This is a genomic window from Parafrankia elaeagni (assembly GCF_000374165.1).
GTDB lineage: Bacteria > Actinomycetota > Actinomycetes > Frankiales > Frankiaceae > Parafrankia > Parafrankia elaeagni.
Genome location: NZ_KB893683.1, coordinates 1 through 57671 on the forward strand (window position 1 = coordinate 1; position 57671 = coordinate 57671).

Here is a 57671-nt window from a genome sequence, read left to right on the forward strand (position 1 = left end):
CTGGACCGTACCCGCTTCGGTGGACGCCCGACGTAGCTGCCCGATCCGTCGGGAGAGCTGGACATGGGTGCGACACGCCGTAGATTTACCGAGGAGTACAAAGAACAAGCGGTAGCTTTCGTCATCGACGGCGGCCGTCCGGTCGTCGAGGTCGCCCGGAACATCGGCGTCCACGAGATGACGTTGGGAAAATGGGTGAAGAAAGCGAAGGAAGAGGCCGAGCCGTCGTCGCCGGACGCCCCCCTGGACGAGTCCGAACGCGCTGAACTCGTCCGCCTACGCGGCGAAGTCAAAGACGCGAACTCCACCATCAACGAGCTGCAGATGCAGGTCGAGTTCGCAAAAAAAGTAGCGACCTGGTTCGCGAAGGGAAAGCAGTGAAGTTCGCTGCCATCGCGGACTGGGCTGCCTCCGGTGAGTTCCCCGTCGCGTTCATGTGCGCCGAACTCGACGTGTCCCGCTCCGGCTACTACGCCTGGTCCCGGGCCGTGCCCAGCCAGCGTTCCCTCGACGACACCACCTACACCACCCTGATCAGGAAGATCCACGCCGACGGACGCGGCAATCCCGGCGTCCGCCGGATCCGCGCCGGCCTGGCCGCCGCCGGCCACCAGCTCTCCCACAAGCGGGTCTGGCGCCTCATGCAGGCCGCTGGCCTGCAAGGACGCCACCCCAAGGCCTGGAAACGCACCACCGTCGCCGGCGACCAGCCCGTCCCCGCACCCGACCTGATCTCCCGCGACTTCACCGCCACCGCACCCGACACCCGCTGGTGCGGCGACATCACCTACGTCAGGACCTGGGACGGCTGGGCCTACGTCGCCACCGTGATCGACCTCTACTCCCGCGCCGTCGTCGGCTGGGCCACCGCCGACCACATGAGAACCAGCCTCATCACCGACGCGCTCGACAACGCACTCACCCGACGCCAACCACCAGCAGGAGTGATCTTCCACAGCGACCGCGGAACCCAGTACACCTCGCAGGAATTCAACGCCTACTGCAAGAAGAACGAGATCCGCCGATCGCTCGGACGCACGGGAATCTGCTACGACAACGCCGTCTCGGAATCCTTCTTCGCAACCTACAAGAAGGAACTCGTCCACACCCGCCCCTGGCCGTCACTCGCCGACCTGAAGAAAGAGACCGCGGACTGGATCGAAAACTACTTCAACACAACGCGACGCCATTCGACGCTGGAATACTTGACGCCCAAGGAATACGAGATAGGCTACAGGAACATCAGTCAACTGGCAGCCTAAACGGGCGTCCAAAAAAGCGGAAACACTCCACCCCTGGATGCCCGCAACCAGCTAACCCAAGATCAAAGCGTTACCTGACCAGTTACCCCACGAGTTCCTGTGGAGAATGGACGACACTCTGTCGTTCGCGATTTCCTGCGGAGACAACGTCGGCCTGCTACTCGACTCCTGGCACTGGCATCACGCCGTCGCCGGGACGGCGGAAATACTGGCGGCCGGACGTCACATCCTGCTCGTCGACGTCGCGGACTCGGCACACCTTCACCCAGCAGACGTCCGCGACGACCAACGGCTTCTACCCGGCCACGGCGTGATTGATCTTCACGCCTTCTTCGGGGCGCTGAGGTCGGTCGACTACAGTGGCCCGGTCACTCCGGAGGTTTTCGGTTACCGGCATCCCGGCCCGCCCGTGGACGCGGCTCGAATCGCACTGAAGGCCACCCTGTCAGCAACACGACCCCCATCACACGACAAGATCGACGAAGACGGTGCACACAAGTCCCAGTCCGGGTCGCAGCCAGAGCCCTGAGGGCGGTGCTGCCACTTGGTACGACCCTCTCGGCCGCCTCGGCTGCCGCAGCCCAGGATGAGCACATTTCTTTCAGAGAAGTACCCGACCAGTTGCATTTCACCGACCCAGGGGAGGCGATAAACTACACCTTAGATCTGGTGACAGGCGCGTTTCTGGTCGACGACCGAATCGGACCGGTCACCTGCCCGGCGACCACGTTGCCGGGCAGGCGGGACGATGAACTGCCCGGCCCAGTACACGACCACGCTGGCCGATGTGGCGACCGGCAGGATCAGCAACACCGCGATCGTCTTCGCGAACCAAACCACCGGCCCGCCGGTGACCGCGACAGCCCCAGCCGAAGTGTTCTTCAGCGGCGGCGGCGGTCTGATTACCGTCCGCCAAATGCCTGCGACCACGGCTAGGAAGAGGAATCCGTGCGACCGCTCCGATACTCGATCAGCGTCACCCTCGACGGCTGCTGCGACCACCGGGTAGGGATGACCCCGGACGACGAGTCGCATCGCTACTGGGCCGCCAGCCTGGAACGAGCCGATTCCCTTCTCTTCGGCCGGGTGACCTACGAGATGATGGAGGCGGCATGGCGGCATGGCGGCAACCGGCGACGGGAACGAGGTCCCTCATGACCAAGATGACGGCGCCCGTCCGGACGGCCGCATGAGCGTCGTCGACCAGTGCCCATGCGGCTCCCGCCGGGAGTATGCGCAGTGCTGCGAGCCTTTCCATCTCGGGAACCCGGCACCGACCGCCGAGCTGCTCATGCGATCCCGCTACAGCGCCTTCGCCCGCGGCCTGGCGCCGTACCTGCTGCGCACCTGGCATCCCTCAACACGCCCCCGTCGCCTGGACCTGGACGCCGGGATGACCTGGCGCGCCCTGCAGATCGTCGACACCGTGAACGGCGGCCCCGGCGACGACACCGGTGTCGTGGAGTTCCGCGCGATCGCGCGCTCGGCGGACGGCGAGCGTCACGTGCAGCACGAACGCAGCACGTTCACGCGGATCGACGGCTGCTGGCTCTATGTGGATGCCGGGACGGGACCGCTGGTCCGCGACCGGTGATAAGGCCACCCAGGTCAGGCACATCCTCGGATCGGCCGCCCATGCGGCACGAGCAGTCGAGCTCGATGCCGGCGACGACCGCAACGTCGGCGCTCAGTACATCGAGACGGCACGAGCTCTGGCGAGCCCCATCGTGGTGAGCGTCCTGACCCGCTACCCGAACGCCCCGAGTGGTGGCGGCCGTACGGGAGAGCTGTTGCGGAGCCTGGACGTATCGATGCGTCGGTGAGTCCAGACCACCGCCTCGTCCACCAACGGTGGCCACGGACGCCCGTCGGCCCGACCTTCAACTCGACCGTCAGCACAGCCCTCCGCGGAACCTTCCGCGTCGTCTTCCGAGCCACAGACCACGCGGACGGTCACCACTGGCGCGGCGGCGTCAACAGTCGAAGACCGACCAGCAGATCTCGTTGCGCAGCCGCTGGTCGTCCAGGACGAGTTCGCGAATCGCGTCCGGGAGCTGTTCTCGCTGCCAACAGCACTCGAGCCGTCCGGCGCTCCGCTCCCCGCCTGCGGGGGCCGCCGCACGCGCCGCCTTGATCGCGTAGGCCGCGGCACCCAGCTCGTGTGCGGCGACGTGTGCCACGACCGCGGCCTGGCCGGCGGCAAACGCCGCGTGACGAGCCGCTCCGCTGCGCACTCTCGCCGCAGCCATGGCATGGCCGCCCGCCGCGCGGGACTGCGACATTCTGATCTCGCCGCGAGCCCAGGCCCGAATCTGCTCGATCGCTTGACGAGGCCGGGAGTCCGAGGGCTGCGCGGACTCGAAGAGGTGCAGAACGTGCTCCGCGCACACGGCCGCCCACAGCGCGAGAAGCCGATGGTCGGAGTCCGTGAGCGTCCCACCACGTCGGATGGTGATGAAGCGGGGGTCACGCTCCTTGGGCAGGATCACGGTTCGACCATAAGGCGATGTTGGACCAGTCCTCACCGCCAGGTCGGATCTCATGACGTTGCGCTCCGCAGCCGGCCAACCCGCACGGACCCCGGAAGGCAGGTCCGCCACAGCCACGCCCACCTCTGGGCCGTGGACGACGTCGAGGTGTGGATCAGAGAGCATCGCCCGCCCGCTTCCGATGGGCCAACGCCATCCAGATACAGACTGGAATCCTGGTCTATGCAGACGCTGCCGCTGTCCGACGTGAAAGCCCGGCTGTCCGAGATCGCCGACGAGGTCGACCGGACGCACGAGCGCGTGCACATCACCCGCAACGGCCGCGACTTCGTCGTGCTCATGGCCGCCGAGCTTGCCCGCGGCGAGGTCGTGACGGCAGAGGAGATCGCCGAGGACGATCACGATCCGTACACCACGTCCCTGGACTCCACTGCCGCGCCAGCAACTCCGGGACACGCACCGGTGGAGGTACCAGGGCCCCGGACGAGCCGCTGAGACCGCAGTAGGGCGCCGTTCGGATACCGGCTGGGGATGTTCCCGGGATGGGGGTTTGACCGGCCCGCCCCGGGGCAGTAATCGAAGTCGGGGTGCCGCCGGGCCCTCCCGGAGTCGGCAACTGTGTGGCTGACGGCGCCCCGCCTCGACCGCCGGCCTCGCTGCCCCACCCCGGGACCGGCGGCCCAGAGACGTTGCCCCCGGTGCCGCTGGCGTCACCTCGGCGCCGGGGGTGGCCCTCCGTCCGGGGCGGAAGCCGGCGATATCCGCACACCCGGGCGGGACCATCGGCCCGCCGGCCACCACCGGCGGGCCGTGGCCGTTCCGGGGGCCGTAGGCGAGACGCTCAGATCGACGGAGGCGACCGATCCTGAGCAGGCCGGGGCGAGGGGACGCTCACTTGCTGCCCTCGACCGGCACACACGGGACGGAGCGCCGGTCCATCGGTAGCACGGGTGCGCGATTCTCGCGCCCTCCCAGCAGGTCCGCACGGGAACCGATGAGAAATGGCGGCGGCGGCGGTCTGACTACCGTCCGCCAGGTACCTGCGACCGCAGCGAGGAAGAGCAACCTATGCGACCGCTCCGATATTCGATCAACGTCACCCTCGACGGCTGCTGCGACCACCGGGTAGGGATGACCCCGGACGACGAGTCGCATCGCTACTGGGCTGCCAGCCTGGAACGAGCCGATTCCCTTCTCTTCGGCCGGGTGACCTACGAGATGATGGAGGCGGCATGGCGGCAGCCGGCGACGGGAACATGGCCCGACTGGATGGCCGACTGGATGATCCCCTTCGCCCGGACGATCGACAAGGCAAAGAAGTACGTCGTGTCGGGCACCCTGGACCGGGTCGACTGGAACGCGGAGCTCGTGCAGGGTGACCTGGGGAAAGCCGTTGCGCAGCTCAAGCGGGAGCCTGGCAGAGGTCTGTTCGTGGGAGGCGTGACCCTCCCGCTGGCCCTGGCGGAGCTGGGACTGATCGACGAGTACGAGTTCGTCGTACAACCCATCGTGGCGGGCCACGGACCGACGTTGTTCGCCGGCCTGAGCGAACGGCTCGAGCTGAAGCTCGTGGAGCGCCAGGAGTTCCGGTCGGGAGCGGTCGCCCTGCGGTACCAGCCCGGTCGAGTCTCGGCCTGAAGGTCGGCTGCCCCTGGGCACGCGGGCCTGGCGACTCCGCCGCAAAGCCGAGGTCGTTGACCGAAGCGGCACCGGATGCCCCGGCGTGGACCCGACCGACGTACGCCAGTCTCTTCAGGCGGCCGAACGATCGGCGCGGTAGGCGTCGATGACCACGGCGAACTGGCCGTTCATTTCACGTTATCGCTGTGCTCAGCTGCGAAGATGCTGATCCGGCGCGAACGAAAGTGCGCCAGTTTACCGTGGTGCAGTCGATCTTCCCTCGGTGCTGTCTCTGAGCCGGATGGCAGGGGTCGACTATCAGGGCGGTCGCGTCGAGTTCGCCATCGTCGCCCCGTCGGCGCAAGGCCCGCCGCCGCGGGGCCGGCCGGGCCCTCCGCCCGTCGTCACCGATCCGCAGGTCAAGCACGCGGGCACCAGCACCGACACGGCTACAGAGCGCGAAACGCCGATATCGATTCCACGAGTCCGCTACGTTCGAGTTGCCGCAGGACGTCGTCGACGGACTCCGGCGGCTTCGTGCGGGAGCCCGCGATCTGTTGGATCGCTGCCACCACCGCCTGTCCTCTGATGCTCAGCTGGTCCAGCACGAAGGCATCGGGCGACTGCGCCTCCACGGGCCCACGGTTCCAGATCGGCAGCCGGAAAATCCTTCAGGTTCCGGGTGACGATAACCTGCGCGCCAGCCTTGACCGCGGCAGCCAGCACGTGCCGGTCATCAGGGTCGGGAAGCTTCAGTCCGTCGATCAGCGGCTCATAGCCGGACACCAGGACATCCCGAACGGATGCGTTCATGAGGCCGCGGAGGCGGTCACGCTTCTCAACCGAGATCTCCGGCCTGTTTCGCCTGATCGCGGTGAGCATCTCGTCGAGGATCTCATTGGTCCACTTCGCCTGGATCAGGCCTGACTGCGCGATCCGGATCAGCAGATCGCGCAACGTGTTCGGGTAGAGCACGTTGGCGTCATAGACCACCGTGAAGGCCATCGGTCAGTACAGCCCCAGTTCCTGGGTCAGCCGCAACAAACGCAATATCCGCAAGACCTGTGCCCGGACAGACACGCGCCGCACCTGCGGCCTGGACGGCCGACGCCAGCGCCGGCGAGGCTCTCACCAGACCCCACCTCCGCGAGGTCGCACCTATGCCGGTGACCCCGCCGGTTCGAGCGCTATGCCACGGTACCGCAGGCCATCAAAGCGGCACCGCCACTGGTCAGACACCTGACCGGTCGGCGCGGTAAGCATCGACGACCACGGTGAACTGGCCGTTCATTTGACGTTCTCCGCTGTGCTGAGCTGCGAAGAGACTGGTCGGGCGTGAGCGGAAGTGCGCCAGTTTACCGTGGCGCAGTCGATCTTCCCATCGCCACGTAATCGATCTTCTACCCGCAGGCTGTCCCGCGACAGGACGAAGACGAGAAAAGCGGCACCGCCCGGCCCTCGACCCGAGCTCGCGACCGTACGCCCGGCACCCCGTCGCGACCGACGATCACTACCCGTGATCGTCGCGACAGCCGCCGGGGACCGCCCTCGGGGCAGCGCGCATGTCGACGGGGCGAGCGATCCTGGACGCTCCGCTCCACCTCCGAGCGGAGCCAGTCCCCAGGTGGAGGGGGGAGAGCTGGGGCTAGTGATCTACCTCGCCGTCCTGGGATCAGTGAGCTCCTACTTAACTTCTGGGTTAAGCTGTTGCAGTGTCGCGCTGGGAAGTGCTCTTGGTCGACGATGTCGCCGCATGGTTCGTTGACCTGACCAAGAACGACCCCCGCTCGGCCGACCTCGTTGAAGACGCGATCGATCGGCTTGCGGCTACAGGCCCGACGCTCGGTCGGCCGCTGGTGGACCGGATCAAGGGTTCGCGCCACCACAACATGAAGGAGCTGCGGCCGGCTTCGACGGGCCGGAGCGAGATCCGGATCCTGTTCGCGTTCGACCCGGTCCGCCGGGCGGTGCTGGTGGTAGCCGGGGACAAATCCGGCGACTGGCAGCGTTGGTACGAGACAGCCATACCCCAGGCCGACGAACGCTATGACCTCCATCTGGCCGAACTCGACGGGAGGGAATACCGGTGACAGCACTGAGATGGGAAGACGTCAAGCGCCAAGCCGAGCAGGCACGGACCGCCGCGGGCCACCCGCTCCGCAGCGACGCCGACCGCGAGGCAGGGCAGCGCCGCCTCGACGACGAGATCCACGCCTACCGGCTGGCCGAGGTGCGGCGCAGCCGTACCCTGACCCAACGTGAAGTCGCCGCGACGATGGGCGTCTCCGGCCCCCGCGTCTCGGATGTGGAACGGGGCAAGCTCGACGTGGTCTCCGTGTCAGTTCTGCGCGCCTACGTCGAGGCCCTCGGCGGGAAACTGAAGGTCACCGCCGAGTTCGACGACTCGAGCTACACCGTCGCCTGACTGCCACCCGCCCGACGGGGCCCTGCCGCCAGCCGGCCACGGCAGGGCCCGTTTGTTGGCAGCACCAATCATGATCATAATCCACAAGAAGCCCGCTGGACGGCGCAAAACCGCTTGATCCCGCTTAACACCGTGAACGCCAGGAATCACTGGCACTACTGGGTCTCTCGTCTGTCGGCACGATAGGCATCGAGGACCATGGTGAACTGGCCGTTCAATCGACGTTCTTCGCTGTGCTGACCTGCGAAGACGCACGTCTGGCGTGAACGAAACCACGCCAGTTTACCGTGGCGTAAAAAATCTCCCTAAGACGTGGCACGGCCGCGTCGGGATCTGGGAATCCCGGGTAGTCCAGCCGGTTATCCGCGCGGCCGGGTCCGCCCGGATTGTGTTCATCGGTGTCGACGCCGACGTGTCCGACCTTTACCTGGAACAGGTGCACGCCGGGCAGATGCCGGCGCCGTACCTGGCGATCGTCTCCAACAACACCCAGTCCGTGCCTTTCGGCGCTCTCGGCGCGGACGTCAACCTTCTCCCCGGGCTCGACCGGCCCCGCAACCGCGCCACCGGCATTCAGGCCCTGCACACCCTGTTGATCGACTATCTGGAACCGCTCGACGGCGTCGGCGAGGTCGCGCTGTGCGGGAACGGGTTCACCGCACCCCGCAGCCCTCACGGCCCGTTCCTCTACGCCGACCATCGGACGCTCGCCGAGCATGCGAACGCGCTGCAACACCTCTTCCGCGTCCACGGACCCCGCCCCGGCAACCAGCTCATCCTCCCCGCGCAGGGACCCGTCACCACCGGCACCGCCGACTGGGTCACCCTCGACACCGCCGCCGAACAGACCGGGCGAGACGCACTCGACGCCTTCGTCACCGACCCGTGGCCGGTCGATCCGACCCCTGTCGCACCGATGCTCGGCCCCGACTCGTGGGCGGTAGCCGAACGGCTCGTCGACAGCGAACTACCGCGGCTGGCCCGGCAGCTGATCGCGACTCGCACCGGCGCTCTCGCCTGCGCCCTGCACGACTATCTGGCTGGCCCGCTCGACGGGCAGCGGCTCGTGCTGCGGCTGCTGGCCCCGCCCGGCGAGCCGGGACAGACCCTGTCGTTCGCGTGGGACATCACCGGCCCCGTGTTCGTGCCGGTTGCCACGACCAGCCGCGACGAAGCCATGGCCCGCTACCCGTTCGGCATCGAGGTCTTCTACCAGGATCTCGTCGCGCTCCTCACCGGACACGTGCAGATCTGGGACATCGTCGGCGGCTCCTACCAGGGCTGGCACGTCGGCGAGCGCCTCGACTCCCCGGTGTACGCCCTGTTCGCCGTGTACGGGGAGCACCAGCGCCCGGACCTGGCCGCACGCTGCTATGCCGAAAGCCTCGCCCGCCTCGACCCGGCGCCCGCGAGCATCCGATGAGCGCCGTCGCGGTCGGACCACTCGCCGGTGCGGCCCGGACCCGGCCGGACGGGTGGCTGGCCGACCCGCTCACCACAGACCAGGCCCTTGCGGCGGCGGAGGCCGCCGCGATCCTCCAGCACCGCTACCCCCGGGCAGACGGGCCGGTGCGGTGCCTGACCGCGCGGTACCGGTCCGCGGTGTTCACCGTGGGCAGCCCACCGCTGGCGGTCCTGAAACGGCACGCCGACACGGCTGCATACCTCGGCGAACGGCTCGCCTACGACCTTCTCACGGCCGACCAGGTACTCCCCGCCCTGCGCGCAAGCTGCGACACGTCCCGCACCCTGCTCGTGGACTACCTGCCCCACACCGCGGATCTGACCGACCGGGACACCTTCGACGACCTGATCACCCTGGTGGCACGGGTGCACACCGCCTCCGCGCGATGGCCGTCCCCACTGCGGGAACCCATGGCGACCTGGCGGATCGACGGGACCGCAGTCGCGAACCCCGCGTGGGTGGACGACACGGGGGCATGGCGGGAGATGCTGCGCCTCGTCGAGGCCGCGCACGGCCCGGCGCATGTGCCCCTGGGCAACCTGGACCTGAACGGCGATCACGTCCGTCCGCGGGGAGACGGCGGACTCGCACTCGTCGACGTCGAGACCCTGCGTCCGGACGTGACCGGGCTGCCGGACGTGGTGACTCTCGCCTACCTGGCCGGCGAGATCGGCCATCCACGGTCAGGGCCATGGGTACGGGCCCGCTACGTCCACCACCTGCGCCAGCTCGGGGCACGTTGGACGGATCGGGATCTGCTCGCCGCGCTGAGGTGGTTCGCCGCGGCCACCGGCCTGGAATCGCTGCACGGCCTCGACCGGTGACCCACCGCAGACCACAGCGGCTGGATAGCCTCTCCAGATCATCGCCCCCGCGGAGAGGCACTCCCGTGTTCGGACCGCCCACCACCGTCATGACCTTCGCCGATGATCCCGAGAAGTCCGCACGCTGGTGGGCCGGCGTCCTCGACGCCCCGGTGCACCTCGACGTCGACGGCGACTCCGTCTACGCCTGGCTGGACGTGTCCGGCGTCGAACTCGGATTCCACCAGGCCGACGACGACCGCAACCCACGCGGCGGATCCCCCGTCATCTACTGGTCTGTCACCGACCTCGACGCCGTCCGCGGACGGCTCCTCGACGCCGGCTGCCGGCACCACCGCGGACCGCTCACCGTCACCGAAGGACGACGAATCTGCCAGCTCGTCGACCCCTTCGGAACCATCATCGGTCTCGAAGGACCGTGATACCGATCAGCCAGGTCGAACCCACGCCCGTTACCCAGAGCGACCACCACTGCAGTACACAAATCACGCGGCCACGTGATCCGGAAGGGACCGGCGCAGTGTGATTTTCGGGGATTCGGGCTCTGGGGACGGGAGGCCGCTTACGTAAGCACCCCTCCCTGCCCGGTTGACGATTACGTTGCGCCACCACGATGGCTGACAGCGCGCGGCCAGCTCGCTAGAAACGATCTCCCAGGCTCATCCTGCGGTGCGCCTCGCGAGCACGCTCGTCCGCCAGGGCAGAGCCGTAGCGGCGCATCACCATGTGGGAGCGCCACCCGCCGAGCCGCATGAGGTCGTCCTCGTTGCCACCCTCGGCCTTCCAGGTGTGCGCGAACAGGTGGCGCAGCTGGTGCGGGTGCAGCTCGAAGCCGAGAGCGGCGGCGCGGTCCCGGACCATGACCCCGATCTCATCTGGTCCGACAGGCCGGACGCACGCTGCTCGGTGAGCCACAGATCATCGAGACGCGCGCCCTTGTGGCGAGACCGGGCCCGCAGATACCGGTCGAGAGCCTGGGCGGCCTTGGCGCCGAACGGGCAGACCCGCGGCCGGTTGCCCTTGCCGGTGATGTACGCGACCTGCGAATCCAGGTCGATCTCGGCGACCTTGAGTGCCGCGCACTCGCCACGGCGCATCCCGGTGTCCGCCAGGAGCCGGATGAGAGCATGGTCGCGCCGCGAGCGGAAATCCCGTCCAGCCCTGGCCTTGAGCAGAGCGGTGACCGTATCCGCCGCGGGCACCTGCACCGGCTTCTCGGGGACGCTGGGCCGTTCCAGCCCCGCCATCGGGTTCCCCGGCAGCTCCTCCTCCGCGACGCACCAGGCGAAGAACCGGGAGCACGCGGCGAAGCGGACGGCGACGGTCGCCGGGGCGTAGCCCGCGCCGTTCAGCTTGACAAGCCAGTCGACGGTCGCACTCCGCAGCCCGCGCACGTCGAGATCCTCGGTCTGGCGCTCGGCCAGGAACTGGTCGAGCGCGGTGACGGCGATCCGGTACTGCTTGATCGTCGTCTCGGGTTTGGCAGCGGCCCGCAGGCTTCGCAACCAAGATCGAATGAGCGGCGCCAGGGTCCGTCGGCGGTAGCCACGGACACCGGTTTACCGTTGCAGGAGCGCGATACAACAAGATATTTGATCTTCTTTGCAGCAAAACCGCAGGTCAGAGGCCCGAACGATCTTCTCTGTAGGCGTCGATGACCACCGTGAACTGGCCGTTCACGGTGACGTCGGCGAGGCTGCCGGCGATGGCGCCGACGCCGGGCAGGGCGACGAGGGCTCGGACGCAGATGACGAAGCGGGCGCCCGGTTCGAGGGTGGCGGCGCCGTCACCGGGGCTGCCGGCGCCGCAGTCGGCGTCCTCCGGGGCGAACCTGATCTCGGGCGCCGAGTGGATGCCCTGGTCGGCGAAGGCGAGCTGGGCGGCGAGCCGGGCGCGTTCGAGGCCGGCGGATTCGCTCGGGGCGGTGGCATAGGCGCGGCCGGCTTCGCGTGCGGCCTGGGTCGCGCCGAAGGCGGCCCGTTGCACAGCGAAAACTGCAAGGAAGAGGTAGACGAACGGGACCAGGAGAACCAGCGACAGGCCCACGAACTCGATCATCGCGGAGCCGCGATCCGCGTCTCCTGCCCTCGCGCCCCGACCGGACAGGGCGCGTCTCGTAAGCCTGCCCGCGCGCGGGATCTGGCGGAGGAGGCGGGCCGGTCGGGCGAGACGTCCCAGCCGTGGGGTCACGGGGTCTCCTTCACGGCGTGGCCGGTCACCGTCAGGGTCACGCCGTCACCGAGCGGGACGAGGCTGAGCGGGACGACCACGGTGCAGGTCACCCGGACCAGCGGGATGTCTCCGGGCCCTTCCTCCTCCTGCCCGGTGCAGACGGTGTCGGAGCGTCCGGGCAGCGACTCGGCGATGAGCTGCTGGGCGTAGGTGCCGCCCTCCACAGCGGGCACGTCCACGTTCGCGGCATGCCGGGCACCCTCGGCGGCGTCCGCGGCCAGGGTGTTGCGCACGTGCAGGACCAGGCCCACCTGGATGACGCCCAGGATGACGATCAGCAGCAGGGTCCCGACGAGGACGAACTCGACGATCGCCGAACCGTTGTCCGCGCCGTCCTGCGCGCAGGGAGATCCGGCGTCCGCCTGAGCGTCGCCGTCGCCGTCGCCGTCGCCCGTGTCCGGTGGAGGCATGCGAGGAGGCATGCGAGGAGTTCTGCGGCGTCCGCGCACGGCCCGGTCAGTCGCCGCCGATGCCGGTCACCTGCTCGATGGCCGAGGTGAACAGTGACTGCAGCGCAGGCGTGGCGAGGGTGGCGATCGCGACCACCAGGGCGGCGGTCATCACCGTCACCATCACCCAGCCGGGCACGTCGCCGCGGTCCGAGCCGGCCGCGACCCGGCGTGCCTGCCAGGCGGACCATCGTGCCGCCGCCTGTGAGACGGCCTGGCCTGGCCTTCCGCTGAACCTTCTCATGTCCCCTCCCGATGTTGATCCGGTGCCGCGGCGCCTCACCGCGTGCGCACCGTCTTCCGCGCGGGCCGCCGCCCGAGCGAGCCTGGCTGCCCCGTGGACCTCGCCGGGGCCCCGGTGGACGTCACCGAGGCTCTGTGCGGATGTCATTGGGCGATCACCGTGAAGCTGACGAGCGCCGGGTAGAAGGCGAAGATCACCGTCGTCGGGAGAATGAGGAAGACGACCGGGATCATCATCGCGATCTCCTTGCGCCCGCCGGCTTCCAGCAGCTGGCGCTTCCCCGCCTCACGGACGTCCACCGCCTGGGCACGTAGGACGTCCGCCAGCGGGGTGCCGCGTTCGATGGCGACGGCCATGCCGTCGACGAAGCGGGTGAGCGGCGGCAGCGGGGTGCGGGTGGCGATGCCTTCGAGTGCCTGGACGAGGGTGGCGCCGGCGTGGGCGTCGGCGAGCGCGAGGCGCAGTTCGGTGCCGAGCTCGCCGCGGGTGAGACGGCTGACCCGTTCCAACGCGCCGATCGCCGACTCACCGGCGGTGACGGCGAGGGCGAGCAGTTCGGCGACGGTGGGGAACTCCATGAGCATCCGGTCCTCGCGCTCGCGGATCGCGCGGCTGAGCCACCAGTCCCTGGCCAGGGTGCCGCCGGCGGTGCCGGCGACGACGAGCGCGACGCCGACGAGCGCCGGCGGGCCGATGCCGAGCAGGGTGCGCGCGGCCAGGACGAGGGCGCCGAGCAGCGCGCCGGTCACCGCGCAGATCACCTGCTGGGCCCGGAACTCCTCGATCGAGGTGCGGCTGCCGGCCTGGACGAGCCGGCGGGTGAGTGCCGCCCGGCCGCCGAGGAAGCGGTCGAGGCGCGCCGCGGCGTCGTGGAGGAACGGGCGGGCGAGCGCCTCGACCGTTCCGAGGCCCAGGCGGGACGCCGCCGCCGTCCCTCGGGCGTGGGCACGGGCGCGGTGGGAATGCTCCGCGTTCTCGCCGGATGCGGCCCCTGCCCCTGCCGCGGACCCGGCGCCCGGTCCGGCCCCGCTCGGGGCGTCGCCGTCCCGGCGGCGCGGAGTCTCCATGAGCAGCCGTGACGGGGACGGTGTGTCGCGCAGGTAGGGGTCGATCCGGTCGGCGAGCCGCACCCGGCGCGCGGGGGGCGACCGGTAGATCACGATGACCAGGCCGGTCCCCAGGATGAGGCCGAGCAGCGCGCCGGTCGCCGCCGCGCTCACGGCCGGCCTCGTTCGGTGTGCGGGGTGTGTGTCATCGGCGCAGCACCCGTTCCTCCTCGGGCAGCCGCCCGATCCGTTTCATCAGCAGGTAGGCCAGGACGGACACGCCGGCCCCGCCGGCGAGGACGGCGACCCCGGTCGGGCTGTCATAGGCCCGGATGTTCTCGCCGCGGCTGGCGAGCAGCAGCAGGACGATCCACGGCGCGGCCATGGCGAGCCGGGCGGCGTTCACCGTCCAGGTCTGGCGGGTCTCCAGCTCGGCGCGGGTGCGCGCCTCCTCCCGCAGGAAGGTCGACAGGGTGCGCAGCAGCCGGCCGAGGTCGGTGCCGCCGACCTCGCGGGCCATCCGCAGCGATTCGATGATCCGGTCCGCGACGGGGTCGGCCAGCTCGTCGGCGAGGCGGTCGAGGCAGGTGGTGAACGATCCGGTGGCGCGGTAGTCCTCGCCGAAACGGGTGAACGCGGGGCGCAGCGGCACCGGGCCGCGCACACCGACCGCGGCGAGCGCCTCCGGCAGCGACAGGCCGGCGCGCACGGCGCTGGCGAGGTTGTCGACGACGTCCGGCCAGACCTCGCGCAGGTCGTGCATGCGGGAGCGGCGGCGGCGCAGCACGAGCTGGCGGGGCAGGAACGAGGCGAACACCGCGAAGGCCCCGGCGAGGGAGAACGTGCCGGAGAAGGCCAGGATGACCAGGCCGACCACCAGCCCCAGCGCGACGCTGATCAGCACGAACTGCTGTGGGCTGACACCGCGGATGCCCGCCTGGGCCAGCGTCTCGCGCAGGTCCCGGGCCCAGCCGGCCTCGGTGCGAGCCGCCGCGCCGCGTGCGCGTGGACGTCCGCTCATCACGATCAGGAACAGGCCGAGGCCGAGGACGAGACCGAGCAGGATGCCCATCAGCGCTCAACAGCGATCTGCGGGTGGCCCCGCTCGTGGGCGGGTGCGCTGAGCAGGGCGGGCAGGTCGTAGCCGGCGCGCAGGAACCGATCGGGGTGAGGCGGGTAGCCGTCGGCGCGCAGCAGCATGGCGCCGCGGCTGGAGAAGATCTGGGCGACCTCGACGATGTCGCCCTCGGCCCGCCCCGAGAGCCCGACGATCTCGGTGACCCGCCGCCGGCCGTCGGCCTCCTTGGCGAGGTGGACGACGATGTCCACACTGGCGGCGACCGTCGGCACGACGAAGGAGTGCGTGACGTTCTCCCCGGCGAGCAGCGGGAGGGTGCACAGCTTGGTGACCGCCTCGCGGGCCGAGTTGGCGTGCAGGCTGCACATGCCGGGCAGCCCGGAGTTGAGGGCGATCAGCAGGTCGAGAGCCTCCTCCTGACGCACCTCGCCGACGAGGATCCGGTCCGGGCGCATCCGCAGCGCCTCCTTGATGAGGCGACGCAGGCGGATCTCCCCGGAGCCCTCCAGGTTCGCCTGACGGGTCTGCATGGCCACCCAGTCGGGTGCACGCAGGCGCAGTTCGAAGACCTCCTCGACGCTGATCACCCGCTCGCGGGCGGGAATCGCCGAGCCCAGGCAGTTGAGCATCGTCGTCTTCCCGGCCTGGGTACCGCCGGCGACGATGACGTTGAGGCCGGAGATGACCGCGGCCTCCAGGAAAAGTGCCGCGTGCGGGGTGATCGTTCCGAGCGAGACGAGCTCGTCCATGCTGCCGGCGGACAGGACGAACTTGCGGATGTTCACCGACCAGTGCACACGGGTGACGTCGGGGATGACGACGTGCAGTCGGGAGCCGTCAGGCAGCATCGCGTCAACAAACGGGGTGGAGAGGTCGACCCGGCGCCCGGACGACTTCAGCATGCGTTCGACCAGGTCCTGCACCTGGTCGTGGGTGAGAATCGTGGTTGTCAGCTCGCTGCGGCCGTGCCGGGCGACAAACACCCGGCCGGGTTCGTTGATCCAGATCTCCTCTACCGAGGGATCGTCGAGATGCCGCTGCAGCGGGCCGAAACCAGCCACCGCGTCATAGACCGTGCGGGCGGTCACATCCCGGTCCACCACCGGCGGGAGATCACTGGTGAGAGCACGTTCCTCGTAGTCGGCGACGACGTCGTCCACGAGCTGACGAATGTGCACGGGTTCCCGTACCGGGTCCAGGGATCGACGACGGATCAGCTCACGAACCTCTCCTTCCACCAGAGAGGTCGCGTCCATCCAGTTCCCGCGTGCCACCGCCACCGAAAATCGCCGCTCCTCGCTCATGTCTGCGCGGCCCGCTCCACACGCTTCGGGCAACCGCTACGAAGCGTAGAAAGCGGATCACTCGCCATCAACCCTTTCGAGGGGGTACGCAAGCAACAACGTTCGCACAACCTCGGCGACCCCTCGGCGCCGGGTCGGACCACGGGCAGCCACGCACCGCCGGCAGCCCGACCAGATCCCAGGAGTGATGTCACTCTGCGTGACAGATCTTCGAGGGTGTCGACGGGAAAAGTGCCATCCTTTGCCCTGATTACGCGGAGCCATCCATCTGTTCCGGCAGCGCCTTCCCAGCGCCTGACGACAGGCCGTGAGATCCCCATCGAAACGCCGGCCGGGTGCAGCGGGATCGGGCCGCGAGAGCGGTAATCTGCCGGCGGTCAGAAACCCGAACGTCGCGCCATGACAGAGAAACCGACAACGCGCGGTCCGCGCCGACCGGTGGTCTTCCCCCACACCGCCTCCCACGTCGCCGACCGCCGCCGACGCCTGCCTCGGGGGTCATTCACGTGCCCGGTCAGTCATTGTCCCGCCCCGCCGAATGCCCACCGGGCACGGCTGTTCCACCACCGCAGTGGAAAGCGGCCGCGTTCTGCGCACGCCGACCGACTCTCACCCGGGGACAACGATGAAGGCTCACCATGGCCCCGAGCCGTCCGACGTGTTCGCGACCGCATGGGATGTTTTCCGACGAGTTGTCGAGAACTGCCCGGTCGGGATATTCACCGCAGACGTCTCAGGCCGGCATGTCTTTGTGAACCGGCACTGGACCGTGCTGACCGGAGTGCCCCGCGACAAGGCCGTGGGGCGCGGCTGGGAACGGGCGGTGCACCCCGAGGACGTCCGTGCCGTCAGCAGGCGGTGGCGCCAGCTCGTGACCGAGGGTGACGAGCTGACGATCCAGATTCGCCTGCTCCAGCCCGACGGCAGCGCCCGGCCAGCAATTCTTCGGGCGGCGGCGGTCGTCGGCGAGAACGGACACCGGCGGTTCGCCGGCACGCTCAGCGCCCTCTCCGACCCCGGCCCTGCCGGCCGGCCGAGCATGGGAGCGCACGACGGCACCAGCGCGTCCGGGGCGGCCCGCGTCCCCCACCAGGACGCCGGGCTCGACGCCGCGGGTACCGACGTGACCGGCGCTCACATCGCTGGTTCGGACGCGACCGGTTCGGATGCTGCTGCAGGTTCCCTCGCTGCCAACGCCACCGGCGAGGTGGACGACACCGCCGGCGGCATGGCCGGCCCGGAAGCCGAGAGCGGCACCGCTCCCGTCGGCGACGGGCGCGACACCACCTGCCCGAACACCATCGAGCTGCTGCGCGAGGAACTCGACCGGTTCGACATGGTCACCGATGACCTGTGGTTCCCCCCGAGTAATGATGTAGATCATCCCGGCCAGAGCTGGACGGTACCGTCCCCGCGCCGGCCCTCGTCCGCCGAGGTGGACCCACCGACCGTGGATCCTGGTGATCAGCACCGGCCGGATGCCTCGGGACACCCGTTCACCGACATGCCCTTCACCGACATGCCGTTCCGGGACATGCCGTTCCGGGAGGCTCCGTTCGCCGGGCCACCCCGGGGCCAGGCTCGAGCGTGGCTTCCCGGACGAACGCCACACGGGCCCGGCGCGGCGGACGGCCGGGACGCCGGCCGACACCTGGACGCCGGCGAGGACAGCCGCCTTCCTCCGGGCCCCCGGCCCGGCGCGGTCTCTCCCCGCGGTGGCGTACTTCCACCTGGGGCGGAGTGGCGTGCAGCCGTCTCAGCGCACAGCACTGTCAGCGGCCTGCATCCCTTCATCCCGCCGAACTCGTCGAACTCGTCGACCGGGCGGAACTCGGCGTCGGGCTCACGGTCGACAGATCCGTTCGCGTCCCAGCCTGGTCGCGGGTCGACGGACGCGCGGCACGGGCACGGGCACGGTGCCGACGGCAGTGGATGCGGATGCGCGTTCACCGAGATCCGGCGGCTCGCCGATGCGTGCCACGAGAGGGAGCGCTGGTTGACCACGCTGCTCGCCGAACTGCCCTCGGCCGTGCTCGTCGCGGACGTGGACGCCCGCGTCGTCGCTGTGAACCAGGCGTACTGCGACCTGTTCGACCTGTCCGAGACACCGGTCGACCTCATCGGCACGGACTGCCGGGCGCACATTCGGCCGATGCCCGGGCTGGTGGAGGATCCAGCCGGCTTCGCTCACCGACTCGACATCCTCCTGCGCCGCCGCCGGACGCTGCGGCGTGAGACGGTGATGTTCGCCGACGGCCGGGTGTTCGAGCGCAGCCACATTCCGCTCGCGGGCCCGGAGGGCTACCACGGCCACGTGTGGCTGTACGTCGACGTGACCGACCGGCGCATTGTCGAGGCTGAGATCGAGGGCCTCATCTCGGGCCTCTAGGCCCTGACCGGCACCGGACCCCCGCCTCGTCGCACCCGCCCGCCCGGCGCGCGGCGTCCTGCCGGCGCCGGGCGGGCGGGTGCGACGAGGCCGGCGAGGCCTGGAACCGTCAGGCCTCGCCGGTCGGTCGGCCGGCCGGCCGGGTTCACGCCTCCCGTGGAACATCCGGGCCCGGGCAGTGGGGGATCAGGCCCGTGGATCAGGCGAGGCCGCTGTGGTGGCGGGCCTGCAGGTCACGGGCCTGCCCCACCCAGTCATCGGAGATGATCCGGCCGCCGAAGCCGTCGAGCTTCTTCGCGAGCCGGTCGACATCCGTGTCGCCCATGGCGGCCAGCTGACGGAAACTGGTGATCCCCAGCACGCGTAGCCGCGCCTCGACCACGGGCCCGACGCCGACAATCTCCCTCAGGTTGTCGGAGGAGGGCAGGGGCTCAGCCGGGCCGCCCCACGACATCGGCGTACCCCGAGCGGCATGCCCGAGACTGCCACCACCCGCGCCGACCACAGCGGCGGGTGCGGTGCTCACGTGGTGCTGTTCGGCCATGGCCGCCGACACCGCCGCGCCGACCAGCGCGGCACCGACCAATTCAAGATCATCATCGCGGTGAACGGCGTACAGCAACGGACCGGCATCAAAGGCTCCGCCGCTGGCACGCGCGGCCTGGGAGGGCACCGTGACCCCATCGCACTCCGGTCGCCTCACCGCATCAGTCTCCTCGCCGGGCTCCCACGCCTCGCCCGACTCAACCGCCTCGCCCGACTCAACCGCCTCGCCCGACTCAACCGCCTCGCCGGATCCAAGCGCCTCGCCGGCGCCGGAAGCAGTGAGGTCACCTGCACCCGAAGTACGCTCGTCTGGCGGCAGGACACGTTCGTCTGCCGGCGGGTGCTCATCTGTCGGTCGGACGATCTCGTCGGCCGGTGGGAACAGAACAGCCTCCTCCTCGACGACGTCGTCGATATCGTCGCTCAGGGGCAGCTCCGCCTGCTGGCCACCGACATCGGGATCGTTCGCGGGTAGCTTCGCGCGGGCCTCCTCGGCCTCGGCGATGCGGGCCAGCAGCCTGATCCTTTCGGCTGCCCATTCGGCCTGATGGCGGTCCAGCCGGGTGCTCATGGTCGCGACCTGCCGCTGGGCGCCCTCCGCCTCGGTGCGGACCATGGCAAGCCGCGAGGAGAACTTGGCGGCGCGGGTCTCCGCCTCCTCCAGATGCACGCGCAGCCGCGCCGTCTCTCGGGCCAGATCCACGACGGTCTCCACGTCCTCGACCGGGCCGGTGACAAGCGGCGGCACGGCAGAGACAGCCGCGGGCACGCCAGCCGGGCCCGCCGTCTGCTCGACGACGGTCGGGACGCCTGCCGCGGGGATCTCGGCCGGCGCCGCATGCAGGGCCGATTCGATCTCGTCGATACGCGCCTGGGCGACCACTACCTGCTGCTCTGCGCTCACCACCCGGTGCACCGACTCGGCGGCCTGCCGCTCCGCCGCGGCGAGTCGCCCAGCCAGCTCGGCCTTCTCCGCGGCCCATCGCTGTTCCTGATCCCGCAGACGGGTCAGCAGCTCGGCGAGATCCGCCGGCGAGACCCTCGACGCCGCCGGACGCCATGCGTCGTCACCAGCCAGCACATCTGCCGCGCCGCGCGCGTCGACTCCCACGGACACGACCGGCCTGGGCGTTCTCGTACCGGCGGACCGGGCGACGTCGTCCCGGGTCGCAGCTCCGCGGCCGTCCGCCTCGAACGCAACGACGGACCCACTGGAGGACACACTCCACCCCTGGCCGGCACTGGTCTCCTCGCCGGCATCACCACGGTTGGGGGTCTCCGCCGCGTCGAGCTCGGCAGCACGTGCCTGCCGCCGCAGGGGCGCGGCGAGGAACAGCCATGCCAGGCCCGCGCCGATCAACATCGCCACCAGGACGAAGACCAGAATCTGCCCGGCGAGATAGAGCACCGTTCACCAGCCTCCTACATCACGCCACAGATAGACCGAGGCCAAGGGACACACGATGGAACACCGACGCCGACCCCGCGAAACCGTGGAACACGCCGCAGACCGACCACGGCCGGAGCTGTACGCATGCCCACACAAGAACAACCATGGGGGGAGCAACCAGTTCAGCAACAACACTATTCGGTGCGTTGGCCGACACCCGCCGCGGGGCACCAAAAGCAACGCGGGGACGACATGACCGCCACGGCGCCCGAGGCCGGATCTCGCACAACGGACGCAGCAGGACTACGCCCGCCAACCCCGAAGCCCCCGAAAGACAACCAGTCGACAATCGACGACAGCTCGTTGTTGTTCCGGCTGGTTGTCGTCACACCTCGGGCAGGCGGGTTCGCCCGGCCCGAGGCCTGGTGAGCCGCCGCGGATCAACGCAGGCCACGCCGACCGCGCTCTGGAATCAGAGAAGGTCGGGAAGCTCCTGGGTGGCGAACCAGAGGAGTTCGAAGCCCTCCGCGCCGTCCACGACGAAGGCGGCGTCCTCACTGCCGAGATCGGACTCCAGCACGGCCTCGACCGCGGCGCGCACCGCGTCCTGTGCCTCGGTGTCAGCCGGGTCGTCCGTGTGGACCGCGCGCACCAGGCCCAGCGGGACGGGCTCGAGGATCTCGACCGCGCCCCGCTCCAGGTCATCGCGAACGCGAACAATCCGCTCGTCCACGTCCGCGGCGAAGACGAACCGCCGGGGCGGGGCCTGCGGGTCGGCATCGAGCAGCCGCAGGCAGGCCCGGGCCGCGCCCTGCAGCGCCACGAACTCCATCTCCTCGGTGTCCGACTGGCTGTACCACTCCCGCAACGCCGGGGTGACCGCGAAAGCCGTGCCGGCCGGCACGGCCCGGTCCCGCAGGACGGCCCGGGCCGCGGTCAGCGTCGAGGGAAGGTAGACACGCATGCGGCACAGTGTCGCAACCCGCGCTCAGCCGACCAGCCCCAGGTCCGCGTTCTCCTCTCGGGATCCGTCACCGGCCGCTCCACGGGACGTTCCCCGGGTTGTGCGCGGGGTTGTTCCCCCTCCCGCCCGCGGGCCGGTCGTGCCGCCGCGCGTGGGCGCCGTGTCGTCCTGCACAGCGTCCTGCGTCGGAGCCGCGGCCCGCCTGGTCGGGCCGGTGCCGGCCCTCGTCGACGCAGTGGCCGACCCAGTGCCCGCCTGGGTGGGCGCGGTCACCGCCCGACTCGTCGCAGTGGCTGTCCGGGTGGGCGCGGTCGTCCCCCGTGTTCCTGTGGTGTTCCGTGAACCGGTGGTGTTCCGTGAACCGGTGGTGCTCCGCGGGCCGGTGGTGCTCCGCGCGGGGCGCGCGACCGGGCTCGCGGTCGGAGCCGGCAGCGCCCGCAGCGCGGCCGTCGAGGTCCGCAGCGACGTCTCGAACACCTCGGCCCGCCTGGTCAGGTCCATCATGTTGCCGCCGATGACCTGGAGGTCCTCCGGCCCTGGGCACAGGACCGTGACCTTGATTCCGGCAGCCTGGACGAGCTCGATCTCGCGGGCCAGCCGCCGGGTCGCGGCCCGGCGCATCTGCCGCTCGACGAGGGCGACGGCGCCGCGTGGACGGTCGCTCTCGAAGGAGCAGGCCGGCGCCAGGACCGTCACCTCGTCCAGATTCGAGCCGGCGAGGAGGTCCAGCGACGCGGGCGATCGCGTCCCACCATCGACGAACCGCCGGCCGCTGATCCTGATCGGTGCGTACCAGCCGGGAATCGCGCACGAGGCCATCACCGCGTGGGACAGGGGCGACGGCGGGGCGCCCTCGGACCCGAACAGCACCCGGCCGCCGGTGTCGAAGTCCATGGCGACGATGTGCAGCCGCGGGTGGAGGGGCCAGCCGTTCGACCCGAGTGGTTCCTGCTGGCGTCCGCGCCGGGCGCCGGGCGGGACTGCCGTCGAATGCTTGGCCGCCAGCGGGTTCAGCGGATGTTCGAGCCGCTCGGTAGCGGCGGTCACCAGGTCGCCGATGGCGGCGATCTGCCCACGGCCCTGCGGCAGCAGCGCGGCGAGCGCGACCATCGGTGTCGTCTGGCGCGGATGCAGAGCGCTCGCGGTGAGCAGGCGCGGTGATCCCATCCGCATCCGCGGCCTCGGCGGCAGTGAGGCCCCCAGGTCCCGGTAGTCCAACACGGGATAACCCGGTTCGAAGACCCCCCGTTCGGAGTTCACCATCACGTCCGCGCCGATCCCGAGACCGAGCAGCGCCGCGATCACGGAACCGGCGGACGTCCCCACCACCACATCGTGGTCACGGACGTCCACGCCCTGTTCCGCCTCGATCGCCCGCAGCGCTCCGATCATCCAGGCGGAGCCGAGCACACCGCCCGCACCGAGCACGAGTCCCCTACGCGAAGCCCGCTTCCTCGGCATTGCGTCACCTCCCGGCGCGGTGTGTTTCGGCCACACACACGGGTCCGGGTGTGCGCTGACACCGATGTCGCCGCTCCCTCAACGGGCCGTCCGCGCCTCTTCTGTCACAACCCGGCCGACCCGGCGGTTGTGCCGGGTCGGCCGCCCCGTTCCGCCGCGGCGCTTCCGGATGGCGGCGCATCCGGCGCCAGTTTCCGCGGCGGCCACGGTGCGGCTTCGTCTACTCCGGCGGCTCGTGCTCCTCGGGGAAGCTGGTCTCCAGCACTCCCCAGGTACGGAGTCGCTCGGCGAACTCCTGCGGCGTCGTGTCGTGCAGCAACGCCAGCGCGCGGACGTCGCCATCACGGATCGACAGCACGTGCCCCGCGTAGTCGTCCCGCTGCCGCTGAATCTGCGCGACCCATCTCCGCACCAGGGCGGACGAGTCCGGCGGAGCCTCGGCAAGCTTCTCGAGGTTAAGAACCGTTCGTGGTCTGCGTTCCCGCGGTGGCAGCTGATCCTCGTTTGGCAGCAGCGCCGAGACGGGAACGCCGTAGAATCCGGCGAGCTCGGACAACTGATGGACGCTGATCATTCGGTCGCCACGTTCATAGGAACCGACCGCGGCGGTCTTCCACCGACCACGCGACTTCTGTTCAACGCCCTGCAGCGACAACCCCTGCTGGATCCGGATTGCCCGCAGGCGGGCACCCACGGCCTTCGCGTACTCCCGGCTCACCCGACACACCCCCAGCCGTCTCGAACGAGCGATCAACGTGTTCTGTCACCCCGCTGACCTGCGTGATGACGGACCACGCACACACTAACGTAACGTCCCCGAAAGCAACGATTCAGTACCCGACAGACGAATGATGCGGATGGCGGCGAGTCGACCACTTAACCGACCACGATTTGCACGAACCGCAGCACGCTCCTCACCACGGGACGCGATCTTGAACCCCCTTATCACCCAAAGCCAGGATGTCGCCACTGCTCGCGGGTAACCGCTTGACGATTCGATGCCCTCGAATCGCTCCCTGTAACCAGGGCCGCCGCCAGCCACCGCCCCCACCGGACAGACAATGCGGAAGACCGCCCGTCAGCCGGCCGTGCGAAATAGACCGTACTGAGCCGAATGTCACGCCGCTTAATTAGTATTGTCAGGTATGCGCAGCCCGGAGCGAGTCGTCCTCAAGCGGACCGACACGGCCGCGGGCAGGCGTGCCACCGGGCCCTCTCGGCACGTCCGTCACAGGACCGTCGCAACGTCACGACGGACCCGCGGCGACTTCCGGCGCGCCGTTCACGGTCTCGCGGCGGACCCGTCAGACGTCAGACGTCAGCGGGAGGCGCGACGCAGGGACGAGCGCCGGCGCCGCGCCCCGCCGGAGACCCCGACAAAACGGTCAGCAAGATCACGTATCGCCAGCCGGGCCGGTGAGGTCGGGGCGATGTCACGTAGCAGCTGACCTGAGGCAGCGGCGGCGTCCAGGCCGGTGAGGTCGTGCGGGACCAGCGCGACCGGTTCACGACCGGTGTGGCGGGCCATCGCCCGCGACACCTCCCGCCGCGGATCCCCTCCGACCACCGAGCCGCGCAGCCGGTTGACCACGATCAACGGGTCGGCGAGGGGCACCGCCTCACGCAGCTCCGCCAGACCCCGGACGAACCGCACCAGGCCGACCGGCTCCGCGGACGCCACTGCGAGCACGGAGTCGGCAGCCCCCAGGACGGCCAGCGTCGCGCCGTTGCGCCGCGGCGCGGCCGTGTCGAACGACAGCTCCTCGTCCGTCTCCAGGCAGAAGCCGCAGTCGACGACCACGAAGGACGCCAGCCGGCGCGACAGCGCGAGGACTGTCTCCACCGATGCGGGACGCAGCTCCGGCCAGCGCGAGGGCCGGGAGATTCCGGGCAGTACCCGCAGCCCACCACCGAGATCGCGGCACAGCAGGGCGAGCCGGGGAACGTCCAGCAGGCCCTGATTGGCCGAGCGGGCCGCGGCGGCGAGGCCCGGTGCCTCCTCCAGCAGCCCGACATGCTGGCCGATGGAGCCGCCGTAGGAGTCCGCGTCGATGAGAAGGGTCGACTGGCCGAGTCCGGCGAGTTCGGCTGCGAGGCCGAGGGCGATCGTGGTGCGCCCGGGCGAGCCGACCGGCCCCCACACTGCGATGAGCCGCCCCTCCACGAGTTCGGCGGGCTCGTCCGCACCGCTCGCCGTGCCCCCCACCGGAGCGAGGGCAGCAGCGCCCCGGAACCCGGTGAGCGGCTCGCTGAAGGCCGGGGGAAGCGCGGGCGGGGCGGCCATGTCCGCCAGCGCACGAGTCGCCTCGACGACGGCTGCGGCGACGACTTCGGCGGTGGCGTCCGCGGGGATCACCGCGGCCACCCCGAGCTGACGCAGCCGGCGGTCGGCGTCCTCGTCACCAGGCGCGATCAGGCCGACGACGGCCACACCGGAAGCCGCCAGCCGGATCAGCGCGTCCCGGTCCAGCCGCCGTAGGTCCGCGGAGAGCAGCGCTGCCCGCGCCGCCCCGGTCGTCGCGGCGGCCAGCAGGTCCGGCAGGTCCACACAGCGGCGGACGACGGTGACACCGAGATCACGCCGGTCGAAGGCCGAGACCAGCCCGGCCTCGATGACCGAGTCCGTGACCGCGGTCAGGATCGGCAGGCTCACCGACCGTACCCCGGCGCCGCGGACGGGCCGGACGACCCGACCTCGCCGCGGGCGTCCCGCTCCAGCTTCACTACGTCGACCCGCTCGCTCTGGGACGCGGCGACAGCGCGGATGGCATCGTCCACCGGCACCCGCAGCGACAGCGACCGGTCACCACCGCTCAGCCTGTCCTCGGCGACGAACTCGACGTCATGCAGCACCTGGATCTCCACGCCGGCGCCACCCGTGACCGGCTCCCCCGCCGCGGGACCGTCGGTGCCCGCGGCGCCCTCCGTGCCCGTGCCGCCGCCGTCGGCGGGTGGCACGCCATCCGGCTGGTAGACGAAGACGTCGACATGATCACCCGGAACGAGCGCGGGCACCCGGCCGGACTTGACGATCACCGGCACCAGCCTTGTCGCCGGTGCTCCCGAGCCGGCGAAGTCGGCACCGCTGACCAGCTCGCCCGCGTTGACCGGGCGGGCCAGGGTGGCACCGACCAGGTCGCCCCGGCGGTCGCCGGGGTAGTAACGGTCGGAGGTGGCGCCGTCGAGGTGGGCGCTGACCGTGCGCAGGTCCTTCTCGACGATCAGGTGCCCGGCCGGGAGGTCGGCCGCGGCGACCACCCACTGGCGGGTCTGGTCCGCCGCCGTGAACAGGCGGGCGCCGGCGACAACGGACACGAGCACCAGCAGAACGCCGACGAGCAGCCGGGAGTCGCGCCACCGGCGGCGGCCGAGCCGGCGCGCCGGCGGCGACGGCGGCACCGGTGGAGTCGGCTCCGGCCGCGCCGGTGCGATGGTCAGCTCGGTCACCAGGCCCTCCTCACTCGCCGACGCCTCGGCACTCCTCGAACCTTACGGTCGCAGAGCGTACGTGGTCGACAACCGCCAACCGGTCCTGTCGGCCATAACGGCCCAACCGGTCACTATGGCCGCCCGGCCTGCTTCCCGTACATAAGACGCCTGACGGTGCTCTCACGATGCGTCGTAGTCGTCGCGGGGCATAAGCCTGCTGGACAACCGGTGGCCGACGGAGCCCCTGACCTGGGACGACGACCCGCGCGGCGGGCGGCGGGAAGCCCGGCGCCGCCGGCTCGGACTCGCCCGTCGTTGCTTCTTCGGGTCGACGGCAGCTGCCAGGAGACAGCTCATCAAGCGGTATCGCGTGCAGTTATCCACAAGCCGAGGCATTCGAACGCGATGTCACGCGGAAACTCTGATACACAGGGAAGACGCGCCGACCGTCACCGGAGAGGGGGCGTTGATGAACGACCGCTTCCTTCAGCTCAGCGATGTCGCGGAGATCCTCAACATCTCGGCCAGCCAGACCTACGCGCTCGTCCGCTCTGGTGAGCTCCCGGCGATCAAGATCGGCGGGCGCGGGCAGTGGCGGGTCGAGCGGACCGAGCTCGAGGCCTACATCCAGCGCGCCTACGAGCAGACCCGGGCCTTCGTCGCGGCGAACCCGATGAGCCGCAACGAGGCCATGCCCGACGACTGACCCGGGTCTGCCTCGCCCGGTCTCAGCTTCTCCGGATGTAGGCGAGCCCGTCGAAGGGCACCGTCCAGCCGGAGCGAACGTCATTGCGGCGCGCGAACTCCCCCAGCGGGTGTTCGGCGAGCTCAAGGAAATCCGCGCCGACGCGCAGCAGCGTCCCGGTGAGCACCGCGCCATCGAGCAACGCGACCGCACAGACGCTCCGGTCACGGACCAGCCCACGCACTACATGCCGCAGATCGAGGCGAGCGGCCAGACGCCCCTCGTGGCCGGGCTGCGCCGAGATGGTCGTCAACCCGCGAACCGCGAGCAACGAGGCGCGAGGTACCAGCACCTCGTTCGAGCCGGCCTCACTGACCAGCAGCCAGTCCACTCCGAGTGCCGAGAGCCGGCCGGTGATGGCGAGCGGGCCCGGGCCCGGGCCCCCACGCAACAGGCAGCGGACCTCCGCGCCCACCGCGGGCCGCATCCGGTCGAGCATCCGGAGGTAGGCGGCCTCCCGCCGGCTGCGGTCGGCGATCTCCGCCTCAAGCTCGGCCGCCTCGGCCGCCTCCCACTGCAGCTCAAGATCCGAGAAGAGATCCTCCCACCGCATTTCGGCGCGTTCCTCCGTTTTTCCAGGTCAGCCACCACCAGGCTGGACAAGCGAAGCAGAGCGGATTGACATCCATCTTCTGGCGGGTTACACAAGCAAACGTAACCAAACGGCATCGTCCGTGCATGAGCTCCCTGACCCCGAGCTAACACGGTCGCCGAACCAGCCAACGACGACACCTCGGCCTACTCACGACCAAAGCAGCGAAGGTCGTCCGAGACAGGCACCCACCGAACCCAGAGCGGACGGACGGGTACGGAGCATGATCTCAGGGGCAACACGGGACACCGCCGCGCGGGTGGGCGGCGGTGTCGCCGCACTCGGCATCGCCGCCGTACTGGTCCTGTTCGGGCCGAGACTGGCCGACCTCCCCTCGGAGCTCGGGGAGATCGGGCCGTGGTTCCGTGACGCCCCCGAGCTGGCCCTCGCCAACTGCCTCGGGCTGATCGCCTGGGTCTGCCTGCTGTGGCTGTGCGCCGGAGTGATCCTCGGGTCGCTCGCCGCGCTGCCGGGCGCGGCCGGTCGGCTCTTCGCGGCCCTGGCCAGCCGCGTGCTTCCCAGGGCCGTCCGGCGCATCGTCGAGGTCGGTCTCGGCGTCACACTCGTCGCAGCCAGTGTCAGCCCGCTCCTCACCGCGAGCCCGGCAGCCGCGGCCTCGGGCACGACCCAGTCGACCACCGCCGGCACGGCCCCGATGTCCGCCGCGCCCGGCGCATCCTGGGCCGATCCGCCAGCCACCGGCGCGAGCTCGCCGCGGGCGTCCGAGCAGGGCTGGCCCTTCCTCGGCCACGGCGACACCAGCGGACGCCCGGGCACGCCGACCGCCTCGCCGCCGAGCACGGCCTCGCCGCCCGCGGGCGGCGGCACGGGCCGGCCGGCACCAACCAGTGCGGAGGAACTGAGCGCCGTGCTCGGCGACGTCCTCCCGGACGATGTCCTGATCGTGCCCCTGACCCCGGTCAGCGCGGCCGACGCTCTCTCGGGCGCGACGCAGCCGCCCTCCGCCACGGCCGCCCCTGACCCCGGCGGCCGACCCGCGCCCGTACGCGCGTCGGAACAGGGCTGGCCGTTCCTCGGCCACCCCGACCAGACCCCGTCGCCATCCCCAGGTGCCGGCACCGGCAACGAGCCTGGTGCCGCGGGCCAGGCCGGTACGGGCGGTCAGGCCGGTACGGGCGGTCAGGCCGGTACGGGCGGTCAGGCCGGTACGGGCGGTCAGGCCGAAGCGGGTGGGCGCGCCGACGGCCCGGACCGCGCAGGCGCCACCGGCCAGGCAGGCGCCGGCGATCCGATGGTGCCGGCGGCCCCACTGGGGACGGGCACTCCGGGGACGGTGCCCGGCACGCCCGCCCCGGCTCCGGCCCCGCGGTCCAGCCCGGGAGGGCCGTCCGAGGAGGTGGTCGTACTACGTGGAGACAGCCTCTGGTCCATCGTGGCCCGCCATCTGGGACCGGGCGCGACATCCGACCAGATCGCCGCCGAGTGGCCACGGTGGTGGTCCGCGAACTCGGACGTGATCGGACCTGATCCGGATGTCATCCTGCCCGGTCAGCGCCTCGTCCCGCCGCCGGCCCGCTGAGCTGGCCGGTGATCGGAACCAGGCGCCGCGTCGCCTCCGCCACCGGGTCTGCCTCCGCCACCGGGTCTGCCTGCCCACCAGGCCTCGCCCTCGACCGGGCCCACATCCCGAACGCACTCGGAACACAGCACCTCCGACCGCGCCGACCGCGCCGACCACCCGCGAAAGGCCCGCCGTGACCGCGACGACCGCCCTGACCCTGCCCCGTCGCCGATCCCCGCACGTGACCGCCGCTCCCGGGCTGCTGCCCGTGCGGCCGACCGATCCGCCCTACGACGATGAGCTCGCCCCGGACGGCAGGGCCGACCCTGCCGTCCGTCCTCGCCCGCCCGGGCGTTCCCTGCCCGGCCGTCCGGGACGCACCACGACACCGACTGCGCCTCGTGAGGTGACCAGCGGCGCCCGCCGGCTCGCCGAGCGGGGGGCAGTACTGGCCCGACCACCCGAGCAGCCATCGATCCGGCTGCCCCGACACCGCGAAGCGGGCACATCACGCCGCCCGCGGTCCGGGCCGGACCGCCTCGGATCATCCGCGGCGCAGGCAGGCCGCCAGAAGGCCGGGGGTGCGGCCGAAGCCGGCCCGCCGGCGCAGCCGTGGAAACCGCCGGATCCGCGGCGGACGGCCGCGGTCGTCGTGCGGCTGATCGTCGAGGTGCTCTCCGGTGCCCGACCGATGGCGCACCTCGCACCCTGGACCACGGCAGCGCTACAGCATGATCTTCAGCGGACCGCGTCGGTGCTGACGAACCGCCAGCCCGGCCAGGTGCGCAGCGTCCGGGTCAGCGAGCCGCTGCCGGGAATCGCGGAGGTCAGCGCGGTTGTCAGCCGCGGGCCCCGGATGCGGGCGATGGCGTTGCGGATGGAACTCGCTGCCGACCGCTGGCAGGTAACCACCCTGCAACTCGGCTGACCGGTTCCCACGGCCGCGCGCCTGCTCGGGCCCCGCCAGGCTCGGGCCCCGCCAGGCTGGCCGGGACGGGGCCCGCTCCGGGTCAGGCTCCGATGCCGCCGTCGTTGCGACGCGCAGGGTCGCCGTGGCAACGCTTGAACTTCCGGCCCGATCCGCAGGGGCAGGGAGCGTTCCGCGCCGTCCGCCCGGCGCCGGCCTCGCCGCCACGGGCACCGACTCCGGCGCTCGCCGGGCCACGCCCGCCGCCCGCTCCGCCCGGCCGCACAGTTCCGTTGTCAACCGTGGTGGTGACAGGCCCGGCCGCCCCGTCGACAGAGGGAGCCGTGTACTGAAGCCCCCCGGTGGGACGGCGCGGCTCGAGACCCTTGACGAGGACCGGCGGCGGCGCCTGGGTGGCCGGTGCTCCGGCCGGTGCCGCCGGCGGTGCAGTTCTGGCGCTGCCCGGGGGCGCCGCCGGCAGCTCCGGGGCCGCCGGCTGACTGACCGCCGGGACTGCCGGCACCACCGGGGCCTCGGGCGCGGCCGGTGCCGCGACCGCAGCCGCCGTGCCCGCGGCGCCGGTGTCCGTGTCCCGGCCGGCCACCTGGACCTCGACGTTGAAGAGGAGACGGACGGATTCCTCCTTGATCCCCTCCATCATCGTCTGGAACATGTCGAAGCCCTCGCGCTGGTACTCGACCACCGGGTCCCGCTGGCCCATGGCCCGCAGGCCGATGCCCTCCTGCAGGTAGTCCATCTCGTAGAGGTGCTCGCGCCACTTGCGGTCGAGCACCGCGAGGACGACCCGGCGCTCCAGCTCACGCATGACCGCCTCGCCGTCCGGCTTGTCGCCGAGGTCAAGCTCGCGGCGGTCGTAGGCCTCCTGCGCGTCCGCCTGGAGGTCCTCCAGCAGCAGGTCCGAGGTCAGTCCTTCACGATCGTCGGTGGCGGGTGCGTCGACGCCGATCGGGTAGAGCTGGCCGAGGCCGGTCCAGAGCGTGTCGAGATCCCACTCCTCGGGATAGCCCTCGATGGTGGCACCCCGGACATAGCCCTCGATCGTGTCGTCGACGAAGTGGCGCACCTGCTCGTGGAGGTCAGCGCCTTCCAGAACCTTGCGGCGCTCCTCGTAGATCACGGTGCGCTGCTTGTTCATGACCTCGTCGTACTTGAGGACGTTCTTGCGGATCTCGAAGTTCTGACCCTCGACCTGCGTCTGCGCCGAACGGATCGCGCGCGTCACGATCTTCGACTCGATGGGCACGTCGTCCGGGATGTTGAGACGGTCCATGATGCCCTCGACGGCCGCGGCGTTGAACAGCCGCATGAGGTCGTCCCCGAGGGAGAGGTAGAAGCGGGACTCGCCGGCGTCGCCCTGTCGGCCGGCCCGGCCGCGGAGCTGGTTGTCGATCCGGCGGGACTCGTGCCGCTCGGTGCCGAGCACGTACAGACCGCCGGCCGCGACGACCTCCTCGTGCTCGGCCGCGACCGAGGCCCGCGCCTTCTCCAGCGCCGCGGACCACGCGGCCTCGTAGTCCTCCGGGGTGTCCACCGGCGACAGGCCCCGCTGCCGCAGCTCTGCGTCGGCGGTGAACTCGGGGTTGCCGCCCAGCATGATGTCGGTGCCTCGGCCGGCCATGTTCGTGGCGACGGTGACCGCGCCCCGCCGGCCCGCCTCCGCGATGATCAGCGCTTCCCGCTCGTGGTGCTTGGCGTTGAGGACCTCGTGCCGCACACCGCGCTTGGTGAGCTGCTTGGACAGGTACTCCGACTTCTCGACGCTGGTCGTACCGACGAGGACCGGCTGGCCCTTCTCATGGCGCTCTGCGATGTCCTCCACGACCGCGTCGAACTTGGCGATCTCCGTCTTGTAGACGACGTCCGGCTGGTCGGCACGGGCCATCGCCTTGTTGGTCGGGATCGGGACGACGCCGAGCTTGTAGATCTGGCTGAACTCGGCGGCCTCGGTCATCGCCGTACCGGTCATGCCGGAGAGCTTGTCGTAGAGGCGGAAGTAGTTCTGGAGGGTGATCGTCGCCAGGGTCTGGTTCTCCTGCTTGATCTCGACCTTTTCCTTGGCCTCGATCGCCTGGTGCATGCCCTCGCTGTAGCGCCGGCCGTGCAGCACCCGGCCGGTGAACTCGTCGACGATGAGAACCTCACCGTCGGTGACGATGTAGTCCTTGTCCCGCTTGTAGAGCTCCTTGGCCTTCAGCGAGTTGTTGAGGTAGCCGACGAGCGGGGTGTTCACCGACTCGTAGAGGTTCTCGATACCGAGCTGGTCCTCGACCTTCTCCACGCCGGACTCGGTGATCGCGACTGTCCGCTTGCCCTCCTCGACCTCGTAGTCGACCTCCTTCTCCAGGAGGGGGGCGATGCGGGCGAACTCCGTGTACCAACGGGTCGGGTTGTCCGCCGGGCCACTGATGATCAGCGGTGTGCGGGCCTCGTCGATGAGGATCGAGTCGACCTCGTCGACCACGGCGAAGTGGTGCCCGCGCTGGACCAGCTCCTCGGCGCTCCACGACATGTTGTCGCGCAGGTAGTCGAAGCCGAACTCGTTGTTCGTGCCGTAGGTGATGTCGCACTGGTACTGCTGGCGGCGTACGGCCGGCGGCATCTGCGGGTGGATGACACCCACCGTCAGCCCGAGGAAGCGGTGGACACGGCCCATGTTCTCGGCATCGCGCTGAGCCAGGTAGTCGTTCACCGTGATGATGTGGACGCCGTCGCCCGACAGCGCGTTGAGGTAGGCGGGCAGCGTGGAGACCAGGGTCTTGCCCTCACCGGTCTTCATCTCGGCGATGTTGCCCAGGTGCAGCGCCGCACCGCCCATGATCTGGACGTCGAAATGGCGCTGGCCGAGCGTGCGCCGAGCGGCCTCGCGGACCACCGCGAACGCTTCGGGCAGCAGGTCGTCGAGGGACTCGTCCTCGTTCGCGAGGCGCTGGCGAAACTCGTCGGTCATCCCGCGCAGCTCGGCGTCGGTCAACCCGGTGAAGTCGTCCTCGATGAGGTTCACCTGCTCGGCGATCGCCTTGAGCTTGCGCAGAATCCGGCCCTCACCGGCACGCAAGATCTTGTCTAGAACCACGGCGGAACTCCTCCGGCAGGCATGTCGGCGAACTCACCGACACCACGATGCTAGCCCTTCGATCGTCGCCCACGGCCCGAGCTCGAACCACCGGCGACACGGCGGGTCCGGGAGCGGCTGGCCGCACCCGGAGGATGCGGATCCTCCCGATCCCCGTGACTGTCCAACGAGTGTGGGACCCCTCCGGTGCCCGGCGTGCCACGCGTGTGATCCCCACCCGTCACCCGCCGGCGCTGGCATCGTGGGCGGTATGCGTTCCGACATCGGATCTGCCCCGGGCCTGAAAGCCGCACCCGGCCACAGCTCCGCACCCGGTCCGGAAACCGCGGCCGGTTCCGCCCCCCAGGGCCCGGCGGGCTCCGGCCCCGCCGCCGGCCCGGCAGTGCCCGCCGGCTGGATGTCGGCCGGTCCGGCGGCGGACCTCGCCGCACGCCGGCTGCCACTCGAGCCGGTCGAGATCACCGCGGGCATGTTGCATCTGCGGCCCTGGAAGCTGTCCGACGTCGAGGCGCTCTTCCGCGCCTGCCAGGACCCGGAGATCCCCCGCTGGACACGGGTGCCCGTGCCTTACACCCAGGGCCACGCCGAGGACTTCGTCTGCCGCCAGGCGCCGGACGCCTGGGCCACGGCCACCGGCGCGCCGCTGGCCGTGGTCGACGCCACGACCGAGGAGCTCCTCGCCTCCGTGGCTCTGCAGGAGATGACAGATGAGGGCGACGCGGAGCTCGCCTACTGGTGCGCCGCCGGGGCACGCGGACGGGGGGTGACGACAGCCGCCGCCGCCGCACTGCTGCGCTGGGGCTTCGGCGCCCTCGGGCTGGAGCGGGTCGAGTGGCGGGCGGCGGTCGGCAACCACACCTCCCGCCGGGTCGCGGAGAAGCTCGGCTTCACTCTTGACGGCACGTTGCGGGGCGCCGTCGTCCTCGGGGACGGAGCCCGACATGACTGCTGGATCGGCTCACGGCTCGCCACGGACCCGCCGGTCTGAGAACCGACCATGCCGGTGCGCTCGCCGGTCACGCATGCCCGTGGCGGCGCCGCCGTCAGCGCGCGCTGGCGCCATGCCCGACGACGATGCCGTCGGCGCCGGTGCACGGGCCATCGCGGACGAACCGGACCCGAACCTGATCAGGTGATCTCCAGCAGCTTCTCCCGCACCGCGTACACCACCGCCTCCATGCGGGAGTGCAGCTGGAGCTTCTCGAGAATGTTCCGGATGTGGTTCTTGACGGTGTTCTCGCTGATGTAGAGCTGCTTGGCGATATCCCGGTTGTTCAGCCCCTTGGCGACCAGCCGGAGGACCTCCATCTCCCGGTCGGTCAGCCGCGGGGTCGGAAGCTGGGGACGGTCGTCCTTGGTTTTGATCATTGCGGCGAACTCGCTGAGCAGCTTGGACGCCATCGACGGACTGATGAGGCTCTGGCCGTTGTAGACCGCACGGATGTCCGCGGCGACCTCGTCGATCGAGATCTCCTTGAGCAGATAGCCCATGGCACCGGCCTTGATGGCATCGAAGAGGTCTGCCTCCTCGTCGCTTATCGTCAACATGACGATCTTGGCGCTGGGCACCTTCTCCTTGATTGCGCTGGTGGCGTCGATCCCGCCGCGCCGAGGCATCCGGACGTCCATCAGGACGATGTCCGGTGCCATCTCGGCGGCCATCGTGACAGCTTCCGATCCGTCCGCGGCCTCGCCGACGACCTCGATGTCGACCTCCTGCGCGAGGACCATCTCCAGGCCGCGGCGGAACAACGCGTGGTCGTCAACGATCAGCACCCGGATGGGATTCGCCTCCGATGGCGTCCGCAGCGCCTCCTCGGAACGCTGCTCGTCCACCGTCATCTCCGACCTCCCCTGGAACCGCTCCCGCGGGGTGTGCCACCAGACATCACGCTGCTGGTGGCACACCCCGTGGAACGTGCCGTGTGCACCGATGCCGGGAGTCCGACACCCAAGGCAAATGGTCCCACGTCGGCAAGGGGGATCGACCGTCACACGGCGGAAATGACCGCCGACGCCGGTTCCCGCGCGCCGCCCATGCCGTCCTCGCCGTTCCGGCTGGCCGCGCCGGTGAGCCGGATGACGCCGTAGTCGTAGCCGCACCTGCGGTACACGACGCTGGGCAGACCGCTGCGTGCGTCCAGGAAGAGGTAGAAATCGTGGCCGACGAGTTCCATGTTCGACAGGGCGTCGTCGAGGGTCATGGGCGCGGCGACGTGGGTCTTCTCGCGTACCACCATCGGTGAGTACTCCACTTCCTCGACGCGCTCGGTGCCCGGCCTACCGTCGCTCGACGCCCGCTCCTGTGCCACCGGGGCCGCCTCGGGTTCGGCCGCGGCCGGCTGGCCGGCACCCGAGTTCAGGACACCGGCGTCGGGGACGAGGACATCGGGGACGAGGGACAGGTCTGCTGTCAGGGACCCGGCGCGGCCCGGCCCGGGATGGTTCGCGCCCGCGTGGTTGGCATGGTGGCGGACCCGGCGATCGGCGGCTCGGCGAAGGCGCTCGGCGAGCTTGGCGGTGGCGCGGTCGAGCGCCGCGTAGGAGTCGCCGGCGGCGGCCTCGGCGCGGATGACAGGTCCCCGCGAGTAGACGGTCAGCTCGACCCGGTCGCACATGTCGGACAGCCGGGGATTGCTCTCCTTGGAGAGCTCCACGTCGACCCGCATCACCCTGGAATCGAGTCGCTCGAGTTTGGCGAGCTTGGTCTGGACATGCCTGCGGAAACCTTCTGATACCGCTGTGTGCCTGCCCTTGACCACGATGTCCACGCGATCCACCTCCCGTTCACCTGGCCCGGCCGGCCGATCCGCACCGAATCAGCGCGACCAGCAAGTCGGTTCTCCGGCGAAGTTCCGGAACGGGTCGTCGTGTGCCGACCCGACCTGGAAGAGACCGCCGAAGATTGTCAACGTTCCTGGTGTCAGTTGTTGGTGCCGGCTTGTGACGCTGGCGCCGCAGGCCGTCTCCCTTCATGCGGGCACCTGCGCTTGTGTCCGTGACCATGGGATCGGCGAGTTTTCCACCGACCCACCACGCTCGGCTCCTTCCCCTCGCCGGCCAGATCATGCCGGAACCGACCTGCCGATTTCGGTTGATTCCGACCCGGCATAACGGGGCTCGCAAACCCGCCTTGCGGTCGCTGGGCGCGATCAGCGGGCCCCGCCTCGCTCGCACCCGGCGGGCGGCCTCACGGCTCCGGTGCAGAGGGGGGCTGAACGCCACACCCGCCGAGGAGCGGCAGGTGCGCCACATCGCCCTCGCCCTGGAAGACCGCGCCGCGCCTGCGGCGCCACCTTCGTCACCGGCTTGCGCCGTCGGCTCCCGGGGGGTGGAGCTCGTGGGTCCAGTCTGCTCCTTCGGCGGGATTACGGCGGGCAATCCGAGGTGTTGGCGCGTCGCGCCGGGAGCGTGCCGTGCCGCAGCGGTGTCGCGGCGACGGCCGCGGTGCCGGCGGGAGGGGCCCAGCCACCGGCCCGCAGCGCGCGCATCGCCTCGCCGCACGTGGCCCCGGTCGTCACGATGTCGTCCACAACGATCGTGATCTCGCCGGGGCCCGCGGGCCGCACGCCCGGCCGTAGAGCGAAGGCACCGGACCGGTTGCGCTGGCGAGCGGTGGCCCCGAGGCCGGCCTGGTCGACGCCGGGGCGCAACACCCGCAGGACGCCGCTGACCCGGGCTGGTGTGCCCGATCGGGTCAGGACCCGGGCGGCGGCCACGGCAAGCCGGGCGACGTGGTCGGTACCGCGGCGCCGCCGGGCGGCGGCGGTCGTCGGCACAGGCACGAGCACCACCGAGGTGGCCTGCGTGCCCCGGAGGTGCTGCCGGGCCACCGCCGCGGCCGCCCGGGCGAGTGCCCGCCCCAGCAGCGGGGACAGGTCGAGCCGCCCCCGCTCCTTGTAGGCGAGCAGCAGTGCTCGGGGGGCGCCCTCAAAGGCAGCGGCAGCGACGAGTGGCGGCGAGCCCGGCCCAGGCCCAGGCGGTGGCCACGCCCAGGCCGGAGCACGCGCAGGTGGGGCTGCGGCTAGCGAAGGACGCGCACCCGGGAAGCCGGACGGTGTGGGTGTGGGTGGGAGGCCGCGTACGTCGCGACCTCGCCGCCCCGGGCTGGCCGTGGGACCCGGGGCGGCGAGAACCAGGGGGCCCGTCAGTGCCGCGGCGCACCGAGGGCAGGCCGCGTACCCCGGCAGCCCACAGCCGGCGCACGGCCGGGGCAGCACGAGATCCACGAGAGTCGCCAGCGCATCACGCAGGAGCAGAAGGAGTGCCGGCGCTTCGCGCACGACGGGCGATGTGGTCACTCGTCGAGCATGTACGGCGTCGGCGGGAAGGGCGGGGCCGCGGAGCCGGCTGTGGACATCCGCGAGTGGACTGGACACTCTGTGCACGGCCCGCGGCCCGCGGCGCCCGACCACGTGGAGGAAGTAGCGGGTCTGCGACGATGTGCATGCCGCGGACGTTGGTCGGCACGGACAGCACGAGCGCAGGGAGACCACGATGGCGGACGGGGCTGGTCAGACCCCTCCCGGCACGCCTGGCCCGCAGGGGCCCGGAACCCCCGGTTCCCCCGGGGGACCGCCGTCGGAGGAGACGCACCCGCCACACGGGGCGTGGAACTCCCCACCGCCCGGGGCCACCGGTGGGCCACCGTCACCCGGCAGCTGGCCGCCGCCCGGCGCGGGTGCACCGCCGCCGGAGTCCGGTGCGCCGCCCACCGGTCCCGGTGGCCCGCCGCCCGGCGCGGGTGCACCGCCGCCGCCGCCCGGAGCCTGGCCCGCACCCGGCCAGAGCCCCGCCAGCTGGGGCGGGCCGCATCAAGGCCCGCCGCCCTGGGGCTCCGGCCCATGGGGCGGTCCGCCGGCCGCGCCGAAGCCCGGCGTGATCCCGCTCCGCCCGCTGTCGGTCGGCGAGATCCTGGACGGGATCTTCACCACGATCCGGACGAACCCCGGGGCGACGCTGGGGCTGACCGTCGGTGTGTCGGCGGTGGTCGAGACCATCAGCACCGTCACCGCGATCGTCGGCGAGGACTCGTCCAACGCCACCGTGGCCGCGCTCGACCTGCTGGTGTTCGGCCTGAACGCCATGCTCGGGATCTTCCTGTCCGGCGTCCTCGCGGTGGTGGTCAGCGAGGCGGCACTCGGCTCGCGGATCTCCGCCGGCGCGGCGGTCCGCCGGGTCACACCGCGGCTCGGCGGATTGCTGGTGCTGACCCTGGTGGTCACGCTGCTCAGCGTTCTCGGCCTCCTCGCGTTGATCGTCGGCGCGGTGGCGGTGGCGATCTATCTCTGTCTCGCCTCCCCGGCCTACGTCCTGGAAGGCCAGACGATCCGCGCGGCGCTGCGCCGCTCGCGGGTGCTGGTCCGCGGGTCGTGGTGGCGCACGTTCGGCGTCGTGCTGCTCTCCTCGCTGGTGGGGGGCGTGCTGGTGTTCGTCTTCACGATGGTCACCCTGATCGTCCTGGCGACATCCGAGGCCACCTTCGGTGATGCCTTCGAGGGGGATCTGACCGTTGCCGGCTACATCGTCACCGGGATCGGCAACCTGATCGCGACGACCGTCGCGACACCGGTGCTGTCCGGCGCCATCGTCCTGCTGTACATCGACCAGCGAATCCGCCGGGAAGGCCTGGACGTGACTCTCGCCGAGACCGCCCGGCAACGCGCAACGGCGTCGTGACCGCGGCCCGCCCGGGCGGTCCTGCGACGACGGTGCTGACGGCTGTCAGCGATCAGCTGGGCGCGCCCGTCACCCGGGACGGTGCCCGCGAGGAGGCGCGCCGCGAGCTCTCCCGGCAGGTCTACCGGGACGCCGGCCCCGGCTGGTTCACCCGGGCGCTCAACTGGTTCAACGAGCGCCTGAGCGACCTGTGGGACTGGATCACCCCCGACCCCGATGTCGGCGTGGCCGGCTTCCGGGGGCTCGGCGTCCTGGCCCTCGTCCTCGTGCTCGTGACGCTGCTGGTTGTGGTCCGGCTGTGGCTCGGGCCGGTCCGGCGATCCTCGTCCGGGCGGCCGGAGGGCGGTGATCTGTCCAGCCCGCTCACCGCGGACCAGCTTCGTGCGCTGGGCAACGCACAGGCCGAGCGGGGAGACCTCGCCGACGCCGTACGGACCCGGCTGCGAGCGGTCGCTCGGATGCTCGAGGAGCGAACCCTGATCGACCCGCGGCCGGGGCGAACAGCCGGGGAGCTGGTCAGCGACCTGCGGGCCGCGACGGCCGGCGGCGCGGCCGGCGGGGTGGCACCGCGGGTCACGGCCGGCGGAACCTTCGGTGACCCGGCCGGGGCGCTGTCGGCCGCGGTCGAGGTCTTCAGCGAGATCTGGTACGGCGGCAGGCCGGCGACCAGGCACGACTACGAGGTGGTCGTGCGGGCCGACGAGGAGCTCGCGAGGATTCGCCGCGCCCAGAACCAGGGCCAGGACCGGTCGGACGACGGCTACCGCGCGGTCCCGGCATGACCGCGCCGCAGGCCAGCCCGCCACGGGCAGCGGCGTCACCGGCCGGGCCGGCCCAGGCGCAGCCCGGCGCGAAGGGCACGGGAGGCGGGAGCGGGTCGACCCATGTCCGCAGCGGCCCCCGGCCCGCGGCCGTGGGCCGGGGCGCGCGCCTCGTCGCCGTCCTCGCCCTCCTGGTGGCCTGTTACGCGGTGTTGGTCGCCGCGGTGAGTGGCCCTGGCCAGGGCGGGTACCTGGACGCCGAGTCACCGGGCGGCGCCGGCTCGCTCGCCCTCGCGCAGATCCTGCGCGGGCGCGGGATCACCGTGTCCGTGACGGAGGCGAGGTCCGCGCTGCAGCCTGAGCCGGCGGCGCCGGAAGGCGCCGGTCCGGCCGGCGGCGGCACGCCGCGCACGCTCCTGGTGACCGGCCCCGATCTGCTGGCGGACACCGAGATCGTCGCGCTGGTGCAACGCGTCCGCGCCGGTTCGGACGTGCTGCTGGTCGCCCCCTCCCGACCCGTCGTGGACTATCTGGCCGCCATGGGAATCCCGATCGCCACCGCCCCGCCGGACCGCTTCGACCTCTCGGACGGGGATGCCCGGCCCGGATGCACGCTGCCGGAGGCAACCGTCGCCGGGGCGGCCGCGATCGGGGACGCTGTCCGCTTCACCCCTCCCGACGACGCCACTCCCCGCCCCGGCCGACGAGGTTGGCTGGGAACCGCCCCCCGGCTGGATCTCTGCTACGGCTCTCCCCAGGCCGCCCGCCTCGCCGTCCTCACCCCGGCCGGGGGGGCCGAGGTACGACCCGGCCCCGGGGAGTCCGCCGGCCGGCTGGTTCTGCTCGGTGACGGCCAGTTCCTCACCAATGCGAGGCTGGACGAATCCGGCAACGCCGCGCTGGCGCTGGGCCTGCTGTCCCGAAATCTCCGGGTGGACTGGGTGCAGCAGCTCGTCCCGAGCGAGAACCCGGTCGGCCGGCAGAGCCTGAGCGATCTGCTGCCGGACCGCTTCTGGGTCGTCTGCCTGCAGGTTCTCGTCCTGTTGGTGGCGCTGGCGGCGTGGCGTGGGCGCCGGCTTGGGCCACCCGTCACCGAGCCGCTCCCGGTGGTCGTTCGCTCGGCGGAGACGGTGGAGGGCCGTGGTCGCCTGTACGCCGCCGGGCACGCCCGTGAGCGGGCCGCCGAGGCACTGCGCGCCGGCCTGCGGGCGCGCCTCGCCGAGCGGCTCGGCATCCGCGCCGACGGCCCGCCCATCGCCGGCGGGGCACCCGGCATCGCCCGGACGGGCGTACACGAACCGAACCCGGGTGTCCTGATCGCCGCCGTCGCCGAGCAGACCGGCCGGCCCGCCGGAGATGTCGGGGCACTCCTGTACGGTCCGGGCATGGCGCCCCCGGGCCACAGCTGGGCTGCGGCCGGGCCGGTGTACCCGGCAGGGGGCCTGGCTCCCGGCGGCGGTGCCCCGGGTGGCGACGCGGCGGGTGGCGACGCCGCCCTCGTTCGGCTGGCCCGTGAACTGCACGAACTCGATCGACAGGTGGGCAGAAGGTGACCTCCCCGAACCCCGGAGCGACTCCGGCCGAGCCGGACGGCTCGGCGACGTTGCGCGCCCCGTTGCAGCCCCCGCAGGCACCTCCCCCGCCACCGGCTGCGCAGACGCCCGCCGCGCAGACGCCGGCTGTGCAGGGGCCGGGCGGGCAGACGCCGGCCGGGCAGACGCCGGCTGTGCAGGGGCCGCCCCGGCCCGACGCCGAGGGTGCGCGGCAGGCCCTGATCGAGCTGCGGCATGAGGTCGCGAAGGCCGTCGTCGGGCAGGACGCGGCCGTGAGCGGGCTGGTGATCGCCCTGATCTGCCACGGTCACGTACTGCTCGAGGGTGTGCCCGGGGTCGCGAAGACGCTGCTCGTCCGGACGCTGGCGACCGCGCTGTCGCTGGACACCAGGCGGGTGCAGTTCACTCCGGACCTGATGCCCGGCGACGTCACCGGCTCACTGGTCTACGACAACCGGACCAGCGAGTTCGCCTTCCGCGAGGGTCCGGTCTTCACGAACCTCCTGCTCGCGGACGAGATCAACCGGACACCCCCGAAGACCCAGGCGGCGCTGCTCGAGGTGATGGAGGAGCGGCAGGTCACCGTGGACGGGCAGCCCCGGCGGCTGCCGACGCCGTTCGCCGTGCTGGCGACGCAGAACCCGATCGAGCACGAGGGCACCTACCCGCTGCCCGAGGCCCAGCTGGACCGCTTCCTGATCAAGGTCACGCTGCCGCTGCCGCCGCGGGAGGACGAGGTCCACATCCTGGCCCGCCATGCCGGCGGCTTCGACCCGAGCGATCTGGCAGCCGCCGGCGTGCGCCCCGTGGCGGGGCCGGCGGACATCATCGCCGCCCGGAACGCGGCCGCCCGGGTCCAGGTCCAGCGCGAGGTGCTCGCCTACATCGTCGACCTCGCCCGGGCGACCCGGGCGCTGCCGTCCGTCCTGCTCGGGGTGTCCCCGCGTGGCGCGACGGCGCTGCTGGCGACCGCCCGGGCCTGGGCCTGGCTGTCGGGTCGCTCGTACGTGACTCCGGACGATGTCAAGGCGCTGGCGCGGGCGACGCTGCGGCACCGCCTCAGCCTGCGCCCGGAGGCCGAGCAGGACGGGACAACCGCGGAGTCGGTGCTCGACCAGGTGCTCATCACCGTGCCCGTCCCGCGGTAGCGGGGCAGCGGTGGCTATCACCGGCCGCGCCGTGGCGCTGGTCGCGCTGGGCATCGCGGTCCTGGTCGTCTCCCCCGCGTCAGGCGCCGCCTTCCTGGTCGTGAACCTGGTGATCGGTGTGCTGATCACCGCAGACCTCTGTCTCGCGGGCGCGGTGCGCGCCTGCACGTTCAGCCGGTCCGGGCCGACGTCCGCCCGGCTGGGGCAGCCGGTGACGCTCGGGTTCACCGTCACCAACGGCGGCCGCCGAACCGTACGGGCCCGTATCCGGGACGGCTGGGTGCCCTCCGCGGGTGCCCGCCCGCGGGTCCACACGGTGACGGTGCCCGCCGGTGAGCGGCGTTTCCTGGAGACGGTGCTGCACCCGACACGGCGCGGGGACCGGGTGCCGGTGCGGATCACGGTCCGTTCGCTGGGCCCGCTGGGCCTGGCCGGCCGCCAGGGCCGGCATCACGCGCCGTGGCGCCTCCGGATGCTGCCGCCGTTCACCTCCCGCCGCCATCTCCCGGCGGCGCTGGCCCGGCTGCGCGAGGTGACGGGCGAGGTGGCGCTGCGCGGCGGCGGTGCCGGCTCGGAGTTCGACAGTCTGCGCGAGTACGTGGTGGGCGACGACGTGCGGACCATCGACTGGCGGGTGACCGCGCGTCACCACGGCGCGGTGGTCGTCCGCACGTTCCGACCGGAGCGGGACCGCCGGGTGCTCTGTGTCCTCGACTCCGGCCGGACGTCCGCCGGGCGGGTCGGTGACGTCCCCCGCCTGGACCACGCGATGGACGCCGCGCTCCTGCTCACCGCCGTCGCGCTGCGGGCCGGCGACCGGGTCGGCCTGACCGCTCACGACAGCACCACCCGGATCTCCCTGCCGCACACGCGGGACCACGGTCTGCTGGCCCGCATGAGCGAGGCGATGGCCACCCTGGAGCCGGCGCTGGTCGAGGCCGACCACGACGGCATGGCGTCCGCGGTACTGCGCGCGTCGTCCCGCCGTGCCCTGATCGTGATCTTCACCGATCTGGTGCCGGCGGTGATCGAGGAGGGCCTGCTGCCCGCGCTGCCCACCCTGACCAGCCGGCACACGGTGCTGGTGGCCGCGCTGCGCGATCCCAGGCTGGACGAGCTCGCCACCGGGCACGACGACGTCGGGCAGGTGTACGCGGCGGCCGCGGCCGAGCAGACGCTGCTGCGCAGGCGTGAGCTGACCGCGCTGCTCCGCCGGCGTGGGGTCGAGGTCGTGGACGTCCCCCCCGCGGGCTACGCGGCGGTGGTCACCGACACCTACCTCACACTGAAGGCGCGCGGCAGGTTGTAGGCACGCCGGCCGGCAGGGCCAGGCGACAGGGCCAGCCGGTAGGGCCAGGCGACAGACCCGGGCCACAGACCCGGGCACGGTTCAGGCAGCGACGGGCGCGAGGTCCGCGGCGAGCGCGGCGTCCAGGTCGCCGGTCTCGCCGGCGGCGACCGCCCGGCTGCCATAGACCCACACGTAGGCCACGAAGCCACCCCAGGCGAGGACCCCGATGCCGATGCGGACCGCGGCCGGCAGCGAGGACGGTGTCACGAACGCCTCGATCACGCCGGACAGCCCCAGCGCGACCGCCAGCCCCAGCACGATGGCCACCGCGGCCCGCCCCTCCGCGGCCAGTGCCTCCAGCCGCCGCCGCGGCCCCGGCGCGATGATCGCCCAGCCCAGTCTCAGGCCGACCGCACCGGCCGCGAAGACCACGGTGAGCTCCAGCAGCCCGTGCGGCAGGATCAGCGAGAAGAACTGGCCGCTCTCCCCGCAGCCGGCCATGTAGCCGCCGATGAGGCCCAGGTTCAGGGAGTTCGCCGCCAGGAGGGCGATCGTCGGCAGGCCGAGCAGCGCCCCGAGCGCCACCGCCTGGGCCGCCACCCAGGCGTTGTTCGTCCAGACCTGGCTGGCGAACGACGAGGCCGGGTGCTCGGAGTAGTAGGAGGCGAACTCCGAGTTGCACAGCGCCGCCACGTCGTCGGGCGGGATGAGGCTGGCCCGCGCCTGCGCGTCGTTGATGATCCAGAGTGCGGCGGCGAGGGCGAGCAGGAGCGAGACCAGCGTGGTCGCGACCACCCAGCGCCAGCGGGCGTAGAGGGCGGCCGGGAAGGTCACGGTGAAGTACCGGCCCACGACGTGCCAGCCGCGGTCCGGAGCGCCGACGACGGCGGCCCGCGCCCGGATGACCAGGCTCGCCAGGTCGTCGACGAGGGCGGGGTCGTAGGAGCGGCCCCGGATCACCGACAGGTGGGTCGCCGCCCGCTGGTACAGCTCGACGAGTTCGTCGAGCTCCGCGGCCGCCATCCGCCGCGGCCGGGCGGCGCGGTCCACAAGGTGACCCAACCGCTCCCACTCCGGACGGTGGACGGCGACATACGCATCGAGATCCATGACACCCACTACTCTTCCAGAACGGGGCAGCGGACAGGACAGAGGACGGACATGACGCACCAGCGGCCGACAGGCCCAGGCCGGGGACACGGCCCGGGGCAGGGCCGGTGAGCCAGGCCGCCGCCGGCCCGGCGCAGCTGGTCACGGGTGAGGCCGTCGCCATCGACCTGCGGGTCGCCCGGCTGGGCTCACGCATGGTCTGCGGGCTGATCGACCTGGCGATCCAGGGCTGCGCCCTGGGGGGGCTGCTGGTCGTCGCCTTCCTCGGCGTGCAGCCCGAGGACGAGGCGCTCGCCACCGCCCTGTTCCTGATCGTCTACGTGGGCATCCTGCTCGGCTATCCGGTGGCCTGCGAGACGTTCCTGCGCGGGCGCACCCTCGGCAAGATGGCGCTGGGCCTGCGGGTCGTCCGCGACGACGGTGGCCCGATCCGGTTCCGGCACGCGCTGACCCGTGGGCTGATCGGCGTCGTCTGCGAGCGGCCCGGCCTGCTCCTCGGCCTGCCGGCGATCATCTGCATGGTCGTGTCCAGCCGGTCGAAGCGGCTCGGCGACGTCTTCGCCGGCACGGTGGTCCTCCAGGTGAAGGTGCCGCGGGTCGCCGGGGCGCCGCCGACCATCCCGCCGCAGCTGGCCGGCTGGGCCGCCCTGCTGGACCTCGCCGGTGTCGACGACGGCCTGGCCCTGCGCGCCCGCGGCTTCCTCGCGCGCACCCACCAGCTGTCGGACGAGTCCCGCGAACGCCTCGGCACAGAGCTCGTCCGGGAGATCACCGCCGTCGTCGTGCCGCCACCGCCACCCGGGACGCCCGGCTGGGCCGTCCTCTCCGCGGTGCTCGGCGAGCGGACCCGCCGCGCCTACCTGCGCCTGACGTCCGTCCAGCGGGCGGCGCAGGGCCCGGATCCGGTACGCGCGGCGCCGGCCGTCCCCCAGCCGGTATGGCAACCCGTGGGTTCCGGGGGTGGTCCGCGTGGGTGAGGTCAACGGCGGCGGGAGCCCGCCCGGCCCGGCTGGTCACCCCGGCCCGGGCTCGTCTAGCGTCTGAACCGCGGGATCCTCCGGGGCGATCGCGACGAACCGCCTCTTTCGCCCCGAGTCATGTGACGGCACGCGTTCAATGACCTTCCGAGGGCCGGGTGAGCAGCTCGGCGCGCGGTCACGCATGCTTGACGGGTCCGCCAGATCGAGCTCCGGCCCTCCTGGTCGGGCCCACATTGGGGGGTGACAACGACGTCGCAGGGACGGGAGTCGGCATCCCCGGTCCGCGGTGAAGCCGCGTCCGGCCGTGTCGGCCGGCAGCAGGACCCACGGGACCCCGGCACAGGTCGGGGGCAGGCAGGAACGGGTGGGTCGCCCGGAGGCATCGCCTACGCCGACGAGCCCGGCCGAGCCGGCAACGGCAGTGGCACGGACGCCGGTGCAGGCGCGGGCTCGGACTCCGCCCCGGGCAGCCGCGCCGGCGCTGGCAGCGGTACGGACAGTGGCACGGGCACTCCTGCCGGCAGCGGTCCCCGCGCGGGGAGAGCCTCCGGCGCCGGGCGGCGACGCGCCGGTGCCGGGGCCGGCAGGAGTGCCCCGGTGGCGGGTCTGCGCCCAGGGGGCAGGTTCGCCGTGCGTCCGCCGAGCCGTCGGTTCGCGGAATCAGGGCCGGCGCGGGCCGGCTCCCCCGAGGACCTGCCGTTCGGGCCGCTGACGGGCGGGATCCGCCGCCCCGTCGACCGCCGCCGCCAGCTCACCCGCATCGGGCTCGTCGTGAGCGCGATGGGTGTCGTCGTCGGCCTGCTCGCGCTGCCGTTCTGGGCCGCCGCCGGTCTGTTCGCGAAGGCGTCAGCCGACCACTTCCTGGAACTGCCCTCCAACCTCGTCACCCCGCCGCTGCCGCAGAGCTCCCGGATCCTGGCGTCGGACGGGTCCCTCATCGCGACGCTGCGGGGCGCCGAGAACCGGCAGGTCGTCACGGGCGACCAGATCCCGCAGATCATGCGCGAGGCGATCGTCTCGATCGAGGACGCCCGGTTCTACCAGCACAACGGGGTCGACCCGCAGGGCGTCCTGCGCGCCGCCGCCCGTAACAGCGAGGCCGGCACGACCACCCAGGGCGGTTCGACGCTCACCCAGCAGTACGTCAAGAACGTGCTGCTGCAGGATGCCGACACACCGGAGGCACAGGAGGCCGTCGCCGGTGACTCGCTGGACCGCAAGCTGCGCGAGCTGCGGTACGCCGTCGCGATCGAGCAGCGGTTCAGCAAGGACGAGATCCTCGAGCGGTACCTGAACATCGCCTACTTCGGTGACGGGGCGTACGGCGTGGGCACCGCCGCCGACCACTACTTCGGCGTCCCGATTTCGCAGGTCTCCCTGGAACAGGCGGCGCTGCTCGCCGGGCTGGTGCAGAGCCCGTCCCGCTACGACCCGGTGAACCACCCGGAGGCCGCGAGGGAGCGCCGCAACATGGTGCTCACCCGGATGGCGGACGAGAACTACATCAGCCGCACGCAGGCGGACGCGGCCAGGCAGATGCCGATCGACGTCCGCCGCGACCAGCCCGAGGTCCAGGACTCCTGCGAGGATTCCGGGGCGCCGTTCTTCTGCGACTACGTCCGCGCCCAGCTGCGCGCCAGCCCGGCGCTCGGCGCGACGGCCCAGGAGCGGGACCGCCGCATCTACGAGGGCGGCCTCGTCATCCAGACGACGCTGAACCCGCAGGTCCAGCAGGCCGCGCAGACCGCGGTCGACTCGACGATCCCGCGGGACAGCCGGGTGTCGGCGACCGAGGTGGTCATCCAGCCCGGAACCGGCGCGATCCTCGGCATGGCCGTCAACCGCACCTACGGGACCGATGTCGCCGCCAACCAGACGGTGGTACCGCTGCCGACCCTGGACAGCCCGCCCAACGGCCCCCCCTTCCAGCCTGGGTCGACGTTCAAGACGTTCACCCTGGCGGCGGCACTGGAGCAGGGCTACGGCGTGAGAACGGCCTACTACTCGCCGGCCTGCTACGAGACCCCCGCCTTCCCACTGGACCGCGGCACCGGTGACTGCCCGAAGGGCTACCAGAACGCGGACCCCGCCGAGGTCGGGATCTACGACATGGGCAGGGCGACCTGGGACTCGGTCAACACCTACTTCATCCAGCTGGAGGAGGAGATCGGGGTGCCGGCGGTCGTCGAGATGGCCACCCGGCTCGGGGTCTCCCCCGACCACCTCAAGGACATCCCGTCGACCAAGGGTGATGTGACCATCGGCGGCGAGTACGTGACCCCGATGGACATGGCCGTCTCCTACTCCACCCTGGCGTCCGGCGGCATCCGGTGTGACCCGCGGTTCGCGTCCTCGATCGTCGACTCGGCCGGCCAGGCACTCGACGTGGGAGTCACCCCGAAGTGCGAGCGGGTGCTGGCGCAGGGGGTCGCGGACACCGTGACGAGCATCCTGGCCGGGGTCCTCACCAACGGGACAGGCGGGAACGCCCGCTTCAACCACCCGGCGGCGGGGAAGACGGGCACCAACGACGGGTTCTCCAGCGCCTGGTTCGTGGGCTACACCCCGCAGATCGCGGCCGCTGTCGCGGTCGGCGACCCGAACGGGGCGGAGACCAACCCGCTGCGCAACGTCTCCATCAACGGGCGGACCTGGCCGCATGTGTACGGCGGTGACCTGCCCGCACGCATCTTCGGGCAGTCGATGCGCGGGGCGCTGGCCGGCCAGCCCGTGCAGCCGCTGCCCGCCGCGGACCCGGCGACCGCGCGGGGCACGAAGGGCGGCCGGCTCATGAACACCCCGCCGCCGGCGCCGACCCCCACGCAGCCGAGCCTGGAGGACCTCGTTACGGGCCTCGGGCAGGGGGGCGGCCAGGGCGGCACCGGCCAGCTTCCCGGCCTGCCCCTGCCGGGCCAGCAGCAGCCCCAGAGCGGCGCCGCGACCGGGCAGGGCGGCCAGACGAGCCAGTCCGGACGTCCCACCCGGCCCGGTACGCAGTCGCAGGGCGGCGTCAGCCAGGGGCGGTAGCCACGGCAGACCTGGGTGACCTCGCGAAAGGTGCGAGGTCACCCAGAGGTGCGAGGTCACCCGGCCGTTCCCCAGGCAGAGCAGGCAGCAGGCCGGAGTCCCCAGGACAGGCGCGTCGGCCGGTCACGGCGCTAGCGGGCGGAACCAAGCTGGCGAAGCTGTGGTGCGCTGCTCGGGTCGACCCCGAGGGCGAGCGCGACGTACACCCCGGCGAAGTCGATCAGACCGACCAGGGACGCCAGACGTTCCAGCGGGCCGGTCCCCGTCATCCGGAGCTCGGTCACGCCGACACCGTACTCGCCGGCGACGGCCACGGCCCGCTCCGCGGCCCGGCTGACCTCGGGATGCTCGCTGGTGTCATCCCGCAGCAGAACCAGCCGCAGACGGGTGGTCTCCACATCGTCGGCCCGGTCGCGGAAGAAGTCATCGAGATCGCCGGCCGCCCCGCCCTCGGCACCAGCGCCGGCCCCGAACGCCCCGCCGAGGAGCGCGGCCTGATCGTAGGCCGGGTAGGGCAGTGCTCCGGCCAGGGCCGGATACCAGGCATGCGCGGCGAGCACCGTTGCCGCGCGGGCCGCCGCGACCTCGGCCAGCCGGGTGGTCCCCCACCACATCGGCAGCGCCCCGGCCAGTTCCAGCGCGAGCGTCTTCGCCGGGTTGACGAACGACTCGCTGGACGGCCGGCACCGGATCGCCGTCTCCTCGAGGCGCACCGCGGCCGCCTCCACCGCCGGGCCGCCGTCGCGCAGCAGGCCGAGCGCGGCCGCGGCGGCGAGCAGCGGAACAGCCAGTGACCACAGGCCGGTATGCGCGGGTCGGGTCTCCGGAAGGGCCACGAACGGAGCACGGGACACACCGGCGAGATGCGCGAGCGGGGTGTCGGGCGGGCAGACCACGGCGAGGCGGCACCCTCGCCGGTAGGCCTCCTCGACAGCGGAGCAGGTCTCGCTCGACACCCCCGAGGCGGACACACCGAGGACGACATCGGCCACGCCGACCCAGCCCGGCAGCCCGTGCCGCCGATGGCTGATCACCGGAACCGGCGCCGCGGGGCCGACGACGGCCTCCAGCACGTCGGCGGCGAGCGCCGACGCACCGACACCCACCACGACGATCGCGCGGGGCCGGCCATCCGACCCCAGCGAGGCCACTCCGGCCTCCTGGGCGAGCCGCCAGCCCTCCCTCGCCTGCCGCGCCGCCGAGGCGGTGTGCGGCAGCAGGTTGAGCGTGTCGGCCTCGGTGAGCCGGTTCGAGTCGTCCAGCAGGGACTCGTCGACGTTCACGCCGGCCGCACGGTGCCGAGCCGGGCCGGGGCCCTGGTCGTCTGCCGGGCTCCGGTGCGAACGCCGGTCAGGATGCCGAGCCGGCCGGCGCCGGGAACGGCTTCGCCTCGTCGAGGAGCATCACCGGAATGTCGTCACGGACCGGGAACGCCAGCCCGCACGACTCACAGACGAGGACCGGGGCTCCGCCCAGCGTCTCCTCGCGCAGCGGGGCGTGATCCGGGCACGGGCAGGCAAGGATCTCCAGCAACAGGGGATCGAGGCTCATCAGAAAGTCTCCCTTCCACCGCGGATGCTGACGAGGATCTCGTCGCGCAGCCGGCACATAGAGGCATCATCGCGCCCCTCGACGTTCAGGCGCAGGAGTGGCTCGGTGTTCGACGGCCGGAGGTTGAACCAGGAGCCGTCGGGCAGCGAGACGGTCAGGCCGTCGAGGTGATCGACGTCCGAGGCGCGGCCGGCGTAGGCCTTCGCCACCTTGCTCATCTCCAGCTCGGCGTCGGCCACCTCGGAGTTGATCTCACCGGAGGCCGCGTAGCGGGCGTAGCCGCCGAGAAGACCGGACAGCGGGCCCTGCTGACCCCCGAGCGCCGCCAGGACGTGCAGGGCGGCCAGCATGCCCGAATCCGCCCGCCAGAAGTCCCGGAAGTAGAAGTGACCCGAGTGCTCGCCACCGAAGACCGCGCCCGTTCGTGCCATCTCGGCCTTGATGAACGAGTGACCCACGCGGGTGCGCACCGGCACACCGCCACGCTCGGCCACCAGCTCCGGCACGGCCCGACTGACGATCACGTTATGGATGATGGTCGCCCCCGGCTCCCGGCGGAGCTCACGCTCGGCGACCAGGGCGGTGATGACCGAGGGTGAGACGATCTCGCCGCGCTCGTCGACGACGAAGCAGCGGTCGGCGTCGCCGTCGAACGCCAGCCCGATGTCCGCGCCCTCGGCGCGCACCGCGGCCTGCAGGTCGCGCAGGTTCGCCGGCTCGATCGGGTTGGCCTCGTGGTTGGGGAAGCTGCCGTCGAGCTCGAAGTACATCGGGATGATGGTGAGCGGAAGACTGTCGAGCACGGCCGGGACGGTGAGGCCCGCCATGCCGTTGCCGGCGTCCACGACCACCTTGAGCGGGCGGATGCCGGTGAGATCGACGAGAGAGCGGAGATGGCGTGCGTAGTCGTCGCGCAGGTCGCGCGTGGTGACCGTGCCCGGCCGGCCGGTGTACTCGGGGATGCCCGCCTCGATCAGCGCCCGGATCTCCGCCAGGCCGGTCTGCTGCCCGATCGGGGCGGCACCCGCCCGGCACAGCTTCATGCCGTTGTACTTCGCCGGGTTGTGCGAGGCGGTGAACATGGCACCGGGCAGGTCGAGCGAGCCGGCCGCGAAGTACAGCAGGTCGGTCGACCCGAGACCGGCGGCGACGACATCCGCACCCTGGCTGGTGGCGCCTTCCGCGAAGGCGGCTGCCAGCGGCACCGAGGACTCGCGCATGTCGTGGGCGGTGACGATGCGGTCAACGCCGAGCAGCCGTACGAACGCGGCCCCCGTCGCCCGGGCCACCTCCGCGTCGAACTCGGACGGCACCACGCCTCGCACGTCGTACGCCTTGAAGATCCGTGAGAGGTCGCGCACCCCGTAACCACCCTTTCCTGACCCGGCGTCGATCGACCGGGTTGACCTTATCCGCACCCGCCGACAACAACACCAGCGCCTTGCCGGGGGGCGGATCGGCGTGCGCCGGTCAGGACGGGCTCGGGACGGCGCGCAGGTGCCCGCGCCGGCCGCCGGGCGGACCCGGCGGCATGGACCCACTGGGCCCGGTGGCCCCTCCGGAGCCGTTGGGCCCGCTGGGGCCACCCGGAGCACCCGGGCCGCCGGGCGGCTCGGGACGGCGGGGTGTGGAGTCGCGCACCGCGTCGGCGAGCGCCTCGATGTCGTCGGAGGTCTGCTCCTGCCCCGACGGTTGCTCGGCCTCGATCCGGACCACCGCCCACCCCAGCGGCACGGTCAGCCGGTCGGCATGAACCCCACACAGGTCGTAGGAGTGCGGCTCGACGAACGGCGACAGCGGACCGAGTACGGCGGTGGACTCCGCGTAGGCGTAGGTGAGCGTGGCGATCGCGGCCGCGGAACAGGCCGAGCGGGAGCAGCGCCGAGGCTTCACGTTCCGGACGGTAGACCCCGGAACGGGCGACGGCCACCACCGCCCGTCGTGTCGCGCACCGGCAGAGGTCACTGTGACGCAGCGCTTATCACTCGGTTGCTCCACGCACACAATTACACCAGAACGGCGCACACACTTCGACCGAAACCGCCTTCTGACGTCGTGTCGCTCCTGGTCGGGTACCCCTACGTGGGGGGTACCGGGCCGGTGGGGCCCCATCGCGCCGCCGCCGCTGTGATCGTCCGCCGGAAACGGCGTTACTCTGTCACGATGGCCGAACCCGCCAGGACGCCCGAAGTGCGTTTCCCCACGGCCACGCGCCCCATCCCACCCCGCCGGCGACGGGACCGCCGCGGACGTGGCATGCGTGGCACGCTCCTACCCCCCGACGTGCCCGCCTACGCCACCCGCGGTGAGCGCTTCGACGACCTTGTCCTGGACGCGGTCGAGCACCTGGACCACAGATGGTCCGCCGAGCTGGCCGACGTCGAGTTCGCCGTCGAGGACGTCCCGCCGGTCAGTCCGACCGATGACGGCGTTCCACTGGCCTCCTACCAGCCGGCGTCCGGACGGGGCCGCTCCGCGACCCCGCAGCGCATCGTCGTCTACCGGCGTCCGCTGGAGGCCCGCGCCGTCATGCCCGAGGACCTCGCCGAGCTCGTCCTCGACGCGATCATCCATCAGGTGGCTGAGATGATGGACGTCGACCCTGCCGTGATCGACCCCGAAGGCCATGGCTGGGGCGACGAGGAGTAGACCGTCGCGACATCCGCCCGACGCCGAACCAGAGCCGCTCACGACCGCCGAGGCGGGGACGGAGACACCTGTGACCATCGGGGAGAGCGCGCCGACCAGCACCGCGGGCACCGACAGCACCCAGGCCCGCGGCCGGCTCACCAGCACGGTCGGCGCAGGCACCACCAGCACGACGGGCGCCGGCCCGCGGCCGCACCGGGCCTCGGTCCGCGTCCTGGAGCTGCACGGTCAGTCCCAGCGCTACGCCTGGGGCTCCTCCACCGCGATCCCCGAGCTGCTGGGCGTTCCCGCTGACGGGGAGCCCGTCGCCGAGCTGTGGCTCGGCACCCATCCGCAGGCTCCGGCCGAGGTGGTCGGGGCGTCCGGGCCGGGTGATGCCACGCCGGAGCAGACGGCCGGGCGCGGCGCCCGCCGGGCGGCGGCCGACCTGGTCGGCGAGCTGCCCTTCCTGCTGAAGGTGCTCGCCGCCGACAAGGCCCTGTCGCTGCAGGTCCATCCCGACCTCGCCCAGGCCCGCGCCGGGTTCGACGCCGAGCAGGCCGCCGGGATCAGCATGGGTGACCCGCGGCGTCGCTACCGCGACCGCAACCACAAGCCCGAGCTGATCGTGGCGCTGACGCCGTTCCGGGCCCTCGCCGGCATCCGCGCACCTGCCGCGACACTCGCGGTCGCGCGCGGGCTGGGCCATCCGGGGCTGATGGCGGCGTTCGCGCCACTGGCGACCGACCCGTCCGGTGGGGCCACCCAGGTGCTGCGCAGCCTGCTCACCCTCCCGCCCCAGGCGGGGGTCGACCTCGCCGCCGGTGTGGTGAGTGCCGCCGAGCGGGTCGGCCCCGGCGCCTCCGAGGAACTGCGCCGCGCCGCCGACCTGGTCCGGCTGCTCGCCGCGACCCATCCCGGTGACGTCGGTATCGCCGCGGCGCTGCTGCTCAACGACGTGACGCTGCAGCCGGGCGAGGGGCTGTTCCAGCCGGCGCGGCTGCTGCACGCCTACGTCCAGGGCGTCGGGATCGAGATCATGGCGACCTCGGACAACGTGCTCCGGGGTGGGCTGACCCCCAAGTACATCGATGTCGACGAACTGCTGCGGATCCTCGATCCGAGGCCCACCGGCGCACCGGTCCTGCGGCCTCGGACCCTGACGACCGGTCCGGGAGGTCAGCTGCGGACCTGGCAGGCGCCGGTGAAGGACTTCGTCCTGCGGGAGGCGGTCTGCACGGGCGGTCCGGTGACCGTTCCCGACCCGTCCATCCTGCTGGCGATGGAGGGGCAGGTCGAGATCACCGGAACGGACCGGTCGGGGCTGCCACTCGAACCGCTCACGCTGAACCGTGGCTGCTCGGCACTGGTGACCGGGCCGGCCACGCTGCAGCTCACCGGCACGGGCCGGGTCTTCGCAGCGGGCGCCCGCGTCTGACCTATTCAGGAGACACAGCCGGGCCGACGAGAAGTCGAGGGTCGGCCACCGGAACCGGGCCGGAGCGGTACCGCCACGCTCCGACGAGCGGAACGACCGCCGAGACCGTCCGCGGTACCGGCGCGGTCAGCGTGACGGCGGTCTGCGACACGGCCTCCGCCGGCGGGTCGACCGCCACCGGAAACAGCGGAACGTCCGCTGGTGCCGGGAGGACGCCCGCTCCCGGCGCGGGTGGCGTGCCCGGCGCGGGTGGCGTGCCCGGCGCGGGTGGCGTGCCCGGCGCGGGTGGCGTGCCCGGAGGTGGGCTGGCTCCCAGCACCTGGGTGGCGACCAGTGTTCCGCCCGAACCGACGACCCGGGCGCCTGTCCGGCCTGCAGGCAGCTCCGCGAGGACCACCCGGCCCGCGCCGACGTCGACCCGCGTGCCGTCGACCCAGACGGTGGCCGCCCGGTCGGGCGCCGCCAGGACCAGCGCACCCGCCGTCCATCTGGGGACCGGGGCCGCCGCGACCACCAGTCCGGGCGGCGCCGGGCCGGCCCCCATGCCCACCGGGTCGCCGGAGACCTGACCGGTCCAGTGCGGGCGCTCAGGCAGGCTCCCGGCCACCCAGACCGGGTCGGGGCCGCCGCCGGCCAGCCTCAGCGCAGCGACGACACCGGTTCCGTCGGTTGACTCGACGAGCAGGGCGGACGCCGTCGCCGGTGCCAGTGCGATCGGGCGGTGCACCGTCGTCCCGGCCGGGATCCTGACAGCTTCCAGGCCGGCCGGCACCCGCGCACCGGACTCGCTGAGCACGGTGACGCGCACTGTCGCGGCCCGGCCCGGCACCGCGAGCACCAGTTCGGCACCCGGCCCACGCGTCTCCCGCACCGCCGCGGCCGGGGTGAGCAGACCTCCGACCAGCACCCGGGCGGCCGGGCCGGCGGTGGGCGGCACCGGGATCGCCCTCTCCGGGCCACTCCCGCTGGCGCGGTCGACCAGCCAGCTCAGGACCCGTCCCGCCGTGGTCCGGATGTCGATAGCGGTCGCGGCGGCCTCGGGTGCCAGTGCGGCGAGGCGCCGGCTCACCGTCCGGCCGGGCGGAATCGTGATCTCGGTGCGCGGCGATGTCCCTTCCGGCGACACGACACCCACGTCCACCCGGGCGGGGCGCGGCCCGGCGTTCGTCCAGTACAGGACGGGATCCCTGCCGGCGGCGGTCGACGGCCCGGCGAACCAGGTGTGCGCGCGCGGCTGCTCGCAGCGGGCGCGCAACGGCCCCGCTCCCGAACCGGGCGACGTCACCGTGGCGGTGAGACCGGCCGCTGCCTGGCCGGCCGCGACGAGCCGGAGCGGGCCGCCGCCGGTGCGCTCACCGGGCGGCCGGCCTGCCGGGTCGCCGCCGGGGGGGAGGCGGAGCAGTTCGTCGTGCTGGCGATCGTCGTCGAGCAGCGCCGAGCCGTCCGACGGCTGGACCGCCCCGCCCGGCCCGGCGCCGCGCACCAGGTCGAGGAGCTGCGGGACCCGGCCTTCCAGGCCGAGGTCCGGGCAGAGCAGGGTCGCCGAGGTCACCGATCTGGGTGCCGCGGACGCCGACGTGCGCGGCACGGCGGCCGTCAGCGCGGACGCGACGACCGCCGCCAGGCAGACCAGCCCGAACGCCACGGGCACCCGCCAGCGCCGGTCAGACCTCATCGCGGGCACCGCCCGGCAGCGTGGGCCGGCGCCGGTGCGCAGGTCGCACCACGGCCGCCAGCAGGCCGGTGGCCAGCACCGCGCCGGCGGCACCCGCACCCGCGAGCAGCACCGCACGATGCCGGGTGTGGTCGTAGCCGACCTCGAGCAACCCGCCCCGGGCCGGCAGGACGAAGGACTGTGCCCAGCCGTCCGCCAGCGCCCTCGTCAGCGGGGCACCGTCCAGGGACGCCCGCCAGCCGGGATCGGCTGTCTCGGCGAGCACCACCCGCCGGCCGGCCGCTCCTGCGGGGACTTCGACCGCTCCGGACAGCCCCGCGGTGCCCGGCCGCAGCTTGTCAAGCGGCACCCCGGGCCCGGTGGCCCCCGCAGAGTTGTCGGAGGCCCCGGCGGGGAGGAGCCGGGCCCGGGCTGCCGGGTAGGCCCGGCCGGTCACGGGGTCCACCGGGCGCCACACCAGGACGCCCGAGCCGCGGCGGTCACGCCAGAGGCCGTCCACCGAGTCCAGTGCCGCGACCAGGGACGGGTCGGACGCGGTGGCCGGCATGACGACCGCGGTCACCCCGAAGCCCGGGAGTCCGGCCGCGGCTCCGGGGACGCCCGCCGACAGGTCGCCGACCAGGCGGGCAAGGACAGTGGACGCCGTCGAGGCCCGACCCGAACTCGCGCCGGGGAAACGGGGGCCCTCGTCCGCCGCCAGCGTGTAGATCGCGCGGTCCGGAGCGGACCCGCGCAGGACGAGCACTCGCGCGCCCGGGCCGCCGGTCCTGGCCAGTGCGGTGACGGACCTGGTCAGGGTCTCGTCGCGCGGGACCGGCCGGGGCTGGGCGAGCGGGGCGGCGGCGAGGACGGAGCCGAACGCCAGCGCCCCCGCGACGAACAGGGCACGAAGAGCCCACGAGCCGCCGCCGGGCGCGGATGCCCGCGCGAGGCCGACGGCGACGAGCAGGCCGGCGCAGGCCAGGCCGTACTGCGGGCCGACCCAGACTCCGGTGGTGCCGGCGGTGGCCACCACGGACGCTGATCCGTCCGACCAGGCACGCTCGAGGATGACCGCGAGCAGCACTCCGGCCAGCCCGGCGCCGGCGAGCGCCCAGCCGGCGGCGGGCGTCGCGGTGCTGCCCGGCGCCGCCCTCGGCTCTGTTCCAGCCTCGGCGGTGGTCGAACGCCGGCCGCGGCCGCGCCGGGGAAGCCCGGCGAGCAGGCCGCCGGCGGCCACGGTGAGGAACAGGACGGTCGTCTCATCTTCTCCGCCGGAGACGCGGGCCACCAGGCCGCTGCGCTCCGATCCGGCCGTCAGGGCGACGGACCCCCACGGCTCTGGCCCGCCCGTGACCAGGCCGGGCAGCAGCG

The 57671-nt window shown here is 72.0% G+C and carries 52 protein-coding genes and 2 pseudogenes (1 of these 54 running past the window's edge); 27 read left to right on the forward strand and 27 right to left on the reverse strand.

What is annotated here, in order from left to right:
• The first annotated feature begins 63 nt into the window (after window positions 1–63).
• From B207_RS41070 to B207_RS0104435, 6 genes and pseudogenes are all read left to right on the forward strand, one after another.
• Window positions 64–381, forward strand: coding sequence for a transposase (locus B207_RS41070; protein WP_018635312.1), 318 nt, complete (start codon window positions 64–66; stop codon window positions 379–381).
• Window positions 378–1262 carry an IS3 family transposase gene (locus B207_RS32495; protein WP_018635313.1) on the forward strand — a complete coding sequence of 295 codons (885 nt, stop codon included), beginning with the start codon at window positions 378–380 and terminating at the stop codon, window positions 1260–1262. Before B207_RS41070 ends, B207_RS32495 begins: the two co-directional genes overlap by 4 nt.
• A gap of 106 nt (window positions 1263–1368) precedes the next feature.
• Window positions 1369–1791, forward strand: a complete 423-nt coding sequence (locus B207_RS32500) for a TIM barrel protein (protein WP_018635314.1) — start codon at window positions 1369–1371, stop codon at window positions 1789–1791.
• Between the two features lie 192 nt (window positions 1792–1983).
• Window positions 1984–2271, forward strand: a pseudogene (locus B207_RS43130) (DUF7507 domain-containing protein); the annotation flags it as partial.
• Window positions 2211–2381: pseudogene (locus B207_RS0104430) on the forward strand (dihydrofolate reductase family protein); the annotation flags it as partial. The pseudogenes B207_RS43130 and B207_RS0104430, both read left to right, overlap by 61 nt.
• Window positions 2382–2451: 70 nt before the next feature.
• Window positions 2452–2856: a YchJ family protein gene (locus B207_RS0104435; RefSeq protein WP_018635317.1), complete on the forward strand. Its 405-nt coding sequence runs from the start codon at window positions 2452–2454 to the stop codon at window positions 2854–2856.
• A gap of 379 nt (window positions 2857–3235) precedes the next feature.
• Here B207_RS0104435 and B207_RS0104445 read toward each other — a convergent pair whose 3' ends face one another.
• Window positions 3236–3751: a putative immunity protein gene (locus tag B207_RS0104445; protein ID WP_018635319.1), complete on the reverse strand. Its 516-nt coding sequence runs from the start codon at window positions 3749–3751 to the stop codon at window positions 3236–3238.
• A 222-nt stretch (window positions 3752–3973) separates the two neighbouring features.
• Between B207_RS0104445 and B207_RS37875 the strand changes: the two genes are divergently transcribed.
• The gene (locus tag B207_RS37875; protein ID WP_018635320.1) at window positions 3974–4246 is read left to right on the forward strand and encodes a type II toxin-antitoxin system Phd/YefM family antitoxin; all 273 of its coding nucleotides are present in this window, start codon (window positions 3974–3976) and stop codon (window positions 4244–4246) included.
• A gap of 573 nt (window positions 4247–4819) precedes the next feature.
• Window positions 4820–5389 (forward strand): dihydrofolate reductase family protein, encoded by a 570-nt coding sequence (locus tag B207_RS0104455; RefSeq protein WP_018635321.1) that lies wholly within the window; start codon window positions 4820–4822, stop codon window positions 5387–5389.
• 471 nt (window positions 5390–5860) lie between these two features.
• On the opposite strand, the gene B207_RS32515 is transcribed toward B207_RS0104455, so the two are convergent.
• On the reverse strand, window positions 5861–6376 hold the full coding sequence (locus B207_RS32515) for a PIN domain-containing protein (protein ID WP_230204834.1): 516 nt from the start codon (window positions 6374–6376) through the stop codon (window positions 5861–5863).
• Window positions 6377–7083: 707 nt separating this feature from the next.
• Here B207_RS32515 and B207_RS0104465 point away from each other — a divergent pair.
• The 5 genes from B207_RS0104465 to B207_RS0104485 all read left to right on the forward strand — a co-directional run bounded on the left by B207_RS0104465 (window position 7084) and on the right by B207_RS0104485 (window position 10507).
• Complete coding sequence (locus B207_RS0104465) at window positions 7084–7461, forward strand: type II toxin-antitoxin system RelE/ParE family toxin (RefSeq protein ID WP_026310666.1); 378 nt, start codon at window positions 7084–7086, stop codon at window positions 7459–7461.
• Window positions 7458–7796 (forward strand): XRE family transcriptional regulator, encoded by a 339-nt coding sequence (locus tag B207_RS0104470; RefSeq protein WP_018635323.1) that lies wholly within the window; start codon window positions 7458–7460, stop codon window positions 7794–7796. Before B207_RS0104465 ends, B207_RS0104470 begins: the two co-directional genes overlap by 4 nt.
• 388 nt (window positions 7797–8184) lie before the next feature.
• Complete coding sequence (locus B207_RS32520; protein WP_018635324.1) at window positions 8185–9219, forward strand: hypothetical protein; 1035 nt, start codon at window positions 8185–8187, stop codon at window positions 9217–9219.
• Window positions 9216–10085 (forward strand): hypothetical protein, encoded by an 870-nt coding sequence (locus tag B207_RS0104480; protein ID WP_018635325.1) that lies wholly within the window; start codon window positions 9216–9218, stop codon window positions 10083–10085. The genes B207_RS32520 and B207_RS0104480 overlap by 4 nt, the downstream gene beginning before the upstream one ends.
• A gap of 65 nt (window positions 10086–10150) precedes the next feature.
• Window positions 10151–10507, forward strand: coding sequence for a VOC family protein (locus B207_RS0104485; RefSeq protein WP_018635326.1), 357 nt, complete (start codon window positions 10151–10153; stop codon window positions 10505–10507).
• A gap of 297 nt (window positions 10508–10804) precedes the next feature.
• Here B207_RS0104485 and B207_RS32525 read toward each other — a convergent pair whose 3' ends face one another.
• The 7 genes from B207_RS32525 to B207_RS0104520 all read right to left on the reverse strand — a co-directional run bounded on the left by B207_RS32525 (window position 10805) and on the right by B207_RS0104520 (window position 16414).
• Complete coding sequence (locus tag B207_RS32525) at window positions 10805–11590, reverse strand: tyrosine-type recombinase/integrase (RefSeq protein WP_051102384.1); 786 nt, start codon at window positions 11588–11590, stop codon at window positions 10805–10807.
• A 115-nt stretch (window positions 11591–11705) separates the two neighbouring features.
• A complete protein-coding gene (locus B207_RS0104495; protein ID WP_018635327.1) occupies window positions 11706–12143 on the reverse strand; it encodes a hypothetical protein in 438 nt (145 codons plus the stop codon).
• A 128-nt stretch (window positions 12144–12271) separates the two neighbouring features.
• A complete protein-coding gene (locus B207_RS32530) occupies window positions 12272–12727 on the reverse strand; it encodes a TadE/TadG family type IV pilus assembly protein (RefSeq protein ID WP_018635328.1) in 456 nt (151 codons plus the stop codon).
• 46 nt (window positions 12728–12773) lie between these two features.
• Entirely contained in the window at window positions 12774–13010 is a 237-nt protein-coding gene (locus B207_RS0104505; protein WP_018635329.1) for a hypothetical protein, read from the reverse strand.
• 143 nt (window positions 13011–13153) lie between these two features.
• Entirely contained in the window at window positions 13154–14230 is a 1077-nt protein-coding gene (locus B207_RS0104510) for a type II secretion system F family protein (RefSeq protein ID WP_018635330.1), read from the reverse strand.
• Window positions 14231–14261: 31 nt separating this feature from the next.
• A complete protein-coding gene (locus B207_RS0104515) occupies window positions 14262–15128 on the reverse strand; it encodes a type II secretion system F family protein (protein WP_018635331.1) in 867 nt (288 codons plus the stop codon).
• The gene (locus tag B207_RS0104520) at window positions 15128–16414 is read right to left on the reverse strand and encodes a CpaF family protein (protein WP_018635332.1); all 1287 of its coding nucleotides are present in this window, start codon (window positions 16412–16414) and stop codon (window positions 15128–15130) included. Before B207_RS0104520 ends, B207_RS0104515 begins: the two co-directional genes overlap by 1 nt.
• Before the next feature lie 649 nt (window positions 16415–17063).
• Between B207_RS0104520 and B207_RS0104525 the strand changes: the two genes are divergently transcribed.
• Window positions 17064–18827 carry a PAS domain-containing protein gene (locus B207_RS0104525; protein WP_026310667.1) on the forward strand — a complete coding sequence of 588 codons (1764 nt, stop codon included), beginning with the start codon at window positions 17064–17066 and terminating at the stop codon, window positions 18825–18827.
• A 199-nt stretch (window positions 18828–19026) separates the two neighbouring features.
• Here the strand turns inward: B207_RS0104525 and B207_RS32540 are convergent, their stop codons facing one another.
• The 6 genes from B207_RS32540 to B207_RS0104555 all read right to left on the reverse strand — a co-directional run bounded on the left by B207_RS32540 (window position 19027) and on the right by B207_RS0104555 (window position 26635).
• The gene (locus tag B207_RS32540) at window positions 19027–20781 is read right to left on the reverse strand and encodes a hypothetical protein (RefSeq protein WP_018635334.1); all 1755 of its coding nucleotides are present in this window, start codon (window positions 20779–20781) and stop codon (window positions 19027–19029) included.
• 454 nt (window positions 20782–21235) lie between these two features.
• On the reverse strand, window positions 21236–21727 hold the full coding sequence (locus B207_RS0104535; RefSeq protein ID WP_018635335.1) for a DUF6912 family protein: 492 nt from the start codon (window positions 21725–21727) through the stop codon (window positions 21236–21238).
• Window positions 21728–21751: 24 nt separating this feature from the next.
• Entirely contained in the window at window positions 21752–23188 is a 1437-nt protein-coding gene (locus tag B207_RS0104540; RefSeq protein ID WP_026310668.1) for a patatin-like phospholipase family protein, read from the reverse strand.
• A gap of 220 nt (window positions 23189–23408) precedes the next feature.
• Window positions 23409–23906, reverse strand: coding sequence for a transcriptional regulator (locus tag B207_RS0104545; RefSeq protein ID WP_018635337.1), 498 nt, complete (start codon window positions 23904–23906; stop codon window positions 23409–23411).
• 600 nt (window positions 23907–24506) lie between these two features.
• A complete protein-coding gene (locus B207_RS0104550; RefSeq protein WP_018635338.1) occupies window positions 24507–25841 on the reverse strand; it encodes an AAA family ATPase in 1335 nt (444 codons plus the stop codon).
• A complete protein-coding gene (locus B207_RS0104555; protein WP_018635339.1) occupies window positions 25838–26635 on the reverse strand; it encodes an SAF domain-containing protein in 798 nt (265 codons plus the stop codon). The genes B207_RS0104550 and B207_RS0104555 overlap by 4 nt, the downstream gene beginning before the upstream one ends.
• A gap of 451 nt (window positions 26636–27086) precedes the next feature.
• On the opposite strand from B207_RS0104555, the gene B207_RS0104560 reads away from it, so the two are divergent.
• A complete protein-coding gene (locus tag B207_RS0104560) occupies window positions 27087–27323 on the forward strand; it encodes a helix-turn-helix domain-containing protein (protein ID WP_018635340.1) in 237 nt (78 codons plus the stop codon).
• Between the two features lie 22 nt (window positions 27324–27345).
• On the opposite strand, the gene B207_RS0104565 is transcribed toward B207_RS0104560, so the two are convergent.
• Window positions 27346–27915 carry a hypothetical protein gene (locus tag B207_RS0104565; RefSeq protein ID WP_018635341.1) on the reverse strand — a complete coding sequence of 190 codons (570 nt, stop codon included), beginning with the start codon at window positions 27913–27915 and terminating at the stop codon, window positions 27346–27348.
• Window positions 27916–28177: 262 nt separating this feature from the next.
• Between B207_RS0104565 and B207_RS0104570 the strand changes: the two genes are divergently transcribed.
• On the forward strand, window positions 28178–29494 hold the full coding sequence (locus tag B207_RS0104570) for a LysM peptidoglycan-binding domain-containing protein (protein ID WP_026310669.1): 1317 nt from the start codon (window positions 28178–28180) through the stop codon (window positions 29492–29494).
• 175 nt (window positions 29495–29669) lie between these two features.
• The gene (locus B207_RS0104575; RefSeq protein WP_018635343.1) at window positions 29670–30404 is read left to right on the forward strand and encodes an Rv3235 family protein; all 735 of its coding nucleotides are present in this window, start codon (window positions 29670–29672) and stop codon (window positions 30402–30404) included.
• An 82-nt stretch (window positions 30405–30486) separates the two neighbouring features.
• On the opposite strand, the gene secA is transcribed toward B207_RS0104575, so the two are convergent.
• Entirely contained in the window at window positions 30487–33477 is a 2991-nt protein-coding gene (gene secA, locus B207_RS0104580) for a preprotein translocase subunit SecA (protein ID WP_018635344.1), read from the reverse strand.
• A gap of 397 nt (window positions 33478–33874) precedes the next feature.
• On the opposite strand from secA, the gene B207_RS32545 reads away from it, so the two are divergent.
• On the forward strand, window positions 33875–34465 hold the full coding sequence (locus B207_RS32545) for a GNAT family N-acetyltransferase (protein WP_154675155.1): 591 nt from the start codon (window positions 33875–33877) through the stop codon (window positions 34463–34465).
• A gap of 140 nt (window positions 34466–34605) precedes the next feature.
• Here the strand turns inward: B207_RS32545 and B207_RS0104595 are convergent, their stop codons facing one another.
• The 3 genes from B207_RS0104595 to B207_RS37880 form a co-directional block, all read right to left on the reverse strand.
• Window positions 34606–35319 (reverse strand): response regulator, encoded by a 714-nt coding sequence (locus B207_RS0104595; protein WP_018635347.1) that lies wholly within the window; start codon window positions 35317–35319, stop codon window positions 34606–34608.
• A gap of 149 nt (window positions 35320–35468) precedes the next feature.
• Window positions 35469–36248, reverse strand: coding sequence for a ribosome hibernation-promoting factor, HPF/YfiA family (gene hpf / locus B207_RS0104600; RefSeq protein WP_018635348.1), 780 nt, complete (start codon window positions 36246–36248; stop codon window positions 35469–35471).
• Window positions 36249–36845: 597 nt separating this feature from the next.
• Window positions 36846–37778: a ComF family protein gene (locus tag B207_RS37880; RefSeq protein WP_195905241.1), complete on the reverse strand. Its 933-nt coding sequence runs from the start codon at window positions 37776–37778 to the stop codon at window positions 36846–36848.
• 577 nt (window positions 37779–38355) lie between these two features.
• Between B207_RS37880 and B207_RS0104610 the strand changes: the two genes are divergently transcribed.
• From B207_RS0104610 to B207_RS0104630, 5 genes are read left to right on the forward strand one after another with little or no spacing between them, the layout of a single operon-like run.
• Window positions 38356–39156, forward strand: coding sequence for a glycerophosphoryl diester phosphodiesterase membrane domain-containing protein (locus B207_RS0104610; RefSeq protein ID WP_018635350.1), 801 nt, complete (start codon window positions 38356–38358; stop codon window positions 39154–39156).
• Window positions 39153–39938, forward strand: coding sequence for a DUF4129 domain-containing protein (locus tag B207_RS0104615; protein ID WP_018635351.1), 786 nt, complete (start codon window positions 39153–39155; stop codon window positions 39936–39938). Before B207_RS0104610 ends, B207_RS0104615 begins: the two co-directional genes overlap by 4 nt.
• Complete coding sequence (locus B207_RS0104620; RefSeq protein ID WP_018635352.1) at window positions 39935–41470, forward strand: DUF4350 domain-containing protein; 1536 nt, start codon at window positions 39935–39937, stop codon at window positions 41468–41470. The genes B207_RS0104615 and B207_RS0104620 overlap by 4 nt, the downstream gene beginning before the upstream one ends.
• Window positions 41467–42618, forward strand: coding sequence for an AAA family ATPase (locus B207_RS0104625; RefSeq protein WP_018635353.1), 1152 nt, complete (start codon window positions 41467–41469; stop codon window positions 42616–42618). The genes B207_RS0104620 and B207_RS0104625 overlap by 4 nt, the downstream gene beginning before the upstream one ends.
• 10 nt (window positions 42619–42628) lie before the next feature.
• Window positions 42629–43927: a DUF58 domain-containing protein gene (locus B207_RS0104630; RefSeq protein ID WP_018635354.1), complete on the forward strand. Its 1299-nt coding sequence runs from the start codon at window positions 42629–42631 to the stop codon at window positions 43925–43927.
• An 81-nt stretch (window positions 43928–44008) separates the two neighbouring features.
• Here B207_RS0104630 and B207_RS0104635 read toward each other — a convergent pair whose 3' ends face one another.
• Window positions 44009–45019, reverse strand: coding sequence for a stage II sporulation protein M (locus B207_RS0104635; RefSeq protein ID WP_026310671.1), 1011 nt, complete (start codon window positions 45017–45019; stop codon window positions 44009–44011).
• A 107-nt stretch (window positions 45020–45126) separates the two neighbouring features.
• Here B207_RS0104635 and B207_RS32555 point away from each other — a divergent pair, with 107 nt between their 5' ends.
• On the forward strand, window positions 45127–45996 hold the full coding sequence (locus B207_RS32555; RefSeq protein WP_018635356.1) for an RDD family protein: 870 nt from the start codon (window positions 45127–45129) through the stop codon (window positions 45994–45996).
• Window positions 45997–46596: 600 nt separating this feature from the next.
• Window positions 46597–49026 (forward strand): transglycosylase domain-containing protein, encoded by a 2430-nt coding sequence (locus tag B207_RS32560; RefSeq protein ID WP_018635357.1) that lies wholly within the window; start codon window positions 46597–46599, stop codon window positions 49024–49026.
• 131 nt (window positions 49027–49157) lie between these two features.
• Here B207_RS32560 and B207_RS0104650 read toward each other — a convergent pair whose 3' ends face one another.
• The 4 genes from B207_RS0104650 to B207_RS0104665 all read right to left on the reverse strand — a co-directional run bounded on the left by B207_RS0104650 (window position 49158) and on the right by B207_RS0104665 (window position 52470).
• Window positions 49158–50309, reverse strand: a complete 1152-nt coding sequence (locus B207_RS0104650) for an SIS domain-containing protein (protein ID WP_018635358.1) — start codon at window positions 50307–50309, stop codon at window positions 49158–49160.
• A 67-nt stretch (window positions 50310–50376) separates the two neighbouring features.
• Window positions 50377–50577, reverse strand: coding sequence for a Trm112 family protein (locus B207_RS0104655; protein ID WP_018635359.1), 201 nt, complete (start codon window positions 50575–50577; stop codon window positions 50377–50379).
• The gene (locus B207_RS0104660; protein WP_018635360.1) at window positions 50577–51938 is read right to left on the reverse strand and encodes a phosphomannomutase/phosphoglucomutase; all 1362 of its coding nucleotides are present in this window, start codon (window positions 51936–51938) and stop codon (window positions 50577–50579) included. The genes B207_RS0104655 and B207_RS0104660 overlap by 1 nt, the downstream gene beginning before the upstream one ends.
• Window positions 51939–52047: 109 nt before the next feature.
• The gene (locus B207_RS0104665; RefSeq protein ID WP_018635361.1) at window positions 52048–52470 is read right to left on the reverse strand and encodes a DUF3499 domain-containing protein; all 423 of its coding nucleotides are present in this window, start codon (window positions 52468–52470) and stop codon (window positions 52048–52050) included.
• Window positions 52471–52833: 363 nt separating this feature from the next.
• Between B207_RS0104665 and B207_RS0104670 the strand changes: the two genes are divergently transcribed.
• Together B207_RS0104670 and manA are read left to right on the forward strand one after the other, a co-directional pair.
• Entirely contained in the window at window positions 52834–53226 is a 393-nt protein-coding gene (locus B207_RS0104670) for a metallopeptidase family protein (protein WP_018635362.1), read from the forward strand.
• Between the two features lie 70 nt (window positions 53227–53296).
• Window positions 53297–54643, forward strand: coding sequence for a mannose-6-phosphate isomerase, class I (manA, locus tag B207_RS0104675; RefSeq protein ID WP_018635363.1), 1347 nt, complete (start codon window positions 53297–53299; stop codon window positions 54641–54643).
• A gap of 1 nt (window position 54644) precedes the next feature.
• On the opposite strand, the gene B207_RS0104680 is transcribed toward manA, so the two are convergent.
• On the reverse strand, window positions 54645–56318 hold the full coding sequence (locus tag B207_RS0104680) for a DUF5719 family protein (protein WP_154675144.1): 1674 nt from the start codon (window positions 56316–56318) through the stop codon (window positions 54645–54647).
• A protein-coding gene (locus tag B207_RS32565) for a glycosyltransferase (protein WP_018635365.1) crosses the window boundary here: on the reverse strand, window positions 56308–57671 show its end. Its footprint extends 1876 nt past the window's final position; 1364 of the gene's 3240 nt are visible here — the last part of the coding sequence; the start codon falls outside the window, past its right edge; its stop codon occupies window positions 56308–56310. The genes B207_RS0104680 and B207_RS32565 overlap by 11 nt, the downstream gene beginning before the upstream one ends.

Excerpts from the sequence above, each read along its gene's own strand:
- B207_RS41070 (WP_018635312.1), top strand. The coding sequence starts at position 64 with ATGGGTGCGACACGCCGTAGATTTACCGAGGAGTACAAAGAACAAGCG.
- B207_RS32500 (WP_018635314.1), top strand. The coding sequence starts at position 1,369 with ATGGACGACACTCTGTCGTTCGCGATTTCCTGCGGAGACAACGTCGGC.
- B207_RS0104435 (WP_018635317.1), top strand. The coding sequence starts at position 2,452 with ATGAGCGTCGTCGACCAGTGCCCATGCGGCTCCCGCCGGGAGTATGCG.
- B207_RS37875 (WP_018635320.1), top strand. The coding sequence starts at position 3,974 with ATGCAGACGCTGCCGCTGTCCGACGTGAAAGCCCGGCTGTCCGAGATC.
- B207_RS0104455 (WP_018635321.1), top strand. The coding sequence starts at position 4,820 with ATGCGACCGCTCCGATATTCGATCAACGTCACCCTCGACGGCTGCTGC.
- B207_RS32515 (WP_230204834.1), bottom strand. The coding sequence starts at position 6,376 with ATGGCCTTCACGGTGGTCTATGACGCCAACGTGCTCTACCCGAACACG.
- B207_RS0104480 (WP_018635325.1), top strand. The coding sequence starts at position 9,216 with ATGAGCGCCGTCGCGGTCGGACCACTCGCCGGTGCGGCCCGGACCCGG.
- B207_RS0104495 (WP_018635327.1), bottom strand. The coding sequence starts at position 12,143 with ATGATCGAGTTCGTGGGCCTGTCGCTGGTTCTCCTGGTCCCGTTCGTC.
- B207_RS32530 (WP_018635328.1), bottom strand. The coding sequence starts at position 12,727 with ATGCCTCCACCGGACACGGGCGACGGCGACGGCGACGGCGACGCTCAG.
- B207_RS0104505 (WP_018635329.1), bottom strand. The coding sequence starts at position 13,010 with ATGAGAAGGTTCAGCGGAAGGCCAGGCCAGGCCGTCTCACAGGCGGCG.
- B207_RS0104515 (WP_018635331.1), bottom strand. The coding sequence starts at position 15,128 with ATGGGCATCCTGCTCGGTCTCGTCCTCGGCCTCGGCCTGTTCCTGATC.
- B207_RS0104525 (WP_026310667.1), top strand. The coding sequence starts at position 17,064 with ATGAAGGCTCACCATGGCCCCGAGCCGTCCGACGTGTTCGCGACCGCA.
- B207_RS0104535 (WP_018635335.1), bottom strand. The coding sequence starts at position 21,727 with ATGCGTGTCTACCTTCCCTCGACGCTGACCGCGGCCCGGGCCGTCCTG.
- B207_RS0104540 (WP_026310668.1), bottom strand. The coding sequence starts at position 23,188 with ATGCCGAGGAAGCGGGCTTCGCGTAGGGGACTCGTGCTCGGTGCGGGC.
- B207_RS0104560 (WP_018635340.1), top strand. The coding sequence starts at position 27,087 with ATGAACGACCGCTTCCTTCAGCTCAGCGATGTCGCGGAGATCCTCAAC.
- B207_RS0104565 (WP_018635341.1), bottom strand. The coding sequence starts at position 27,915 with ATGCGGTGGGAGGATCTCTTCTCGGATCTTGAGCTGCAGTGGGAGGCG.
- B207_RS0104570 (WP_026310669.1), top strand. The coding sequence starts at position 28,178 with ATGATCTCAGGGGCAACACGGGACACCGCCGCGCGGGTGGGCGGCGGT.
- B207_RS32545 (WP_154675155.1), top strand. The coding sequence starts at position 33,875 with ATGTCGGCCGGTCCGGCGGCGGACCTCGCCGCACGCCGGCTGCCACTC.
- B207_RS0104595 (WP_018635347.1), bottom strand. The coding sequence starts at position 35,319 with ATGACGGTGGACGAGCAGCGTTCCGAGGAGGCGCTGCGGACGCCATCG.
- B207_RS0104620 (WP_018635352.1), top strand. The coding sequence starts at position 39,935 with ATGACCGCGCCGCAGGCCAGCCCGCCACGGGCAGCGGCGTCACCGGCC.
- B207_RS0104635 (WP_026310671.1), bottom strand. The coding sequence starts at position 45,019 with ATGGATCTCGATGCGTATGTCGCCGTCCACCGTCCGGAGTGGGAGCGG.
- B207_RS0104655 (WP_018635359.1), bottom strand. The coding sequence starts at position 50,577 with ATGAGCCTCGATCCCCTGTTGCTGGAGATCCTTGCCTGCCCGTGCCCG.
- B207_RS0104670 (WP_018635362.1), top strand. The coding sequence starts at position 52,834 with ATGCGTGGCACGCTCCTACCCCCCGACGTGCCCGCCTACGCCACCCGC.
- B207_RS0104680 (WP_154675144.1), bottom strand. The coding sequence starts at position 56,318 with ATGAGGTCTGACCGGCGCTGGCGGGTGCCCGTGGCGTTCGGGCTGGTC.